The following is a 56,623-nucleotide window of genomic DNA, read 5'->3' on the forward strand; positions in this document are numbered from 1 at the left end:
TCAAGCGGGACGCCGAGGAGTGGATCGTGAATACTTCTTCGTGGTGCGAGGTTCCAAAGGGCACGCGCAGATCGTGGTGCGTGCCGAAAGGGATGAGCAGGGTCTCTACATCTATCAAGTACGGGAGTGAGGAAGCAGGCCAACACCGCAGAATCAGTCGAGCGTCCGGCAAGGACCTTCGGCGAGCGCACCGGCCAGCCGCTGGAAGCCCTCGATGAGGGCATCGTCTCCCGGACCGCTCACGCTCGCGCGTATGCACTGCGGGACACCGATGCGGCCCACCGCGAAGGATTCTGCGGCCTTGACGACGACACCGTGCGTCTCGAGCTCGGCCGCCAGTTCGCTGGCTCGCCACGGCTCGGGCAAGGTAATCCAGTAGTGGTAGCAGCCCTCGTCGGTGCGTGCCTCCAGCCCCGTGAGCGTCGGCTCGACCAGCGCCTTGCGGCGGCTGATTTCGGCACGTTGATGGGTGCAGAGCCTTGCCGCGGTGCCGTCGAGGATCCAGCCGGCGCCGATCTCCGCCGTCAGGGGCGTCGCCATCCAGCAGGTCGTGCGCACCGCACTGGCGATCCGGCCGACGAGATGATCCGGCGCTGCAATGAACCCGACGCGCAACCCCGCCGACACTGCCTTCGTCAGGCTGCCGATGGTCACCGTGCGGGAGGGCGCGAATTGCGCCAGGCTCGGCAGGTGTGGCGCTACCAGCACGCCGTGCGCATCGTCCTCGATGATCAGCACGTTGTGCCGCAGACAGATATCCGCGATCGCCTGCCGGCGCGCCAGGTCCATGGTTCCGGTGGTCGGATTGTGGAGGGTCGGCGTGCAGTAGAGCGCATGCACCCGCTGCCGCGAACACGCCTCTTCCAGCGCCTCGGGCAGCAAGCCCTGCGCGTCCATCGCCAGGCCGTCCAGGCGAACACCGAGCCCTCGCGCGGCGGCCACGAGCCCGGGGTAGGTCAGGTGCTCGGAGACGATCAGCTCGTCCTTGCGCAGCGTCGCCATCATCGTGCATAGCAACGCGTGCTGGGCGCCGTTGCTGACCACGATATGGTCCGCAACCGCGTCGCGCCCGCTGAGCCCTATCCATTGCGCCCCGGCCTCGCGATGCCGCCCCAGACCGGTGTCGGGGAGATAGCTGCCGAGCTGCGTCAGCACTCGCCGGTCGCCGCCAAGGCGCAGCAACGCCTCGCCCAGAAGCGCCGACTCTTCCCCCGGGATGTGCATGTTGCGTGACAGGTCGATGAGGCCGGGCTTGCCGTCCGGCGCATTGTCGAATTCGTTCTTGTGCGTCCGCTCGCCAGGGGGCAAGACGTAGGTGCCGTCCCCGACGCGGGAGGTCACAAGGCCCTGTCGTTCGATCTCGGCATAGGCGCGACCGACCGTCCCCACCGTGACCGACAGGGCATCCGCAAGCACGCGCAGCGGCGGCAGCTTGGCGTCTGCTCGAAGGCGGCCGTCAAGAACGGCCTGCGCAAGCGCTTCGCCGATCACGCGGTAGCGCGGTCGCCCGTCGGGGACCGCCGAGCGCGCAATTGTCACCGCGTCAATATACTTGTTGACCCTCATATGTAAGGAAAATACGCTTTCGATCATGAATTCATGGTCGATTGTACTCGTATTGTTGGGGTGCATTCGGCAGCGATCGAACGGAGACGGACACCTCATGCCATCGAGCACCCGAATACCTGCAGCCGAAACCGGCCAGACTGCGCGCTCATCCGCGGTCGTCGTGGCCATCCTCTTCGCCATCGTCTGCCTCACCTGGGGGACGACCTGGCTCGGGATCAAGCTGGCCGTGGACACCGTGCCGCCTCTGCTGGCTGCGGGCCTGCGCTTCGTCATCGCGTTTCCGCTCTTGTACTTGATCGCGCGTGCGCAGCGTGCGCCGTTGCTGTTTCCCGAAGGGCAAGGCGGACTTTTCGTGCTGATCGTGATCCTTTACTTCGCGCTGCCGTACCTGCTGATCAATGCCGGCGAGCAGTACGTGAGTTCCGGGCTCGCCGCGCTTTTGTTCAGCACGATGCCGGTCTTCACCGTGATCTTCTCCGTCTTGATCCTGCGCGAACCGATCTGGGCGACGCAACTCGTCGGAATCGTCGGGGGCTTCTTCTCACTGGGCATGATCCTGCACGAGCAGGGCGTCGGCTTCGCCTACCGCAGCCTGTTCGGGGCCGCTGCCATCCTGCTGGCGGCACTGCTGCATGCGTATTGCTACGTCACCACCAAGAAGCGGGGCGCAGCGATCGGAATCGTCACCTTCAACACGCTGCCGATCGGGATTGCCGGCATCGCGCTCACCCTCGTCGGCGTCATCGTGGAGCGGCCGGATGTGTCGCAGTTCTCCGCGACCTCGCTGGGCGCTCTCGTCTATCTCGGCACGGTCGCGTCGGTCGGCGGCTTCCTGGCCTATTTCCACCTGCTCAAGCAACTGAGCCCGGTGGTGCTGTCGTTCGTGTTCCTGATCTTCCCGGTGATCGCGGTGATCCTGTCCGGCTGGCTGGAGCACCGGGGCGTGTCGCCGGCGTTCGCCGGATACTGCGTCGTGCTGATCGCGGCGTTCGCGCTGACGAAGCTGCAGATCGGTCGGCTATCCAGAGCGCGCGTATGACCCGACTTCACGAGTAGTCCGGTGCCCCGGTGGGCAAAGTGTCTGGCCGGAAGTCGCCGTCTGAAGGGCGTGGAGCCTAGCCGTTCGATTTAGGCGACGTTTGGCGCGATACGGCAACCTTTGAGCAAGAGCGACCCCCAGTAGAGCCAACCCAGGAAGAACATGGGAAAGAAAACGAGACCCTCCCATGCACTGCGAGTCATATAGCCAGGTAACAGTGCCGCGTTTGGTGGAGACTGCGGGTCATAGTAGACGCGCACGGAACTGCCGGGCGGGTAGCTGTCTGCTACGCGGCTTGCAACCTCGGATCGAAAACACTGTTCGACATCTGGCACCCGTGCGCTCGACTCGAATGCCTTGTCGCGCACCACGTATGTGTAGTGTATGACGGGTACGGAACAATACGTCCTTCCGCGGGTTTCGTGCTTGACGATGGTGCCCGTGACGTGTGGCCAATGCCTTGAGTCCAGCGTATCTCGGGCGCCTTGGATCGACTCCGCACCGTAGTACAGGACTGGAGCGCCGAGCAGCAGCCACACGGCAAGCAGCAATGAACGGGGTGGCGTTCTCGGCAAACCGGCGGACATCACATGTGCGCCCGAGGCGTAGCTGAATCGACAGCCGCCAGCGCCAACTCTGCCGCGGCGGCGGCATGAATCGCCGTGGTGTCGAACAACGGAACGCTCGCGTCCTGCTCGCCCACCAGCATAGAAATCTCGGTGCAGCCCAGGATGATGCCCTGCGCGCCGCGCTCGACCAGGCGCTGCATCACGTCGCGATAGGCCTGGCGCGAACGCTCCTCGATGCGCCCCAGACAGAGCTCCTCGTAGATCACCCGGTGCACGAGTTCGCGGTCGTCGGCCTCGGGTGTCAGCACGTCGATGCCGTGCCGCTCGACCAGGCGGCCACGGTAGAAATCCTGCTCCATCGTGAAGCGTGTGCCGAGCAAACCGATGCGCGACAAGCCGGCCTTGCGTATGGCGGCCGCGGTCGGGTCGGCAATGTGCAGCAGCGGGATCTTCACGGCCGACTCGATGGCAGGCGCCACCTTATGCATGGTGTTGGTAGACAGCACGACGAAATCCGCGCCGGCACGCTCGAGCGCCCGTGCAGCGTCGGCGAGCACGGCGCCGGCCGACTCCCAATCGCCACAATGCTGCAGGCGCTCGATTTCGGCGAAATCGACGCTGTAGAGCACGACCTTCGCCGAATGCAGCCCGCCGAGTCGGGCCTTCACGGCTTCATTGAGCTGACGATAGTAGGGAACAGTGGATTCCCAGCTCATGCCGCCGAGGAGACCGATGGTTTTCATGAACGTCGCGCGATAAGAATGAGGTTAGACCATGCCACGGGAATTGCTGCGTTCCCAACACGGACGGCGTCCTGACTAACTGGCTGATCACAACTCTTCGGTCCGCCGGGCAAGCAGGTCGCGCAAGGCAAGTTCCGGCCGCTGCGAATGCTCGCCGAGGCTTAGCGTACGCTTTTCTCTGTTTCGTGAGCTGGCCCCTATGACGGCCCTGTCACAGGATACAACGGCCCGATGTGTCCTGTGTCTCGCGCGGCGCCCGAAATCTGGAACGGGGCGACCACTGGTGGACTTGGCCGGGCCCGTCTCATCCGAAACGAGAGTACGTGAGGCTGCCAGGCCCCTATCCTCTAGGGGCTCGGCAAGGCGGTGGCGCCCGGCAAGCCCGCGGCCACCGCCTGCGCTCGAATGTTGCTGGCCGTTTTCGGGTCCTTTGTACGCAGCCGAGCGAACGCCAATGCAGCTCGCTGTGAGTCACCCGTCATTAGATTGGCTAGGGTTGCAATGCCCAGCGCAACAGGCAGTTCAGGCTGCCGAGCAAGGATGGTCTCGGCATACGCGCGCGCCTTCGCCGCATCACGGATGCCAAGGTAGGCCTGGGCGAGATAAAGCTGGGCGTCGAGCGCCTGCGGCGCGAGCGCTAGTGCCTTTTCCAGCGCGGGAATGGCACGGCCAACATCGCGGTTGCGCAGATGAGCATGGCCGAGGTTGATCCAGGCATTGGCGAGCTTTGGATCGTACAGCACGGCCTGCTCGAGGATCGACACGGCGGCGGCCGGCTGGCCACGCAACAGAAGGATGTAGGCCTTACTGCTGAGCGCATTGGCGTTGCGCGGGTCGCTTGCAAGGGCCCGATCGAGGTAAGCCAGGGACTTGTCGAGGTCGCCGTTGCGGCCGTGGAAACCTGCTAGGTTAGCGAGCATGCGCGAGTGTCGGGGATCCATGCGTTCGGCACGTTCGAAGGCTTCCAGCGCCTCGCTGCGGTCGCCGAGTCTCCCGAGGAGATCGCCGAGGTCTGCCAGATCCTCGACTCCAGCTTTTCCCAGCGCATCGACGCGTCGATAGGCCGTAGCCGCAGCGCGCAGATCCTGTGCCGTGATGCTGTGGATCGCCAGCGTGCGCCAGGCGCGCGGCTCGTCCGGCGCAAGCTCGGTCAGATGGCGGGCATCAGCCACTGCGCCCGCTGCGTTGCCACGCCGGGCACGCAGCGCTGCGCGCTCGAGGCGCGCTTCGAAGAGTGTCGGATCAAGCTCGAGCGCACGCTCTAACACCGTCGCGAGCTCGTCGTCACGCAGTGTTCGCGCCAGGGTCATGCCAAGCTTTTCCCACCCTTCCGCAAAACCAGGGTCGGCGGCCACCGCCTTGCGGAAAGCGTCCTCGGCGGCGGCGTACCGCTGACGGTTGTAGTCGGTGATGCCGAGTGCGAGCCAAGTGGGCGCATCGGTCCTCGCGTCGCCACGTCCAGTGGCGAGTGCACGATGGGCCTCATCGGCGCGCCCCGCCTCGGCCAGGAGTCGGGCCAGTGCGTTGCGCGCCTCCTCGCTGTTCTGGTTAAGGTCGAGCGCGGTTTGGAAGGCGCGTTGCGCCGCGTCGGAGTCGCCGAGCGCACGGCGGATGCTGCCGAGCAGATTCCAATAGCCGTAAGAGAAAGGGTCGAAGGCGAGTGCGCGTTCGATGTTGGACAAAGCGGCTCGAGCATCGTCAGCCTTGAGCAGCCAGTGCGCACGCGCCGCGGCTACGCTCGCATCGCCGGGCTGGAGGGCCTCTGCGCGCGCCAGTGCCTGCTCGGCCTCGGCATGACGCCCGGTTTCATAAAGGGTAATGGCGAGGACGCGCCAGCTCTCCGCGGAGTGCTCATCGAGGCGGAGCGCCTCACGCAGTGCGGGCTCGGCGTCCTTCGGTCGTCCAAGACGGACTGTCGCGCGCGCGAGCTCCTGGTGTGCGCGTGCGGAGGTCGGCTGTGCAGAGATCCAACGGCGTGCATGGCTTTCGAGCTCCACCCACCGCGCCGCAGCGCCCAGGGCGACGGCATCGGCAATCCATTGCGGTTCCGCAGCGGGGACGTCGGACGGCGGCGGCGGAGCTACGCTGCGATCGGCGAGTTCGTTGATCCAGTCCGCCGGCAGCGCCAGGTTGAGGTTCTGGCCGGCACTGAACACACTGGTGGTCAAGCCCACCAGTCGGCCCTCGGCATCGAACAGCCCGCCGCCGCTGGAGCCCGGAGACTGTGCGGCGCTGCTGAGGATCAGCCGTTCGCCATCCACGGTCGGGAAGTGTGAGACCAGGCCGCTCGTCACCGCCAGGCCGAAGCCCAGGGGATTACCGACTGCATGCACGCGCTCACCCGGTAAGACGGTCGCCAGCGAGCGGATGCGCACCGACGGCGCCTGCAGTCCGTCGACCGCGAGCACGCACAGGTCACGGCTGCGATCGGCTTTGACCCAGCGTGCCGATAGCTCAGCGGCACCATGTTGTACCTTCAGCCGGTCCGCATCGCGGACGACATGGCAATTGGTCGCCACGTGCCCACGGCTGACCACCACGCCACTGCCTTGACCGCTAGCGGTCCCGCCATCGACTTCTGCGATGACCGTCACCACCGACGGTGCGACTCGGGTGAACACCGGCTGGGCGTCGTCGGCCGCAGCCGCCGGGGCAGCGGAACAGACCGCGAGGAGGAGCAACAGCGCTGGGGCCGGAACGTGACTCGGAATGCAGGCACAGCGTGTGGAAACGAGACGGAGTTTCATTGCGGGCGGGCCTCGTCGGGGTGGATGGTGGCGAGATAGGCGCGCTCGGCCATGGCGGCATCCAGGCTGCGTAGGTTGCCGTGTGCGCGGACGAGGTCGGCACGGCGGCCCGCTGCGCGGTACAGGATCATCAACGCATTCCACACCCGTGGCTGGCCTGGATCGAGTGCAAGCGAGCGCTCGAGCGCCTCAATTCCCTCGGGTGCCCTGGCTGCGAGCACTTGCGCATAGCCGAGCTGGCGCCAGATCCGCGGTTCGTTCGGATAAGCAACGGACAGATCGCGGTTAATCCGGATCGCTTCATCGAGATGGCCTCCATCCTTCAGTGCGACCGCCAGCCAGTAGCGATGGTCGGGATCGTCCGGAGCGATCCGTACCGCCTCGCGCATTGCAGCGATAGCCTCGGGGAAGCGTTCCAGCACGAAGAGCGCTTTGCCGAGCTCGGTCCACGCACGGGCCGGCTCGGACGGCCCCTTCGCCAGGCTGGCACGGAACAGCTCGCTCGCCGCCTGTGGCCGACCCAGCAGCGCAGCGGTTGCGCCGCGCCAGAACAAGCCGTCGGCGCTGTCGGCAAGCTCTGACGGGAAGCGGGCGAGCAGCTTGTGGGCACGCGTACCATCCTGCGCGAACAGGAGCGCTTCCACCAGGCGCCAGCGCAGTTCTGGCCGTGAGGGGTAGAGGCGAACCAACCTGCTCCATCCTTCCGCGGCTACTCGATGGTCGCCGCGCTGGCCGGCAAGCGAGATCAAACCCAGATGGGCGGACATTTCCCACGGATCGAGCGCAAGCGCCTTGCGGTAGGCCGTTTCTGCCTCGCTGACGCCACCACTACCATGGTGTGCCTGGCCGAGCAGCGACCACGCTGCGGCGCTTTCGGGACGGGTTCCGACGAGCGCGGCGGCTGCTTCCCGCGCCTCGGCGAAGCGCTGCTGACGAAGCAGGGCTCCGGCTACACCAAGCTCAGCCACCGTCATGCTACCCGCCCGAAGTACCGCATGGCGCCAAGCAGCCTCCTCGCCGACGAAGTCACCTTGCATGCTGGCTGCAACCGCTCGCCAAGTCCAGCCGTCAGCATCCTCCGGGTAAAGCCGCGTCCATTCCATAGCCAGGCGGACGAGCGCTTCGCCGTCCCCTACACGCGCCAGCCGCGGCGCACGGTCGCGCAACGACTGGAGCGCCGTATCAGTGTCGTGGCGCGCTTCAATCATGCTTGCCCAGGCCGCCGGCATAGCGAAATTCACGTTCTGGCCTTCGCGCTGGCGATAGTCGATGACGCCAATCAACCGGCCCTGTTCGTCGAGCAGCGCCCCACCTTCAGAACCAGGAGAGACCGGCGCGGAGAACTGCAGCAACTCGCCGCGCTCGCCGCCACCGAGTCCCGAGATCACGCCTTCAGTCAAACCAACGCCGAAGCCGAGCGCATCGGAGAGCGCGTAAATCCGTGATCCGACGCGGGGCTGTGCGCCCGCTGGCGCTACAGCCAAAGTCCGCGCATTCGCAGACGCGCTCAGCAGGCAAAGGTTACGCCCGCGATCCCGCGCAATCACGCGGGCGTCGACCGTCCGCCCACCTGCTTCGGCCAGGCGGATCGCATCGCTGCCGTCGAGCGGGCTACACAAGGTCACGAAGCGCTCCGTGGCGACCGCAATCGCGCTGACGGTGCCGATGGGCGCGCCTTCGGCATCGAACGTCCGTACCGTCAGCACGCCGTCGCGGACGGCCGTGAACAGCACGCTGGGAGCTAGAGAGCTCGCATGACTAGAGACAGCCACTCCGAGCGCCAGAGCAGCCAGCAAGACAATGCGCAACATATGGGAGCTCCTGAAATTGCGGCCCGGCTCTCGAACGCGATGTGACGAAAAAGCGTGGGCACCGATCCGTAGATAATGACAAGTGCAGGTGACGGAATATCGCACGATAATGAAGAAGACATGAAGCGGGACACGTCCCGGGAGATTGCCAGCTGCCGACCAGGATCGGACTGGTGAGCAGACCGTTTAGGGGATAGGTGCGTCGTGATCAGGCAAATTGAACCCTTTTGTCTAACGGCTGGATGCCACCCCCAGCAACGGCGCGGTTTCGAGCCCGTCCTTCTTGCCGTACTTTGGACAAAACGAACATGGGGGAGCTGACCGTCTGGCAGCAACCCAAGTGGAGCGGTCGTTCGAGCGGCAACTCTACCTGCGGACAGGACGGCAGGTCATGGCCGATAGTACGCTGTGGGCATCTTCCCCGATAGCCGCCGCACGCCACGGGCTCAAGAATCAGACTCCGATCAACAGCAAGGAGTTTGTCATGGAAACCCGAGAACATCCGCATCGGGAAGCCTGGAACAAGGGGAAGCTGGTGGGCCAGAAGGCACCGCTCAAACCCAAGGACATCTGGGCCATCCGTATTCATCTGCAGAACGCGCACGAAGTCCGTGACCTCGCCATGTTCAACCTCGCGATCGATAGCAAGCTCCGAGGGTGTGACCTCGTCAGCCTGCGGGTGCGCGACGTGACCCATGGAAACCAGGTGCTCTCACGCGCCATGGTCGTGCAACGGAAAACGCAGCGGCCTGTGCAGTTCGAACTGACCGAGCCCACGCGTACGGCTGTGGCTGCCTGGATCGCGAAGGCCGGCCTGAGGGCGGAGGACTTCCTCTTTCCGAGCCGCCTGCACGACTCACCGCATGTCTCTACCCGTCAGTACGCGAGGATCGTCGAGCACTGGGTGGTGGCCGCCGGCCTCGATCCGTCCGCCTACGGTACGCACTCGATGCGACGCACGAAGGCGACATTGATCTACAAGCGCACGAAGAACCTGCGGGCGGTGCAACTCCTGCTGGGTCACTCCAAGCTCGAGTCGACGGTGCGGTACTTGGGCATCGAGGTCGATGATGCCTTGGAGATCTCCGAGCAGATTGAGATCTGAGCCCGGCGCGGCTGCCCGCCAAGCGCCATTTGCCGGCGGGCGGCTGCTTACGGTGATGATGCTGAGGGGGTACTATCGGCCAACTGCTGTCGGTCGTGGTTACATTTCGATTTTAAGAGGCGGGGCCAGCCCCAATCCGCTTGAGTGGCCGGTTTAGGGCGGCGAACTTTGACCCCTGCACTGGCTCGACCTGTTCAGCTTTGTTCGACGCCTGCCCCTGCCTCGCGGCGATGAAGGTCCGACCCAGGTCGGTGGGCAGGCGTTGGACAAAGCCCGGGGGAGGAAACCGCGAAACGAGGCGAGGCCGTTCAGTCGGGGCGTGGCGCTATGGGCATTTGAGCGCCGCCCAATCGTGCAGGTACGCGATGTGCGTGGTGCTGCGCCAGGCGCCGCGTGTTGCGTGAAGGCGTTGCCCGCCCTCGGTTGCGCGGGCGAGGTCCGCGCGGCGCGGCTTGTGATGTGAATGCCAGTGGCGGGCGCAGCGGGTCTTGACCAGGCCCGTCCGAACGGGTGCTGGCGGAAGGCTGCGGGCGTGGAAGCGATGCCCGATCATGAGGTCACCCCACGGAGTGGTGGCGCGCGGATCGTCGCACCCCGAGCAAAGGTTTCGATCACGCGCATCACCGATCCACAGCAGCGACACACGAAGCCGGTGGTGGGCGTGGTCGACAGCGCGGTGGCTTCCGGCGCCGAGGCGATGGTGCATGGCTCGTCTGGAGGCGTTGCGCCAAGCAGTTCCCGCGCACGTGCCAGGTGCTGCCGCCGTCCCGCGTTGGCGAGCAGTCCGTAGTGCCGGATGCGGTGGAAGCCGCACGGCAGCACGTGCAGCAGGAAACGGCGCATGAACTCCCCGGCGGTGAGCGTCATCGTCTTGTGGCGGGTGCGCCCCTCGGCGCGATAGTCCTTCCAGCGGAAGGAGACGCTGCCGGCGTCGAGCGACACCAGGCGACGGTTCGAGATCGCCACCCGATGGGTGTAGCGCGACAGGTAGGCGAGCACCGCCTCGGGGCCGGCGAAGGGCCGCTTGGCATAGACGACCCATTCGCTCGTGCGCAGCGGCGCGAGCCAGCGCAGGAACGCGGCCAGTTGTGCCAGCGGGGCGAACTCGCCGAAGAAGCGCAGCACGCCGGCGTGATGCGCCTTCGCCAGCTCTTCCAGGAAACGCCGCCGGAACAGCCGTGAGAGCACGCGGACCGGCAGGAAGAAGCCACGCCGGCAGGCAATCCAGCGCTGCCCGTCGGCCGACAGGCCGCCCCCGGGGACGATGCCGTGCACGTGCGGGTGGTGCGTCATCGCCGAACCCCACGTGTGCAGCACGAGCGTGGCGCCGATCGTCGCGCCGAGGTGCTTCGGGTCGGCAGCGATGGTGAGCAGCGTCTCGGCGGCGACCTCGAACAGCAGCCGATAGACGAGCGCCTTGTTCGTGTAGGCGAACGCGCTGATCGGCGCCGGCAGCGTGAAGACCACGTGGTAATACTCGACCGGCAGCAGGTCCGCCTGCCGGGCCTCGAGCCAACGCTGGGCAGCCCGCGCCTGACACTTCGGGCAGTGCCGGTTGCGGCACGAGTTGTAGCTGATGTCGATCTGCTCGCAGGCCTCACAGCGCAGCACATGCCCACCCAGCGCCGCAGTGCGGCACTGTTCGATGGCCGACATGACCTTCAACTGCCCGAGGCTCAAGTGATCGTGCTGGGCGAGACGCCACGCCGGCCCGAAGGCGCGGAAGATGTCCGCGACCTCCAGTGCGGAGCGGACCACGATGCGCCTACGCCGACTGCAAGGTCTCCAGCGGACTGACGACTTCGCGCAGCAGGTCGGTGGCGACCTGGGTGTAGATCACCGTGGTGTCGAGTTTCTTGTGGCCGAGCAGCGCCTGGATGATGCGGATGTCGACCTTCTGCTCGAGCAGGTGGGTCGCGAAGCAGTGGCGAAGCGTGTGCATCGACACCCGCTTGTCGATGCCGGCCGCCAGGGCGGCGGCCTGAACAGCGCGATTGAGTTGGCGCGGGCTCAGTGACTCGATCGGGTTGAGGCCCGGGAACAACCAGCCGCCATCGAGCATTTTGCCCTGCGCCCGGGCGACCCGCCACCACACGCGCAACCGCTCCAGCAGCAGGGGCGAGAGCATCGCGTAGCGATCCTTGCGGCCTTTGCCTTGCTCGACCCGCAGGGTCATGCGCCCGCTGTCGACGTCGCTGACCTTGAGCGAGACCACTTCGCTCGCTCGCAGTCCGGTCGCGTAGGCGAGCGACAGCGCCGTCTGGTGCTTGAGATTGTTGCAGGCGGCGATCAGGCGCGCGACCTCCTCGCGGCTGAGCACCACCGGCAAGCGCTGCGGCAGCCGGACCGGCTGCATTCGTGCCATCAACTCGCCGCGTTGAAGCGTGATATCGAAGAAGAACTTCAGCCCGCTGATGGCGGCGTTGAGCGACATCGGCGAGGTGCCGGTATCGACCAGGTGCAACTGGTAGTTGCGCAGGTCCTCCACCGTGGCGCTATCGGGCGCGCGCCCCAGATAGCGCGTGAACCGGCACACCGCACGGATGTACGCACTCTGCGTCTTGGGGGTGAGCTTGCGCATCCGCATGTCGTCGAGCATGCGCTGGCGCAAGGGGCTGACGGGACGAGTCGGGGTGTCCATGGCTTGCTCCTGTCGAAAATGAGGCCGATTGCCTCATCTCCCACCATGGCAAGCCCGCTGCCGATGGAAACCACGAACTTCGATGCTCGTCACGAGCGGTCCAGCACACCCCTACCGCGCGAGCGGTTTAGTCCTCCGGCCATTTGCTGCCACACATGGTAGTAGCAGAGTCGTCATTCGAGCGACCGGTGAGATCCGAAACCAGCCCTAGAGCGAGCTGAGGCCAGCGTGGTTCGTAAGTCGGCCGGCACTGCGCTCATAAAGTCGATACTCACCAGCTCTGCCGTCAGTGTCGGGCAAAAACCCTCGCGCTTCCGTCAAGCCCGACCAGAAGCGTCTCATAGGGTTGCGGGGTCGAGGTCTCCATGCCGGGCGACCCCTGCGGCATGCCCGGCGTAGCCAGTCCGATGGCCTTTGGGGACTCGGAGAGAAGCCGTCGGATGTCGTCCGCAGGGACGTGCCCCTCGACGGAGTAGGAACCGACCTTGGCCGTGTGACACGAGCCGTATTGGTCCGGCATGCCCAGTGCCTCGCGGGCTGCGGGGACATTGTCGACGTCTTTCGTCACGACATCGAAGCCGTTCTTTCTCAGGTGCTCGACCCATTTCCCGCAGCACCCGCAGTAAGCGCTCTTGTAGACCTCTACACGTACGGGCCCCTGCGCAAACCCTGCGCCGCTCATGATCATCAGGCTTGCCACGAGCCCGCCGAGCAAAGTTTTCGTCTTCATGTTCGTCTTCCGGTTGATGGCGTCGAGGCATAGTTTGGCGTTTCGAGCCCAACGGGAAGCTGACCTCAAAATTACATTTCCGTCAGACAGCCGGGACTCCGGTCGACTTTGCAGCATCAGGAAGGCGATGAGGCTTCATTGCGAGGCAAGGTGATCGTGAAGCAGGTGACACCTTCAGCGGAGCGCGCAGTGATGTGACCCCCGTGGGCCTGCACGATGGAACGCGTGATCGCAAGTCCGAGCCCTGCGCCTTCACCGCGAGACTCGCGCTGGGCGCTACCGCGATGGAAGCGTTCGAAAATCCGTTCGATCTGATCGGCGGGTATCGGGTCGCCGACATTGCAAACGGCGAGACGGACGCCGGCTGCGTCCGCGTCGACCCTGATCGTGATCTGTCCATTTTTCGGTGTGTGACGAAGCGCATTCGAAATCAGGTTCGACAAGGCGCGCCGCAGCATCAGGCGATCACCCTGAACGCTCGCTTGGCCTTGGCGCACGATGCGGACTTGGCCCTCTTCGGCCAAGGCTTCGTAGAAATCGATCAGCGCATCCGCCTCGCGGGCCAGGTCGATCGCCTCGCCCGCGTGCGCGAGGGTGTTCTCCTCGGCCTTGGCGAGGAACAGCATGTCGCTGACCATGCGTGCGATGCGCTCGTATTCCTCGAGGTTCGACGCCAGAATGTCCTGATATTCGTCGAGCGTGCGTGGCCGCGACAGCGCGACCTGGGTCTGGGTCATCAGGTTCGAGATCGGCGTACGCAGTTCGTGGGCAATGTCCGCCGAATAGTCACCGAGGCGCTGGAAAGCGGCTTCGAGCCGAGCGAGCATGCCATTGAAGGCTTCGACGTGGTCGCGCACTTCCAGCGGCGCATCATCGATGGCGAGACGCTCGCCGAGTTGCCGTGCCGACAGCCTACGGGCGGTTTCGGTGACCCGGCGCAGAGGGGCGAGGCCCCGGTGCGCCGCAAACCAGCCCAATAGCGCCGCCGCCAATGCCGCCACGACGACGCCCGCCCAGGTGGCGTTGTGCACCGACGCGAGGAAATGGACGTGATGCGACAGATCGAGTGCGACCAGCGCCTCGATCGTTTGCTCCTTCGACCCAAGGCTCGGTAGCGTGATTCTGGCCTCAAGCCCTCGATGGGGGCGCTCGTCGACCGTCCAGTCAGCCAGCCCACCCGAAATGCGCTCGCCTGCCCGCTGAGCAGCGGTGAAATGCTCGGGATGGATGATGTACAGGACGCGCCCCTCGACGTCGCGTAGCAGGACACCCACGCTCTCGTGTCCAACGAAGGAACGTTCGAGCGCCTCAACGCGTTCCGGTCGGCCCCCAGTCGCAGCAACATCTTGCAGCGTGTTGCGGATGAGCGAGACCTTTCCCTGCAACTCGTGCATGTCCAGTTCCTGGAAATGCGCGTCCAACATGCGCCCAAAGAGTACCGCCACCAGCACGAGCAGGCCCGCAGCGAGGACGGCAAATAGTGTTGCCAGTCTCGCCGTCAGCGAGTGAATGCGGATCATCGTCAGATCGGCTCCATCGCCTCAAGCACGTAGCCCATACCCCGCACGGTGTGGATCAGCTTCGGCTCAAAGGGGTCGTCGACCTTTACGCGCAACCTGCGTACGGCAACTTCGATCACGTTCGTGTCGCTGTCGAAGTTCATGTCCCACACCTGCGAAGCGATGAGTGAGCGGGGCAATACTTCACCCTTGCGTCGCAGGAGCAGTTCAAGCAAGGCAAACTCCTTGGCGGTCAGATCGATGCGCTGCCCGCATCGGTTCACCCGGCGGCGAAGCAAATCGAGCTCCAGGTTCGCTGAGCGCAGGGTCTCCGGTTCGTGGTTTCTTCCCCTGCGCAGCAGCGTGCGAACGCGCGCGAGCAACTCGGAAAACGCGAAGGGCTTGACCAGGTAATCGTCGGCGCCGAGCTCAAGACCACGGACCCGATCCTCAACTTGGTCACGGGCAGTCAGGAACAACACGGGGGTCTCACGACTGCTGCGACGCAGTGTTTGCAGGATGCCCCAGCCGTCCAGCCTTGGCAGCATCACGTCGAGCACGACCAGGTCGTAGTCACCGTTAAGGGCGAGGTGGAGCCCATCGAGGCCATCTCTTGCAAGGTCGACGACGAACCCGGCTTCGGTGAGCCCCTGGCGGAGGTAGTCGCCGGTCTTCACTTCGTCTTCGACGATCAGAATTTTCATTGTTTTGCTCCTACGCGCTTCGTGCGGCCTGTGACCGATTTTGCTCCCGGGGTGCTGGATAACGCCCGGGCTTACAGAAATGTAATTTCCGGGTCAGGCCGACGACAGGCAAGCGGGCGCAAGATGCTCTGCGTGGCACAGCGTTCCGTACCGCGACGGAACCCCGCAAACAATGGGAGATCGATCATGAAACTGCGTTTGTACCGTCTCGCCGGGCTCATGCCCGTCGTCGCTCTGGCTGCAGCCCTGCATGGCAGCCCGGTCGTCGCTCAGACGACCGATCCGGCGCAGGCCTGGCCGCCCGCAGCGAGTGTCCCCGCGCTTCAGGAACGTATGAAGTCGATCCGTGCCGAGACCAACCCGGAACGTCGCATGGCCCTGATGGAAGAGCAGGTCAAGGCCCTGGAGGCTGCATCGCAGGGCACCCCCGCTGGTTGCCCGATGATGGGGGGGCAGATGGGGGCTGGTCCGATGATGAAGGGTAGTGGCCCTGGACCCGGGGCTGGACCCATGGGCGGCATGATGATGGATCCCAAGCTCATGCAGGAGCACATGAAGATGATGCAAGAGCACATGGGCATGATGCAGAACATGATGAAGATGCACCCGGCCGCCAAGCCGGCGATGCCCAACTGAGCATTGAGACGCGGAGCGGCGAGTTCGTCGGTCGCTCTGCGTCCGGTTCAACACAAGACCAACAAAGAGACATTCCCCATGCAGAGACGAATCATCCACCTCGGTGGAGGATTGGCCGTCGCCGTGGCGCTCGTGTCGGGCGCGCAGGCCGAGTCCTCCTCGCCATCAAGCCCCGCTGACCCCGCGCTCGGCGCGACCCAGACTGCCCCAGCGAGTGAGCAACCCAAGCCTCAGCCCCTTCCGGTCTATCGCTCGCCCCTGAACGAATATCGGCCCTACCGTGTCGATGAGCCCCTGCGGTCGTGGAAGGATGCCAACGACGAGGCCAGACGCCTGGGCGGGCACATGGGCCACCTCGCGCCGTCGTCGAAAGGGGGCGAGCGATGAGAGGCAGTCTCCCCATATCCTTGCTGGCTGCTACCGTGCTGACCGGGTGTGCCAGCGTTGCGATCGATGAGAACTTCGCCGAGGTTGAGCGCTTTGCGCGCGAGCAGACGGGCAGCGAGGTGCGCTGGCTGCGCTCGGACCCCGAGCGCGAGGCGATGCGCACCGAGGTCGATCGGCTGCTGGCCCAGCCGCTCGCAATTGACGACGCGGTGCGCATCGCGCTCGGCTACAGCCCGGCCTTCCAGTCCCTGCTGGCGGAAGCCGCCGTGGCCTCGGCGGATGCGACCGGTTCCGCTCGCATCGGCAATCCGGTGTTCACCTTCGAGCGGTTGTTTCGCTCGGGCGCCGAGGGGCGCGAACTCGACATCGGCCGTTCGCTCGGCATCTCGCTGTTCGACCTGCTGTTCCTGCCTGCACGGCTGGAGCAGGCCGAGTTCCGCCAGCAGCAGACCCGGCTGCAGTCTTCGATTGCGCTGTTGAGCACCGTCACGGAGGTGCGCCAGGCCTGGGTCGATGCGGTCGCGGCGCGACAGGTCGCGCACTACCGGGAGGAAGTGGCCACGGCCGCTGGTACCGCTGCCGAACTCGCGCGTCGGATGCAGGCCACGGGCAACTTCAGCCGCCTGCAGCGCGCCCGCGAGCAGGCGCTGGCCGCCGAGGAGACGGCCAACCTGATCCGCGCCCGTCAGAACGCCACCGCCGCGCGCGAGGCGCTGATCCAGCGCTTGGGGCTGACCCCGAGCCAGGCGCAGGCGCTACGCCTACCGGATCAGTTGCCGGCCTTGCCCGAGGCGCCGATCGATGAAGCGACCGCCGGCGCGGCGCTGCTCGACAACCGGCTCGATGTGCGCATCGCCCGCACCGACCTCGAGCGTACGGCGAAGAGCCTGGGCCTCACGCAGGTGACCAGCGTGGTCAACGGCCTGCATGTGGCCGGCGTGCGCAACAGCGAGACCGGCGAGTCGTCGCAGCGCGGCTTCGAAGTCGAACTGCCGCTGCCCCTGTTCGACTTCGGCGATGCGGCCCGCGCCGGCAGTGAGGCCCGCTATCTCTCAGCCTTCAACCGCACCCTCGAGGTTGCCAATAACGCCAGCTCCCAGGTCCGCGTGGCCTACGAGGGCTACCGCAGTGCATACGACCTCGCGCGCCACTACCGCAGCGAGGTGGTTCCACTGCGTCAGAACATTACCGAAGAGTCGGTGCTCCAGTACAACGGGATGCTGATCGGCGTGTTCGAGCTGCTTGCCGCTGCGCGGTCCCAATCGGCCAGCGCGGTGCAGGCGATCGAGGCCGAGCGCGACTTTTGGCGCGCCGAGGCGGCGCTCAAGGCCAGCCTGCTCGGCCAGCCGATCGCGCCGCTCAGCCTTCAATCGGGCGCATCGCCGGCAGAAGCCGGCGGTGGCCACTGACATCTCCGGAGACGTTCATGACCACCCGACGCAGCTTTCTCGCCGGGGCGGGCCTCTTGGCCGCCGCCGGAACCGTCAACCGCGCCGCGCTCGCCGCGCTGCCCGAACCCGTGATTCAGACCAGCGCCGCGACGGCCGCGCCGCTGACACCACCCAATGGCCGCCCCTATGATCCGGTCGTCACCTTGAACGGCTGGACCGCGCCCTGGCGCATGCGGAACGGAGTGAAGGAATTCCACCTCGTCGCCGAGCCGGTCGAGCGCGAGATCGCGCCCGGCATGGTGGCGCGGCTGTGGGGCTACAACGGCCAGTCGCCCGGGCCGACGATCGAGGTCGTCGAGGGCGACCGTGTGCGTATCTTCGTCACCAACCGCCTGCCCGAGCACACCACCATCCACTGGCACGGCCAGCGCCTGCCCAACGGCATGGACGGGGTCGGCGGCCTCAACCAGCCGCAGATCCCGCCCGGCAAGACTTTCGTCTATGAGTTCATCGCCCGTCGCCCTGGTACCTTCATGTACCACCCGCACGCCGACGAGATGGTGCAGATGGCGATGGGCATGATGGGTTTCTGGGTCACGCACCCGCGCGAGGCGCACCCGCACATCGCGCGCGTTGACCGCGACTTCTGCTTCCTGCTCAACGCCTACGACATCGAGCCGGGCAGCTACGTGCCCAAGATCAACACCATGCTCGACTTCAACCTGTGGACCTGGAACAGCCGCGCCTTTCCCGGTATCGACTCGCTCAACGTCAGGAAGGGCGACCGCGTGCGGGTGCGCATCGGCAACCTGACCATGACCAACCACCCCATCCACATCCACGGTCACGAGTTCGAGGTCACCGGCACCGACGGCGGGCCGACGCGCCCTGAGTCGCGCTGGCCCGAGGTCACCACCGACGTTGCGGTCGGCCAGATGCGCCAGATCGAGTTCATCGCCGACGAGGAGGGCGATTGGGCGATGCACTGCCACAAGTCGCACCACACCATGAACGCGATGGGGCACGACGTGCCGACCATGATCGGCGTCGACCATCGCGGCCTGGTCGAGGGCATCCAGAAGCTGGTGCCCGATTACATGCTGATGGGCGAGCGCGGCATGGCCGACATGGGCGAGATGGAGATGCCCCTGCCCGACAACACCCTGCCGATGATGACCGGGCAGGGGCCGTTCGGCGCCGTCGAGATGGGCGGCATGTTCACCGTGCTCAAGGTGCGCCGCGAGCAGAAGCGGGGGGACTACCGCGACCCGGGCTGGTTCAGGCATCCCAAGGGGACGGTGGCCTACGAGTGGACGGGCGCAGCGCTGCCTGAACCCGCTCGCGGCGACGCGGCGGGCGCCTCGAGCATGCCGCGTACAGCGGGCGGACCGCCTGTCGAGATGGCCGTACGCAAACCCACTGGCCATCAAGGTCATTGAGGTCGAACGCCGTGCAATCGGCGCAAACCCCGGCACAAATGAAGCCTCACCCAACAGAGAGATGGAGATCCCCATGAAAAGTCGTCGTCGATTTCTGGCCACCAGCCTTGCCGCCGGTGTGCTTGCCGTTCACCGCAGCACGTTCGCCCATGGCAATGCCGAACATGCCGACAAAGCAGCGTCCGATACCCCCAAGGAGCAGCAGCAATGGGGGATTGCGGGGGACGCGAAAGCCGTCTCGCGCGCGATCGCCATCGTGATGACCGATGAGATGCGCTTCGTTCCGGACCGCATCGAGGTGCGTCTGGGCGAGACGATCCGATTCACCCACGAAAATCGAGGCGCGGTGATGCACGAGATGGTGGTCGGTACGCCCAAGACGCTTGCCGAGCACGCGGAGATGATGCAGCGCTTCCCGGAGATGGAACATGACGAACCGTGGATGTCGCATGTCGCGCCAGGTGGGCGCGGAGAAATGATCTGGCACTTCAACCGTGCGGGGGACTTCCAGTTCGCCTGCCTGATTCCCGGCCACTTCCAGGCCGGCATGATCGGCACGATCAAGGTCGGCTGACAGAAATGTAATCCGTGCGTCAGCGTCCCGTTGGTGAGCGCTTCGCATAATCGTGCTCACTCTCGAACTCACACAGAATTTGAACCCTTGGAGAAGCCCATCATGAAAAAGACCCTCATCACCACTGCGCTCCTGGCCTTGCTCGGCGGCGGCGCCCCGCTTGCGTTCGCACAGGCCGATCACGATGCACATCACGGCGGGGCGAGTGCCCCGGCCGAAGCCAACGCCAAGCTGGCCGAGGGCACGGTCAAGAAGATCGACAAGTCGGCTGGCAAGCTGACCATTGCCCATGGCCCCCTGGAGTCGCTCGGCATGCCGGCGATGACCATGGTGTTCCGCGCGGCCGAGCCGGGCATGCTTGATCAGGTCAAGGCGGGCGACAAGATCCGGTTCGCGGTCGAGAAGGTCGGCGGTGCGCTGACCGTGACGTCTCTCGAGCCCGCCCAGTGACGCCTATCCCGCAGGTGCGTCGCGTTCCACTCTGACCGGCCAGCCGTGGGGATGCCCCACTGAGTGGCTGAACGACGAGGCGGGTGGCGAAGGGCCTGCGCATGCACTTCACCGCCTGCCGGAATCGTTTCTCGATGAAATCCCCGTTCGCAGTACCCTCATCTCACCTGCTACGTCCTGCAGCGCTTGCACTGGTGGTCGCGCTCACGCTGGGAAGTGGCAGTGCCTGGACACAGGGTTCGCCCGACACTCCAACGCTCGGCTCGAGCCCCCAGGCGCTGATTGAATATGCGCGCCACAGCAACCCCGGCTTTGCCGCTGCCCGCGCGGAAGCGTCCGCAGCGCAGGAGCGCGTGACGCCCGCCGGTGCGCTGCCCGACCCGACGTTCGAGGTCGAGCTGATGGACGCCACCAACACCATGAGCGGGCGCTCGGCGTCGTTGCTGCCCGGCCAGGTGGGCGAGACCCGCTACCGCATCACCCAGCCGCTACCCGGGTGGGGCAAGCGCGAGCTGGCGGTGAAGGCCGCCGAAGCCCAGGCGACCCAGGCTGATGCGATGCGCGATACCTCCTGGGCTGAGCTCGCGGCAAAGATCGAGACGCTGTGGTTGCGCTACTACGCCGCCGACCGCGAACTCGTCCTCAACCGCGAGGGCTTGACCTTGCTGAAAAGCCTGGAGGAACTCAGCCTGGCCCGATACGAGTTGGGTCTGCTGCCGCAGCAGGCGGTGCTGCGCATGCAGCGCGAAATCACTGCCCAGCGCCTCGCGCTCGTGGAGGTCGAACAGCGGCGCAAGGGGCTGGCAGCGGGGCTCAACGGCCTGCTCGGCCGGGCGCATGATGCGCCACTCGCCGCACCCGCAGATCCAGTCCCCTTGCCCGAGCAGCTGGAGGCTGGCGCCCTTTTTGAGGCGGCGGCCAGTGCCAACCCGGACGTGAATGCCGCCGCCTACGGCATCGACGTGGCACGTGCCGAGCGCGAACGAACGTATCAGGACCGCTTGCCGGACTTCGCCGTTGGCGTGCGCAACAACCGCCCGGATGAAGGCAAGGCGTCCTGGGACGTGATGTTCGAGGTGATGATCCCGCTGCAGCAGTCCAGCCGTCGCGCCAGGGAGCGCGAAGCCGAGTACATGCTGATGGCGGCCGAGGCGCGGCGGGAGGATGCCAAGGCACGCGCATCCGGCGAGCTGGGTATCGCCTGGTCGATGTACGCGCAGGGCCGCGAGACCTTGCGCCTGCTCGAACATACGCTGTTGCCGCAGGCCCAGGCCACCCGGGATGCAAGTCAGGCCGCGCTCAGCAGCGGCACGGTCGATTTCGACAGCGTGATCGAGGCCGAGCGCCAGCTCATCGACATCCGGACTCAACGCTTGAAGACCGAGCTCGACACGCGCCTGGCGCTGACAGAAATCAAGAAACTGACAGGGGATCTGAAGTGAGCTCAGCCGTTCGAATGACGGCGATCGCTGTGGGCGTGGCGATTGCCATAGGTGCGGGGTACTGGATTGCGCACCTGCAAAATGCTGGAAATCCAGTTCCGCTGATCACCGAAAGCCAGGCGCAAAGCGATAGCGCAGCCCCGGCCGACGGCGAACGCAAGATCCTCTACTACCGCAACCCGATGGGCCTGCCCGACACCTCGCCCGTGCCGAAGAAGGATTCGATGGGCATGGACTACATCCCCGTCTATGCCGACGACAAGCCGGACGACAGTGGCGCAGTGGTGGTCAGCCCCGCGCGCATCCAGACCCTGGGGGTGAAGACTGCCGAGGTTGAAGTGCGCGCCGTGGATTCGGCGGTGCGCGCGAGCGGCCGGATTGAGCTCGACGAGCGCAGGCAGGTGGTGGTGGCACCGCGCTTCGAGGGCTGGATCGAGCGCCTGCATGTGAATGCCGTGGGCGACGTGGTGAAGAAGGGCCAGCCGCTGTTCACCGCCTACAGCCCCGAGTTGCAATCGACCGGCGAGGAGCTGCGCATCGCCGAGCGCCTGGCCAGCCAGAGCGCGGCCCATGATGCGCTGGCGAGCGAATCCGCCCGCCGCCTGGCCGAGGCGACGCGCGCGCGCCTGCGCAACCTGCAGGTCGCCGGCCAGGCCGGTGCGCGCCAGGTCTTCCACGCCCCGGCGAGCGGCGTCGTGTTGGAGAAGATGGCGGTCGAAGGCGGGCGCTTCATGCCGGGCGAGGCGCTGTTCCGCATCGCGGACCTGTCCCGGGTGTGGATCATCGCCGACGTCTATGAGCAGGACCTCGCCCGCGTGCAGGTTGGCCAGGGTGCGCAGGTGGCGCTCGACGCCTGGCCCGGGCGCAGCTTCGCGGCGCGCGTCGACTACCTGTATCCCACGCTCGACCCGGCCACGCGCAGCACCCGGGTGCGCCTGGAACTGGACAACGCGCAAGGCCTGCTGCGCCCCGGGATGTTTGCTCAGGTCTCGCTCGCGGCGGGCGACGCCAGCCCGAGGACGGTGGTGCCGAGCTCGGCGATCATCGACGATGGCGAACGGCGGGTCGTGCTGATTGCGCTCGGCGAAGGGCGCTTCAAGCCGCAGCCGGTGAAGCTGGGCGAGCGCGGCCGCGAGGTGGTCGAGGTGCTCGAAGGCGTGGCGACGGGCGATCGCGTCGTGGTGTCAGCCAACTTCCTGATCGACTCGGAAAGCCAGCTCAAGGCGGCACTCTCCAACCTGGTCGAGCCCGATGCCGGCGATCAGTCCCAAGCGAGCCCGACCCGTTACGAAGCGCAAGGGACGTTCGATGCACTCGACGCCGAAGGCGGCAGCGTGACGATGACGCATGGCGAGATCCCGGCCCTCCAGTGGCCGGCGATGACCATGGACTTCATGATTGCCGATCCGGCGCTGGTGAAGAGCATCGCCCCAGGCTCGCCGGTGCGGTTCGTCTTCGAGGCGGGTGAGCCAGGCGAGTACATCATCACCGGGATCGAGCCGGTTGCAGGCACTGCGCCTGCACCGAGCGCCGGCGGTCACGGGGGGCACTGAGATGCATGCCCCTGTGACAGACTCTTCGAACGTCGTGCCAACCGACGCGGCAGCCAGACCGGCAGCACCCGGCCTGCTCGACCGCGTCATCGACTGGTCGGCGCGCAACGTCTTCCTGGTGCTGCTGGCCACGCTGTTCCTGATCGGTGGTGGCGTGTATGCGGTCAAGCACACGCCGCTCGACGCGCTGCCCGACCTGTCCGACGTGCAGGTGATCGTCTACACCGACTATCCCGGCCAGGCGCCGCAGGTGGTCGAGGACCAGGTCACCTATCCGCTCACCACCTCCATGCTGGCGGTGCCGCGCGCCAAGGTGGTGCGCGGCTTCTCGATGTTCGGCGCGTCCTACGTGTATGTGATCTTCGAGGACGGCACCGACATCTACTGGGCGCGCTCGCGCGTGCTCGAGTACCTGAGCACCGCTGCCGGCCGCCTGCCGCAGGGCGTGGCGCCGCAGATCGGCCCGGACGCGACCGGCGTGGGCTGGGTGTACCAGTACGCGGTGCTCGGCAAGGACATGAGCCTGGCCGACACGCGCAGCCTGCAGGACTGGTACGTGCGCTACCAGCTCACCAAGGCGCAGGGCGTGTCGGAGGTCGCCAGCATCGGCGGCTTCGTGCGCGAGTACCAGGTCACGGTCGATCCGCTGCGCCTGGCGGGCTACGGCATCACGCTCGATGCGGTCACGCAGGCGATCCGCGCCTCCAACCGCGACGTCGGCGGCCGCGTGGTGGAGCTCGCCGAGAAGGAATACATGGTGCGCGGGCGTGGTTACCTGCGCAGCGTGGACGACATCGCCGGCATCGTGCTCAAGGCCGAGCGCGGCACCCCGGTGCGGGTGGGCGACGTCGCCCGCGTCGAGCTGGTGCCGGCCGAGCGGCGCGGCATCGCCGAGCTCAACGGCGAGGGCGAGGTGGCCTCGGGCATCGTGATGGCGCGCTTCGGCCAGAACGCACTCGACGTGATCGCCAACGTCAAGGCCAAGATCGCCGAGATCACGCCCGGCCTGCCGGCAGGCGCCGAGATCGTGCCGGTGTACGACCGCTCCGAACTGATCGAGCGCGCGATCGGCAACCTGAAATGGACGCTGCTCGAGGAGAGCCTGATCGTCGCCGCGGTGTGCGTGATCTTCCTGCTCCATGTGAGGAGCGCGCTGGTGGCCATCATCACGCTGCCGCTCGGCATCCTGTTCGCCTTCATCGCCATGCGCTCGCTCGGCCTGGGCTCGAACATCATGAGCCTGGGCGGCATCGCGATCGCGATCGGGGCGATGGTCGATGCCGCGATCGTGATGATCGAGAACGCGCACAAGCACATCGAGCGGCTGCCCGCAGGGGCGGACCAGAAGGCGCGCGGCGCCGCGATCGTGCTCGCGTGCAAGGAGGTCGGGCCGGCGCTGTTCTTCTCGCTGCTGATCATCACCGTGTCCTTCCTGCCGGTGTTCGCACTCGAAGGCCAGGAGGGCCGGCTGTTCTCGCCGCTCGCCTTCACCAAGACCTTCGCCATGGCCGGCGCCGCGCTGCTGTCGGTGACCCTGGTGCCGGTGCTGATGCTGTTCTTCGTGCGCGGGCGCATCCTGCCCGAGGCGAAGAACCCGGTGAACCGGCTGCTGATCTGGCTCTACCGGCCGATCATCCAGGGCGTGCTGCGCTTCAAGCTGGTGACGCTGCTGCTCGCGGTGCTGGCGATGGCCGCCACCATCGTACCGGCGCGCCAGATCGGCTCGGAGTTCATGCCGACGCTCAACGAAGGCACGCTGTTCTACATGCCGGCGGCGCTGCCGGGCATGTCGGTGACCGAGGCCGGGCGCCTGCTCGCGACCACCAACCGCATCATCAAGACCTTCCCCGAGGTGGCGTCGGTCTATGGCAAGGCCGGCCGCGCCAACACCGCGACCGACCCGGCGCCGCTCGAGATGTTCGAGACCGTCATCAACCTCAAGCCCCAGGACCAGTGGCGCCCGGGCATGACCACCGACAAGCTCATTGCCGAGATGGACGCCGCGCTCAAGTTCCCCGGCCTCGCCAACTCGTGGACGATGCCGATCAAGGCGCGCATCGACATGCTCAGCACCGGCATTCGCACCCCGGTGGGGGTCAAGGTGTTCGGCAAGGACCTGGAGACGCTGGAGAAGGTGGCGCAGGCGGTGGAGGCCGCCGTGCGCAAGGTGCCGGGCGCGAGCAGCGCCTACGCCGAGCGGGTGGCGGGCGGCTACTACGTGGACATCGTGCCGCGCCGCGAACAGCTCGCGCGCTACGGGCTCACCATCGACATGGTGCAGGACGTAATCGCCACCGCGCTCGGCGGCGAGATGGTGACGACCACGGTCGAGGGCCTGGAGCGCTACGGCGTGTCGGTGCGCTACGCGCGCGGCCTGCGCGACGACCCGGTGCGGCTCGCCTCCGACGTCTTCGTGCCGACCATGAACGGCCCGATCCCGCTCGGCCAGGTGGCCGAGGTGAAGCTGACGCGCGGCGCGCCCGCCATCCGCACCGAGAACGCGCTGCTGGCGGCCTATGTGTATGTCGACACGCGCGAAGCCGACCTCGGCGCCTTCGTCAAACGCGCGCAGCAGGCGGTGGCCGAGGAAGTCGAGTTCCCGCAGGGCTACTACGCCACTTGGAGCGGCCAGTTCGAGAACATGGAGCGCGCCAAGGAGAAGATGAAGATCGTGGTGCCGGTGACGCTGGCGCTCATCTTCGTGCTGCTCTACCTGAACTTCCGGCGCCTGACCGAGACCCTGATCGTGATGCTGTCGGTGCCCTTCGCGCTGGTCGGCGGGGTGTGGCTGATGTGGTGGCTGGGCTACCAGATGAGCGTGGCGGTGGCGGTGGGCTTCATCGCGTTGGCAGGGGTGGCGGCGGAGACCGGCGTGATCATGCTGATCTACCTGGACCACGCTTGGCGCGAGGTGCAGACGCGCTGCCAGGCCGAGGGCCGCGAGGCCGGCATCGCCGAACTGTACGAGGCAATCATGGAAGGCGCGGTCGAGCGTGTGCGCCCGAAGATGATGACCGTGGTCGCGATCATGGCGGGCCTGCTGCCGATCATGTGGAGCACCGGCACGGGCAGCGAGGTGATGAGCCGCATCGCCGCGCCGATGGTCGGCGGCATGGTGTCCTCGACGGTGCTGACGTTGGCGGTGATTCCAGCGCTGTATGCGCTGGTCAAGCAGTGGGAGTTGCGCCGCAGCGCCAAGACAGCACCCGCGCAGGCGCTGGTCACGGTGTCGAATTTGTAATGCACCGGTCAGCGGCGCGACAGCATCGGGGGCGTAGCCTGTTTCCAAGGCCCCGTTCCCGAGGCTGCCGCTGAACGTGACGAGGAGCAGTGCGATGCTTGCGTGGCTGAAATCCCTCTGGCAATCCTTCAGGAATTGGTGTCGCGAGAACGAGCGAGCCCACCGGGATGCCCCGCTCTCGCCGTGCTGCTCGAAGCCGCCCGCAGCCGTTCGCCATTCGCCGACCCGCAAGGTATGAAGCCATGAACACAAAGCCTGCTCATGATCCTGGACTCCCTCGATCTGTCGCTTGGTATCGCTCCCCCGGCGTCATCGCCGGCCTGATGCTGGCGGCGATCGCACTGTTCTTCCTGTTGCGCGAACACTGGGCGCATGTGTCGGGCAACTGGGTGTATCTGATCCTGTTGCTGTGTCCCCTGATGCACCTGTTTGGCCATGGAGGACATCACGGCGGGCACCGCAGCAACGACACCGATTCGGAGAAGCGCTGAGATGTCGATGACAGGGGCGTGCCTTGGCCGTGGCGTCGTCATCGCGGCGCTTTCGGGCGTCTTGATTTCGAGCGCAGCGGCGCAAGGCTGGAAGATCCCGCAGCCCTCTCCGGGGCTGATGCCCAATCCGGCGCAAGGAAAGGGACTCTACGCACAGCACTGTGCCGCTTGCCATGGGACCGACCTCAAGGGCTCGGACAAGGGGCCGCCCATGCTCCATAAGGTCTACGAACCCAGTCATCACGCCGATATCGCCTTTCAGTTGGCGGTAGCGAACGGTGTGCGCGCCCACCACTGGCAGTTCGGCGACATGGCACCTGTTCCCGGCCTGACGTCGGACGAGGTCGCTCATGTCACGGCATTCATCCGTGGTGAACAGCGCAAGGTCGGCATTCGATAACAACAAGCGCAGGGGAGAAGCATCATGACTCACGAACATTCGCAGGGTGGCCATTCCGGCCACACTCATCGCCACGATCATGCATCGACAGGCAATGACACCGATCCGGTCTGCGGCATGACGGTAAAGCCCGACTCTCCGTATCGGGTCATTCACGCCGGACACGAATACCGGTTCTGCAGTGCGAAGTGCCAAGGCAAGTTCGAGACTGATCCGGCGCGGTATCTGGCACCGGAGACAAGTCAGCCTTCAACGGAACCCGCACCGGTGCCCGGCACGGAGTACACCTGCCCGATGCATCCGGAGATCCGCCAGATTGGACCGGGCACCTGCCCGAAATGCGGTATGACACTCGAGCCGGTGATGCCGGGTCTTGAGGATGAGGACAATCCCGAGCTCGTCGATTTCCGCCGCCGCTTCTGGTGGACGCTGCCGCTGACGGTGATCGTCACCGCGATCGCCATGTCCGGTGGCGTCTTCGATCCGATGCTGGGTGCGGCGCGCCCCTGGGTCGAGCTGGCCCTGGCGACACCGGTCGTGCTCTGGTCCGGTTGGCCGTTCTTCGTGCGCTGCGCGCAGTCGATCGGCAACCGCAGCCCGAACATGTGGACGCTGATTGGACTGGGAGTTGGGGCGGCCTATCTATATAGCGTCGTCGCTACGGTTGCGCCCGAAGTGTTTCCGGCCTCTTTCCGCATGGGCGAACACGTGGCGGTGTATTTCGAGGCAGCAGCGGTGATCATCTCGCTGACGCTGCTCGGCCAGGTGCTGGAGCTGAAGGCGCGCTCGGAGACCGGCGCCGCGATCAAGGCGCTGCTCGGCCTCGCGCCCAAGACCGCGCGGCGCATTCGCGCGGATGGCACCGAAGAGGATATCCCGCTGACCCACGTCCATCCTGGCGACCGGTTGCGCATTCGTCCGGGCGAAAAGGTGCCCGTCGATGGTTCCGTTGACGAAGGCGAAAGCGCGGTCGATGAATCGATGCTGACCGGCGAGCCGATCCCGGTGACCAAGCGCCCCGGGGACAAGGTGATCGGCGCCACGCTCAACACCAGTGGAGCGCTGGTCATGGTCGCCGAGAAGATCGGCGCACAGACCATGCTGTCGCAGATCGTGCAGATGGTCGCGCAGGCTCAGCGTTCGCGCGCGCCGATGCAACGCCTGGCGGATGTCGTCGCGGGCTGGTTCGTCATCGTCGTCGTGCTCATCGCCCTCACCACGTTCGTGGTGTGGGGACTCTTCGGACCCCAGCCGAGCTGGGCCTACGGCCTCATCAACGCGGTGGCGGTGCTGATCATCGCCTGCCCCTGCGCATTGGGCCTGGCCACGCCGATGTCGGTGATGGTCGCGACCGGCAAGGCAGCCACCCAGGGCGTGCTGTTTCGCGATGCGGCGGCGATCGAGTCGCTGCGCAAGGTCGACACCCTGATCGTGGACAAGACCGGCACCCTGACCGAAGGGCGCCCCGCCTTCCATAGTGTGGTGGCGGCGCCGGGCGGGACGGAGGCCGACGTGCTTCGCATCGCAGCCAGCCTCGATCAGGGCAGCGAGCACCCACTCGCCCAGGCCATCGTGACCGAGGCCCGCGCGCGCGGTCTGGCGCTCAGCACACCGGACACCTTCGAATCCTCTTCCGGCATCGGCGTGCGCGGTACAGTCGATGGCCAACGTGTGGTTCTGGGGAACACCGCCCTGATGGACGATGAGCGCATCGATTGGCGCGGGCTCGCGGAACGCGCCGAGGCTCTGCGCCTTGAGGGCGCAAGCGTGATGTACCTCGCCGCAGAGGGCGTGCTCGTCGGCCTCATCGCCGTTGCCGACCCGATCAAGGCTTCGACCCCGGAAGCGCTCGATGCGCTGCGGGCGAGCGGGCTCAGGATCATCATGGCCACGGGCGACGGTCTCACCACGGCGCGCGCGGTCGGTGCACGCCTGGGCATCGACGAGGTCTATGGCGAAGTGAAGCCCGCCGACAAGAATGAGCTCGTCGGCAAACTGCAGGCCGAGGGGCACATCGTCGCCATGGCCGGCGACGGCATCAATGACGCGCCGGCGCTCGCGCGCGCGAATGTGGGTATCGCGATGGGCACGGGGACCGATGTCGCGATGAACAGTGCCCATCTGACCCTTGTCAAGGGTGATCTCCGGGGCATCGCCACCGCACGCAGCATCTCCGTCGCCACCGTGCGCAACATGCACCAGAACCTCGTGTTCGCCTTCCTGTACAACGCAGCGGGTGTGCCGATCGCGGCTGGGGTGCTCTATCCAGCGTTCGGACTGCTTCTTTCACCCCTGATTGCCGCCCTGGCGATGAGCTTCAGTTCGGCGTCCGTGGTCGGCAACGCGTTGCGCCTCGGACGGAAAAGGATCTGATCGACCTCAATCCGCCCGCACGGAAAGCTGGGCAGACGAACTGCGTGACGGGTACTTCGTTCGTTGGGAGGCATGCCGGCGTCAGCGTGTCGATGTTTGCGCACAAGGAGCTGTCTCATGAAAGCCGAGACGGAAGCCGAGCCCCGTCCATCCGGTCGGGCTGAATCGAACTTAAGGGTTCGCCGCGTATTTCCGGTCTTCGTCGTACTGGCGGCCGTTCTCCTTATCGCCGAGCACCGGCTCCATGTGCTCGGCTACCTACCGTGGCTCATCTTGCTTGCGTGCCCCCTGATGCACGTCTTCATGCATCGCGGTCACGGCCACAAGAGAAAACGAACGCCGGCTGAAGACCAAGGTAACCATGATGCGTGATGCCACGGGAGATCGAGATGAGTGAGACGTCGAGTTACGGCTTGTGGTCACTGGTTATCATCAACTCGCTGTTCTTCATCGCCTTCGCATTCAGCTTCACGCGTCCCCGCACAAGCCAGGACTGGCGATCCTTGGGCGCTTACTCGGCCTTCATCCTCGCGCTCTTCACCGAGATGTACGGCTTTCCGTTGACGATCTACCTGCTCTCGGGGTGGCTGTCTTCGAAATTTCCGGGAATCGATTTTTTTGCCCACGACTCGGGGCACCTCTTGGAGGTGATGTTCGGATGGAGCAGTAACCCGCACTTCGCCCGTTTCACCTCTTGAGCACGGTGTTCATCGTCGGTGGCTTCTGGCTCCTGGCAAAGGCCTGGCCCGTACTCCTCGAGGCTCAGCGCACCCGCCGCGTCGCCGACAGTGGCCCGTACGCACGCATTCGACACCCGCAATACGTCGCTTTCGTTCTGGTCATGTTCGGCTTTTTGCTGCAATGGCCGACCTTGATCACGCTGATCATGTTCCCGGTTCTGTTGATCGTGTACGCCAGGCTCGCCCGCCGGGAAGAACTCGATGCGATCGAGGCATTCGGTGATGCCTATCGCTCATACCGCGACCGCACGCCGGCGTTCATTCCTCGCCTGCGGTAGTTCGACGGATCGTTTGGTCCAGAGCGCCGCTTGCGAAGTAGAGGGAGATGCCGACGCGCAGATTCCTCATTGCCTGCAAGCAAGGCGCCTTTGAGTTTGGGGCACCATGCATGCGCGCGGGGCAGAGTGAGTTTGATCAATCAAACCCGCCGATCCTGAAAAAGGTCGACAGAAAAGCCCCCGGGATCGACACCGGGGGCAAGTTCATCCTGAAACGTGCGAATCAGTTACGGGTGTCGTGGCGAAGGATGCTGTCGAGACGCATGACCTCGTCGCCGTGCATCATGATCTTCTGTCCATCCTTGGTCTCCATCACTTCGCCGTGTTTCATCCTCACCGCACGGCCCATCTTGTCCTCCATGCCCATTTTCCCATCCTTGAAGATGTAGACCGTCGAGCCATCCTTCATGGGGATGGACTTTTCGACCCGCTCGACATCGACCGCGAAGGCCGATGTGGTGGCAATCCCAAGTGCCGCGACCATCAGTGCTTTCTTCAACATGCTCGTCTCCTTGAATCAACTACAAATAATTGCTGAACATTGCATCAGGCCTCTTCCATAGAAGATTGCCCGATGCCTTACCCGCCTTGGTTCCTGGGGAAGCTTGGTGCTATCAGGAGCCGCTGCGGTAAAGGGGGCTTTCTTCGAGATAGACAGTCACCTTGTCGCCCCCTTGGACCACCTTCGAAAGCGGAAAGCTGTTTGTGCCGAGGGTGTCGAAGGTCCAGTTGACCGTCTTGTCACCGACCTTCAGGGCAACCGTCTCGAGCCGCGTGACGTTGATGTAGCGCGTGTCCGCATTGACGATCACGGTGCGGGAGGGCGTGGCGTTGCTCGCGTAGCCATATGTGGCCAGCTCTCGCTCAGTCGGGCTCGAAGCGCGTGCCTGGACATGCTCGAGCCAGTGCAACGTACCGCGTTTGGAATAGTCTTCGTGTGCGAACGCAGCGGAAGATCCAAGGGTGCTGATGGCCGAGACGGCGAGAACGGCGATGATCGACTTTTTCATGATGGCTCCTTGTCCAGTTGTCCAGATTGGCTGCTCGTGCTTGAGTAACCATGGACTCGATCATAGGAGCCGACCACTGACAGGGCAGTGACCCGGCAATTACGTTTAAGTCATGAGAATGAAAGGATACGGTCAGGGTTGGCGAGCCGGGTTTCGTCAGCCCAAGGCCTTGACCGAACGGCAGACGCGCATGCAGCCGGTTGATGACTTGGGCAGGCTCACGAAACGTGCGAGATAGCTCAAAACCGAACTTCCCAAGCTGATGAGTGTTGTCTGATGTTTGAACGACAACGTTCCGTTCTCGCTATTAGAAAGCTCTGCGGCGACCTCGCAAACCGCATCAGCATCGGGATGACGGCCATCCGAGCCACACTCCCGCCTGCTGCTCTCCTTGCCTCGCCCCCAAACCTTGGTGCCGCCAACGGAGTTGCGCCCACGCGTGGGAGGGGCAATTTTCGCCACGGCCCTGACGTTTCCAATCGTTGCGAATTTCCCGCAACAAGCCGGACTCCTGTATAAAACGGCGCACCGATCGCCGAAGGCGCCCAGCCCTCTCGAAACTGCCCCTCCATGACCGTGTTTGCCGCCCACCCCATCTTCTCGCAAAAGATCGCCCGCGTGCTGGCGAGGGGGGTGATCGGGCTGCTGATGCTGTCGCATGCGCTGTTCGCGTTCTCGAGTGCGATCTCCCTGTCTCACGACCCCTTGCGTGCAACCACCCACGCGCATGCGTTTGCCGATGCGGACACGGGGCAGGACGATCATGGCCATCGCCATGATGACGTCGAGGACGAGGGCGGCCCCCACCAACACGGTCACAACCCGGCTGATCACAGCCATGACAAGCCGAACGTGCCACCCACGCACGCTGTAGATGTTCCGCCGCTGTCGAATCAGTGGATCGCCGACGAGCGTCGACCCGACTATCCCGCGCCCTGCGCCACGCTTGAGCGCCCGCCAAAACGTCTCCTGATCGTTTGACCTGTCGAGTTCCGCGCGTGAAGCGCCGGACTCCCCCAGCAAACTTCATCGGAAGACTCTCATGACGCACTCCTTCCCCAGCCGGGGGCGGGCAGCCGTGCTGCCACGCTCCGGGCCGCTGCTGCACGCTTTCACAGGCGTACTGCTCTACCTGCTCCTGACCGCTTTCGCGCACGCCCATGGCGTGGCCGAGGGCGACAAGGGCTACATCCAGGAGATCTCGGGTACGCACCTGCTGCCCTTCACCTACCTTGGCGCCAAGCACATGGTCACCGGTTACGACCATCTGCTGTTCCTCGCCGGGGTGATCTTCTTCCTCTACAAGCTCAAGGACATCGCTCTCTACGTCAGCCTGTTCGCGATCGGGCATTCGGTCACCATGCTGTACGGCGTCTATGCCGGGGTGAACGTCAATGCCTACCTGATCGACGCGATCATCGGCCTGTCGGTCGTCTACAAGGCGCTCGACAACCTCGGCGCCTTCCAGCGCTGGTTCGGTGTACAGCCGAACACCAAGGCGGCGACCCTGGTCTTCGGTCTGTTCCACGGCTTCGGCCTCGCGGCCAAGATCCAGGAGTTCGAGATCGCCCGCGATGGCTTGCTGCCCAACCTGCTGGCGTTCAACGTCGGCGTGGAGATCGGCCAGTTGCTCGCGCTGGGCGCGATCCTGATCGCGATGGGCTTCTGGCGCCGCAGCGCCGGCTTCTTCCAGCACGCCTATACCGCCAACGTCGCCATGATGTGCGCCGGGTTCATGCTAATCGGCTATCAGCTCACCGGCCTGTTCGTATCCTGAGATTCAAGGAGTCATCCTCCATGTACAACACCGATCTTCCCCGCCGCGCCGAACTGCCAAGCACCGGCAAGCTGCTGCGCTCGACCGCCCTGGCTGCCCTGATCGCCGGCGGACTGCTCGTCACCACCGTGCTGCCCGCCGAGTACGGCATCGACCCCACGGGCATCGGCCGCGCACTCGGTCTGACGCCGATGGGCGAAATCAAGATGTCGCTGGCGGCCGAGGCCCGCGCAGAAGAGCGCGTTGCTACGGAAACGGCGCCCGCACAGCCCGTAGCCGTCGCCCCTACGGTTCGTGCCGAAGCGGCGCCTGTCCCGGCACCGGCGCCTGCGCCAGTCGCGGTCGCCGCACTGCCGCCCGCAGCGGTCGCACCCGAGCCTGTCGCCGGACGACAAGACACGGTGACCGTGACGCTCAAACCCGGTCAGGGCGCCGAAGTCAAACTGACGATGAACAAGGACAGCCGTGTCCGCTATGAGTGGGCGAGCGCCGGTGGCCCGGTGAACTTCGACACCCATGGCGACCCCTACGACGCGCCGAAAAACTTCTATCACGGCTACGGCAAGGGGCGTAACGAGCTCGGCAACCAGGGCGACCTGGTTGCCGCGTTCGATGGCAAGCACGGCTGGTTCTGGCGGAACCGCTCCGGCTCCGACGTCACGGTCACGCTCAAGACCCAAGGCGATTACACCAAGATCGAGCGAGTGTTGTAAGCGCAGCGCCCCCATCCCGCCGGGGTGGGGGCGTTTCCGATCATTCTGGCCACACCGGTCTGGCAAGGGCAATGAACAACATCTACGTGATCCATGCGTTGCTCGCGGCGGCCTTGTTCGGCGCGAGCACCCCGTTCGCCAAGCTGCTGGTCGGCGAGATGTCGCCGTGGTTGCTGGCCGGCTTGCTCTACCTTGGCAGCGGGCTCGGGCTCGCTGCGGCGCGCCTGATCCGCGATCGCGGCTGGACGCCCTCCGGCTTGGCCGAGGGTGAATGGCGGTGGCTGCTGGGGGCGATCTTCTTCGGCGGCGTGCTCGGCCCGCTCGCGCTCATGTTCGGCCTCACACGCACCAGCGGCTCGACCGCGTCGCTGCTGCTCAACCTCGAAGCGGTGTTGACCGCCGTGATCGCGTGGGTCGTATTCAGGGAGAACGCCGACCGCCGCATCGTGCTCGGCATGCTCGCGATCGTCGCCGGCGGGGTCGTGCTGTCCTGGTCGGGTGGTGGAGGGAGCGCGAACGATTGGATCGGCCCGCTCGCCATCGCTGCCGGCTGTCTGTGCTGGGCAATCGACAACAACCTGACGCGGCGCGTGTCGGCCTCCGATGCACTCTTCATCGCGGCCACGAAAGGTGCAGTGGCGGGCACGGTCAACGTCGGGCTGGCGTTTGCACTCGGCGCGAGCCTGCCGGACGGCACGGTCCTGCTCGGCACCATGGTCGTCGGGTTGTTCGGCTATGGCATCAGCCTGGTGCTCTTCGTGCTTGCGCTACGCGGACTGGGGACGGCGCGAACCGGCGCCTACTTCTCGACCGCGCCCTTCATCGGCGCTGCGGTGTCGCTGGTCCTGCTGGGGGAGTCGACCTCGATCTCATTCTGGATTGCGGCAGCCCTTATGAGCTGGGGGGTGTGGCTACACCTCACCGAGCACCACGAGCACGAGCACGTGCATGAGCCGACAGAGCATGGCCATCGGCACACCCATGACGAACACCACCAGCACGAGCACGACTTCGCCTGGAACAGTGACGAGCCACATGAACATCGGCACCGCCACGAGGCGCTGGTCCACAAGCACCCGCACTTTCCGGACATCCACCACCGGCATTCACATTGATTGACCAGAACACCAATTTGGCGTCTCCAATATGTCATGCGAGGTGGCGGCTTCGCTCGGTTACTTGCCGTTCGGACCACGAAGTACCCGATGGCTGGATTGGGTCGATACTTCCAGTTCGCCGGACGGAGAAGTCGCCGTTCGCCCTTGCCTGACGCTCGAACGGCAGGTGACCAACACATTGCTGCCTGACTGTGCCATCAAGCCACCGGCAGCTGAGGCCGAGCTGCTGCCACACGTTTGACTTGACGTAAACGTCCTCGAAGTCGATCAGGACGTGCTTGGTGTGCAAGGCTGGCCTCCGGAGTGGCGGTCAGACGGCTGATCCGCGCATCTGCAGCGTCGCGCGGCATTTCGGGAAACGGACACAGCCCCAGAATCGCCCGTGCGTGCCGTCGCGCGCAGCCATCTTCACCCCGCAGGACGGGCAGGTGGGCGTCGTCCAGTCGCCTTCCGTCGCGAAGTCGAGCAGTTGTCGACGCAGGGCTGCGGGCAAGCGCTCGAGCATGGCGAGGAACAGTTTGCCGTCGAGCAGGGTGATGCGGTTCTCCGCGGCGAAGCTGCGGGCCTCGTCGGTGAAGCCGTTCGGGGCCATGAAGAAGGCCTTGTCGACGCGCTCGTGCGCCATCACACCCCGCAGTTCCCGCACCGGCTTTACGCCGACGGCCTGGTTCCAGGCCTTGCACTGGACGACGGCCGTGCAACGCTGGGGATCGGCGGCGTCCTGGAACAGGCGGATGTCGACGCCGCCGTCGGCGCCGAGCCGGGTGGTTTCGGCGCGGATGCCTTTCACCCGATAGAACTCGCAGCACAGGTCTTCGAAGCGCTTCCACTCGATGCGGTCGATGAGCTCGCGCGACCACGCGGTGGGCCGGGCCTCGGGCGCTGCGGCGCTGGTCGGGGGGGCGAATGATTCCGCAAGCGGGGCCTTGTCGACTTCCGGCAACGAGGCTTCGGTCGCGCGCGCTGCCGCTTGTGCCGGGCGGTTCGTGGGCGAGCGCGGCGGCACTGGCGAGTCCTGCGGGCGCTGCCGCAGCAAGCGGATCAGCGAGATGCCGCCGAAGACGACGGCCATCAGCCAGGCCAGCGGTACGAAGATCAGCACCAGACTGTCGAGCACGCGGCTGCTGCCGAGCAGGGCGGGGATGATGACGGTGGCGGCAAGGACGCACACGGCCGCCATGGCGGCAGAGACCTTCCAGTCGGACGTGGCGGCGATCTCGATCAGGCCCGGATCGCGGCGGGACTTGCGGTAAGGGCGGGGCATGTTGCAATTATGGTTTGCGCGAATGCATTCGGCATGTACCAGGCAATGACACCCGCGAACTACTTCTCGGATCTGGGCCGATTTGATGAGTGTGGTGCGAGGCGCGACGACCGCAGCCGCCGCGCCACTCGCCTCAGCGCATCTCGAACGCCTCGCGCCGGAAGCTCAGCCGACGTCCCCACAGCCGCGCGAGCCCGGCCTTGAGCTGGTCGCCGAAGCCGCGCGGGCCGCAGAACCAGACTTCCGCGCGCTGGCCGTCGGTGGCCGTGGCGGCGAGGCGCTCGGGTGTGAGGTCGTCGCCGGCGGCGCGGTCGTGGATGTGCAGCGTCACACTCGGCAGCCCGGCGCACAGGCTGCGCAGGCGCTCGACGAAGGGATCCTGCGCCGCACCGCGGGTGCTGTAGTGCAACTCGACTGCCGGGGCCGCGGCGGGGTCGGCGCGCAGGGCGTCGAGCCAGGCCAGGAAGGGGGTGACGCCGATGCCGCCGGCGACCCAGATCTGGCGCGCCTTGTGGTCCTGGCGGCCGAGCACGAAGCGGCCGTAAGGGCCTTCGACGGTGACCGCCTGGCCGACTGCGACGCGGCTGGCGAGCTGGCGGGTGTAGTCGCCCAGGGCCTTGATCTGGAAGCTGAGGCTGCGGTCGCCGTGGTCGGCGCTGGCGATGGTGAAGGGGTGCGAGCCCTCGAAGCGCTCGAGGCCGACGAAGGCGAACTGCCCGGCCTGGTGGCCGCGCCAGGCGCCGTCGAGCCTGCACACGATCTCGGTGACGTCGGGGGCAGGCGAGGACACGGCGGTGACCACGCCCTGCACCTTGCGATCGTGGCCGATGCGGCCCGTCAGCGCGATGACCGAGGCGACCGTGCCCGCAGCGAGCAGCAGCGCGAGCAGCACGCCGACCGGCTGCGTCCAGTAGTCGGGCGGCGCCAGCACGGCGGCGTGGAAGGCGAGCAGCAGGTAGAACACCGGCATCGCGCGGTGGAGGTGGCGCCAGAACTTGTAGGGGAAGCGCTTCCACAGGCTGAGCACGACCATCGCCAGCACGAGGTAGATGGCGAACTCGCCGAGCTCCTCGCCGGCGTCGCGCAGCATCTCGTAGAGGCCGCCGAACTCGTTGTGCGCTGGCTTCCCGGCCTTGCCGTGAAGCGACTTGATGACGTCGTCGGACATCTCGATCAGCCAGTGCAGCGCGGCGAACACCGCGGCCAGGATGCCGGCCCACTTGTGCAGACGGAAGATGCGATCCATGCCGCCGAGCGGGTGCTCGAGCACGGTGGGGCGGGTGGCGAGCACCATCGCCAGCGACATCAGGCCGATGGCGAGCAGGCCGCTGATGTACAGCCCTTGCTCGCGGATCAGCCAGGGCAGGGAGGCGGTGCCGCCGTCGAGGGCGGCGACGTTGAGGCCCCAGGCCGCGGCGACAAGGGCGACGAAGGCGGCGAGGGCGGGGAGGGTTGAAAGCGTGGGGATCATGGCGCGAGCTCCCGGCGGTAGGTCGGACAGCGTGGGGTCGGACAGCGTGGGGTTGGGCGCGGCGTGCGCGAGTGGCGGGCGCGCGGTGCACGCGCGTGGCTGCGACGCGGCGATCGCGCACCGAAAGGGGGCGCCGGTCGAGCCGGCCCCCCCTGGGGTGGCGCTTACTTGCTGCGCTTGACCTCGGTCTTGAGGACGTCGCCGGTGACCGGATCGACGTCCAGCTCCACGCGCTGGCCCTGCGGGTCGGTGGCCTTGACCTCGTACTTGTTCTTGTCGCGCTCGATCTCGCGGAAATCGGTGTAGCCGGCGGCTTCGAGCTTGGTCTGCACGTCCTTCAGGCTCATCCAGCTGGACTGGGCGGCGGGCGTCGTAGCCGCGGCCGGGCTGGCAGCCGGGGTAACGCTTTGGGCGAACGCGGGGGCGATGGCGGCGCCGGCGCCGATGAGTCCGCCGGTGAGGGCCAGGGTGGCGATGAGAGTGGTGGCACGCATGATGGCATCTCCTGTGTCGGTTGGGCGGTCCTGTTGCGACCGTGATGCCATGCTGCGCCGCGCTGGCTGAATCGATGCTGAAGATGCCGTTCATCCGCCGTTCATGTCGAGCGGGCGCTGCAGGTGCGGATTGCCTTGCGCGGTTCGGCTTCAGCCGGGCTGGCGGCGGTAGCGCGCCAGGCGCACGTCCACCGTCATCGTCAGCGCGACGAGCGCCGCCGCGCGGGCGCGGCCTTCGGCGCTGGCGCGGTAGAGGTGGGGCGTCATCGCCAGCAGGTCGGCGATCTGGGCTGCGCCGTCGACGTGGATCTGGAAGCGCAGGGTGTCGCTGGCGAGGTGCGCGAAGCCCGGGGGCTCCGCGCGGCTGGCCGGGCGCTCGGGCTTGAGTGCGGGGTAGATGACTTCGCGCAGCTCGCGCAGGTGGTCCGGGCCGGCGTCGACCTGCAGCAGTTCGCCGCCGCGGCGCAGCACGCGCGCGAACTCGGGGTAGACCGGGAAGCCGAACATGCACAGCACGCGGTCGAGCGTGGCCGGCAGCACCGGCAGGCCGGCGTTGCTGCCGACGATCCAGGCGGTGGACGGATCGGCGCCGGCCCGGCTGCGGGCGTCCTGCAGATCGCGCTTAGCCGCCGCCTGCACCGCCCACTTCGAGATGTCGAGGCCGGCGAGCGCGAGCGTGCGCGCTTCCACCGCCGCCGCGGAGAGCTGGCGCAGGTAGTAGCCCTCGCCGCAGCCGGCGTCGAGGCAGGCGAGCGTCTGGCCGGGGGCCGCGCCCTCGAACACGGTGCGCGCTACCGCAGCGGCGATCGGCGCGTAATGCCCGGCCTCGAGGAAGCGCCGGCGCGCGGCGACCATCTCCTTGCTGTCGCCGGGGTCGCGCGAACGCTTGTTCTGCACCGGCAGCAGGTTCACATAGCCCTGGGCGGCGAGGTCGAAACAGTGCCCGTCCGCGCAGCGCAGGCTGCCGCCCTGGCGTTGCAGCGGCGCGCCGTCGAGCGGGCAGGCGAGGGCGGTGAAGGGAGTGGCGGGCATGGTCGGCGGTCGTCGATGGAGGCGGACGGGATGATAGGGGAGCCGACGTCGCGGCGGCGAGCGCTCCGGCTGCGCGCGTCCCGGGCTACCATCGGGCGGATGACCGAGGAGAGCTGCCGATGCATGCATCCGAAACCCTGCTGAACACGCTGCGCCGGCCCGGCGTGCTGCCCGGCTCGGAGGGCGGCGTCGAGCTGATCGAGACCCACATCTCCTGGGTGCTGCTCGCCGGCGAGCACGCCTGGAAGCTGAAGAAGCCGCTCGACCTCGGCTTCCTGGACTTTTCCACGCCGGCGCGCCGGCGCGAGGCCTGCGAGGCGGAGCTGCGGCTCAACCGCCGCACGGTGCCGGAGATCTACGAGGCGGTGGTGGCGGTGCGCGGCAGCCCCGAGGCGCCCCGCTTCGACGGTGGCGGCGAGCCCTTCGACTGGCTGCTGCGCATGCGCCGCTTCGACCAGTCCGGGCTGTTCTCGCGCCTGCTCGACGAGGGCAGGCTGGCGCCCGCGCTCTTCGATCGCCTCGCCCGCCATGTCGCCGCGTTCCACGCCGCCGCCGCGGTGGCGTTGCCGGGCGGGGCGTTCGGCGATGCGGCCGCGGTGCATGCGCCGGTGCGGCAGAACTTCGCGCAGATGCGCGAGCGCCTCGATCCCGCTGTCCATGCCGACCTGCTCGCGACGCTGGCCCGGGTGGAGGCCTGGGCCGAGGGGCAATACGCCGCGCTCGCGCCGGTGTTCGCGGCGCGCCTCGCCGAGGGGCGGGTGCGCGAATGCCATGGCGACCTGCACCTGGGCAACCTGGTCGCGCTCGACGGCGAGCCGCGCCTCTTCGACGCCATCGAGTTCAGCGCCGAGCTGCGCTGGACCGATGTCGTCGCCGACGTCGCCTTCCTGGTCATGGACCTGCAGGCGCGCGGGCGGGCCGAGCTGGGCTGGCGCTTCCTCAATGCCTGGCTGGAGCGCTGCGGCGACTACGCCGGCCTGCGCGTGCTGCCCTACTACCTCAGCTATCGCGCGATGGTGCGCGCCAAGATCGCCGCGATCCGCGCCAGCCAGCTCGACGGCGCCGCACGCAGCGAGAGCGTGGACGAATGCCGCCGCTACCTCGCGCTCGCCGAGGCGCAGAGGGCGCTGGGCGCGCCGGCCTTGCTGGTGGCCTGCGGCGTCGCGGGCGCGGGCAAGACCAGCCAGTCGCAGGCCCTGGTGGAGGCGGGCGGGGTGATCCGCGTGCGCGCCGACGTCGAGCGCAAGCGCCTCGCCGGCCTGGCGGCGGAGGCGACGAGCGGCTCCGGCCTCGGCGGCGGGCTATATACCCCGGAGGCCACCGCGCGCACCTATGCGCGCCTGGCCGAGCTGGCGCGCGTGGTGCTCGAGGCCGGGCGCCCGGTGCTGGTCGACGCCACCTTCCTGAAACGCGCCCAGCGCACGGCCTTCGCCGGGCTCGCGCAGGAGCTCGGCGTACCCTTCGCCATCCTCGCCTTCGATGCGCCGGAGGACGTCCTGCGCGCGCGCGTGCGCGCCCGCCTGGCCGCCGGCGGCGACGCCTCGGAGGCCGACGAGGCGGTGCTCGAGGCGCAACTGCGCAGCCGCGAGGGCTTCGCTGCCGAGGAACTCGCGCGCGTCCTGCCGATCGATACCCGGTCAGTGCCGGATTGGCGCAGCCTGCTGCCGGCGCTGTCGCGGCTGTGGCCGGGCGCGCCCCGGATGGACAGCCGGCCCTCCACCCACTGAACGCGCCCCAGCCGCGCGACCGGCCCGCCTTTGCACGGCAGCCGGACAAGGCAACCCAGAGAACCCCTGTACCCGATGGATACCCTCACCCACGCCCTCTCCGGCGCCCTCGTCGGCCGCATGCTGGCCTCGCGTCGGCCTGCTGCCGGCACCCGGGCGGCGAACGCAGCGCCGGTGCCGGTCTGGCAGATGGTGGTCGCCGGCACCGCGGCGGCGATCTTCCCCGACCTCGACTTCGTGCTCGGCTGGATCTCCGAGCTCACCTACCTGCGCGGCCACCGCGGCGTCACCCACTCGCTCATCCTGCTGCCGCTGTGGGGCGTGCTGATCGCCTGGCTGCTGGCGCGCTTCTGGCGGCGCGGCGGACGGGTGGCGGCGGGCTGGCGCAGCTTCTATCCGGTGGTGTGCGCGGCGATCTTCGTGCACATCCTCGGCGACCTCATCACCCAGTTCGGCACCATGATCCTGGCGCCCTTCTCCGACCACCGCTTCGGCTGGGGTACGAGCTTCATCATCGACCTGCCCTTCACCGGCATCCTCCTCGCCGGCCTGCTCGCGAGCGCGCTATGGCGCAGCAGCCGCGTGCCGGCGACGGCGGCGCTGGTCCTGCTCGCCGGCTGGGTGGGCGTGCAGGCGATGGGGCGCGCCGAGGCGATCGACGCCGCGCGCGCCTACGCCGCGGCCAAGGGCATCGCCGCGGTCGAGGTGGACGCCGCGCCGCGCCCGGCCTCGCCCTTCAACTGGACCGCGATCGTGTTCGACGGCGAGCGCTACCACTACGCCCACCTCAACACCCGGCGCAGCGAACCGCTCCTCGCCACCGCGGAAGACAACTTCATCCGCCGCTTCTCCGCGCCCTACCTGCCGGTGGCGATGGCGCAGTGGGAGGTGCGCGAGCGCTTCGGCACCGGCAGCACGCGCGCGCTCGCCGAGCAGGTATGGAACGCGGAGGACTTCGCCTTCTACCGCTGGTTTGCGATGTTCCCGGTGCTCGACCACGCCGGCGAGGCGGGCGACGGCCAGGCATGCGCCAGCTTCAAGGACCTGCGCTTCCTCACCCCCGGGCGCGATGCGCAGCCCTTCATCTACGGCCTGTGCAACGCCGCTGGCGGCTGGCGCCTGTTCGAGCGCGAGGCGGGCGGGCTGCGCTGGATCGATCCGCGATGACGAAGCCGACCGACGACATGGGAGATTCACGACCTGCGCCGGCGCCGCATGCGGAAGCGGAGGGCGCCGGCGCACGCTCGCCCGCGAACGCCGAGTGCGAAACGGCCGAGCCCGTCCGCAAGCCACCGCGCTGGCGGCGTTGGGGCGTGGAGATCGGCATCTTCGTCGTCATCTTTTTCGCGGTGCAGGCCTGGATGGCGCGCGACGTCCCGGCCGGCCTCGCGCCGGATTTCGCCACCGTCGCCGCCGACGGCCGCGGGCTCAGCCTCGCCGAATGGCGCGCCGCGCATCCGGGCAAGGCGGTCGGGGTGTATTTCTGGGCCGACTGGTGCCCGATCTGCACTGCACAGCAGGGCACGATCGATGGCGTGCAGGCGGACCACCCGGTGCTCACCGTCGCCATGCAGTCGGGCGGCGCGGCGGAGGTGACAGGCGTGCTCGCCGAGCGCGGCCTGGCCTGGACCACCGCCATCGACGCCGACGGCCGCATTGCCGAGGCCTACGGCCTGCGCGGCGTGCCGGCCTTCGTCATCGTCGACCCGGCCGGCAAGATCCGCTCGGTGTCGCTCGGCTACGCCACCGGCTGGGGCTTGCGCGCACGGCTGTGGTGGGCGGGTCTCCAGAGCTGAATGTTGTTGTCTTTGACAACATCCTTTGATGTTGTCAATATGTCCAACATGAAAGCGACTCCCTTGATCCGCCGTCGGGTCGTGCTCGCGCCGGATGCTTTTGCAGAGATCGCCGTGTGGCGGGTTCCGGAGCCGGTGCCGCCTTCCGGGCATCCGTTCAAGTACCGCCTGGCCTACGTGGTCGGTGGCGAGTGTGGTCTGCGCTACGACAACGAGCGTGGCAAGGGCGATTACCGACATTACGGCGACACGGAAGCGGAATACGTCTTTTCCGATCCGGATCAACTCACCCGTGACTTCGGAGCGGACATTGCGAGGTGGAACCATGAACACGGTCGTTCTTGAAGTGCGCAGCCTGACGGACACGCTGGCGGACGCCGCGCGGGCAATGAAAACCGGGCGGGGTGACGCTCAGGTGCGGATCGCCTTCGCGACACCCGAACTGCTCTGGAAAGTCTTGAGCGCCAAGCGCTGGGAGTTGCTGAAGGCCTTGTGTGCGGCGGGTCCGGTGTCGATCCGCGAGGCCGCGCGCCGGGTCGGGCGCGACGTCAAGGCGGTGCATGGTGACGTCACCGCCCTGCTCGATGCCGGCGTGCTGTTGCGCACTGAAGATGGGCGGATCGAGTTTCCGTTCGATGCCGTGAAGGTCGAGTTTCTGCTGCAGGCGGCCTGAGGAGCAAACGGCATGGGCGCACCCGGACTGATCGCAGCCTTCACCGCCGGCGCCGCCACGCTCGCCGGCGGGCGGGCGCTGGTGCATTGGGGGATCCGCAAGGGCCTGGCGGCGCCGCGGGTGCCGCATCACACCGATCCGGGCGCGCTCGGGCTGGCGTTCGAGACGCTGCGCATCGGCACCGAGCATGGGAAGTCGCTGCATGCGTGGTTCATTCCGGCGCCGGGGAGCGCCTGTGATGGATCGGACCACGCTGCAAGCCCGGGCGCGGACCTTGCGGACGGCGAGCGCGATGACGCTCGTGCCGAGTTCGAATCCGCACCGGCCGTGGTGGTGATGCACGGCTGGGGCGGCAATGCGGCGCTGATGCTGCCGCTCGCCCGCCCGCTGCACGAGGCCGGCTACGCGATGCTGTTCGTCGACGCGCGCTGCCACGGCGCAAGCGACGACGACAGCTTCGCCTCGCTGCCGCGCTTTGCCGAGGACGCCGAGCACGCCTTCGCGTGGCTGGCGGCGCAGCCCGGGGTGGATCCGGCGCGCATCGCGCTGCTCGGCCATTCGGTCGGGGCGGGCGCGGTGCTGTTCGCGGCCTCGCGCAGGCCGCAGGTGGCGGCGGTGGTGAGCGTGGCGGCGTTCTCGCATCCGGCGGCGATGATGCGGCGCTGGCTGGCGGGCAAGCGCATCCCCGAGAAGCCGTTGGGGCGCTACATCCTCGACTACGTGCAGAAGACGATCGGCCACCGCTTCGACGACATCGCGCCGGTGAACACCATCGCCCGCATTCGCCGCCCGGTGCTGCTGGTGCATGGCGCGGACGACGAGGTGGTGCCGATCGACGAGGCCATGCAGATCTACGCGATGCGTGGCGATACGCCGGTCGAGCTGATGACGTTGTCGGGCGACCACGAATCCTTCGTCGACCTCGAGCACCACGTCGGGCGGCTGGTGGAGTTCCTCGGGCGGGTGCTCGCGCAGGGCGGTGCGCGGGAATAGCGGCACGCGCGGGTTTCGAGCGCTGCGATCGCGACTTGCGTCGCTCCTACAGGGGAGCCCTGGGCGTGGCGGTTTTTGTAGGAGCGACGCAAGTCGCGATCGCGGCGGTCAATGAACCGCCGCGCGCATGGCGAGTGCCCGACGCCCCCTCCCGACGCCCATCCGACGCCGCTCCCCCGACGCCCCTGGCTGCGCCACGCAAGTCGCAATTGTGGCCTTGAAACGAAGCGCCGCCCCCGGCCGCGTCCCGCGCCCGAAGCCCACGCTCGATCGGCCCGCCGTCTCCGCGCTGGCCGTGGGGGCCTCCGGTTTGTAGAATCGACCCTCCTTCCCATCCTCCGGAGGCCCGCACCGTGTGCCGCGCAGCCGGAAAAACAAGCACAATACGGAGACGCCTCATGCAGAAACGCCGCTTCACCGCCCTCATCGCCGGCCTGTTCGCCTCGACCGCGCTCGGTTTCTCGATGCCGGCCACGGCCCAGCAGTACAAGGACGAGTACAAGCTCTCCACGGTGCTCGGCGAGGCCTTCCCGTGGGGCTGGGGCGCCAAGCGCTGGGCCGACCTGGTCGCAGAGAAGACCGAAGGCCGCATCAAGATCAAGGTGTATCCGGGCACTTCGCTGGTGTCGGGCGACCAGACCAAGGAATTCACCGCGCTGCGCCAGGGCATCATCGACATGGCGGTCGGCTCCACGATCAACTGGTCGCCGCAGGTCAAGGAGCTCAACCTGTTCGCGCTGCCCTTCCTGATGCCCGACCACAAGGCGATCGACGCGCTCACCCAGGGCCGCGTCGGCAAGAAGATGTTCGACATCCTCGCCGAGCGCGACGTGGTGCCGCTGGCCTGGGGCGAGAACGGTTTCCGCGAGGTCTCCAACTCGAAGAAGCCGATCCGCACGCCCGAGGACGTCAAGGGCATGAAGATGCGCGTGGTCGGTTCCCCGCTCTTCCTCGCCACCTTCAACGCGCTCGGCGCCAACCCGACGCAGATGAGCTGGGCCGACGCCCAGCCGGCGATGGCGACCGGCGCGGTCGACGGCCAGGAGAACCCGCTCGCGGTGTTCAACGCCGCCAAGCTGCACACCGTGGGGCAGAAGAACCTGACCCTGTGGGGCTACGTCGCCGACCCGCTGATCTTCGTGGTGAACAAGTCCGTGTGGAACTCGTGGTCCGAGGCCGACCGCAAGGCCGTGTCCGAGGCCGCGCAGCAGGCTGCGAAGGAAGAGATCGCGCGCGCGCGCGCCGGCATCTCGGCGGCCGACGACGCGCTGCTGAAGGAGATCGAGGCCAACGGCGTGGCCGTGGTGCGCCTGACCGATGCCGAGCGCGACGCCTTCCGCCAGGCCACCGCGGGCGTGTACAAGGAGTGGGCCGAGAAGATCGGCGCCGACCTCGTCAAGCAGGCCGAGGAAGACATCGCCAAGCGCTGATCCGCACCCGCAGTGCGCGGGCCGGACAGTACCGAAGTCGGGCTGTCCGGCCTTTTTCCATTGAAGGCACCCTGAACCCATGAATATCGAATCACCCCCGCACGACGCCGAATCCCCCGCCTCCTACACGATCGAGCAGATCCTCTCCGGCACCGTCATGGGGCTGATCGTGCTGATCACCTTCGGCAACGTGCTGGCGCGCTACTTCACCTCGCAGTCCTTCGCTGCGACCGAGGAGTTCTCGATCGCGCTGCTGATCGTGCTGTCCTTCCTGGGTTCCTCGGCCGCCTTCGCCTTCGATCGCCACATCCGCGTCGATTTCTTCGTCCGCAAGCTGCCACCGGGCTTGCGCGCGTTCGCCGACTGGCTGTCGTTCGCGGTCACCGCCAGCCTGTTCGCCTTCATCGCCTTCTACGCCGGCAAGCTCACCTGGGACCAGTACCGGTTTGAAGAAACCTCGCCCGCGCTGGGCGTGCCGCAGTGGTGGTACACGGTGTGGATGCCGGTGCTGGCGGCGGCGCTGGTGCTGCGCCTGGTGCTGACCCGGGTGCGGGGGCGGGCATGATCGGCAGCGTGCTCATCGGCCTTTTCCTGCTCGCACTGCTCGCGGGCATGCCGCTTGCCACCGGCCTGGGCGTGGCCAGCATCGCCGTGCTCGCGATGGCCGGCTTCGACCAGCTCGCGGTGCCGACCAACATCTACGCCGGCATCGCCAAGTACCCGCTGCTGGCGATCCCGATGTTCATCCTCGCCGGCATGATCTTCGAGCGCTCCGGCGTGGCCATCCGCCTGGTGCGCTTCGTCACCGCGATCGTGGGCGAATGGACCGGCTCGCTGGCGGTGGTGGCGGTGCTGGTGTCGATGCTGCTCGGTGGCATCTCCGGTTCGGGCCCGGCGGATGCCGCAGCGGTGGCGGCGGTGATGCTGCCGTCGATGATCGCGCGCGGCTACCCGAAGGGCTTCTCGGCGGGCCTGATCGCCGCCTCGGGTTCGACCGCGATCGTGATCCCGCCCTCGGTGGCCTTCATCGTCTACAGCGTGATGGTGCCGGCGGCGACCGTGCCGGCGCTGTTCGCCGCGGGCCTGTTCCCCGGCATCGTCGCCGCACTGTGCCTGCTCGTGCCGGCGATCGTGATCAGCCGCAAGTACGGCTTCGGCCGCGACTACAAGGCCGCGCGCCCGCCGCTCGGCAAGAGCTTCATCGAGGCGATCTGGGGCCTGCTGGCGCCGGTGATCATCCTCGGCGGCCTGCGCACCGGCATCTTCACGCCCACCGAGGCGGCGGTGGTGGCGGTGGCCTACGGCATCTTCGTCGGCATGGTGGTGTATCGCAGCATCAGCTTCAGGGGCCTGTTCCGCGTGCTGGTCGAGGCCGGCGAGCTGTCGGCGGTGGTGCTGATGATCATCGGCATCGCCTCGGTATTCGCCTGGGCGGGCAACACGCTGGGCATCTTCGACGCCGCGGCGAAGGCGCTGGTCGGCCTGCACTCCAGTGAATGGCTGATGCTGCTGTCGATCAACCTGCTGCTGCTCGCGGCGGGGATGTTCCTCGACGCGATCTCGATCTTCCTGATCCTGCTGCCGCTGCTGGTGCCGATCGCGGTGGCGATGGGCTGGGACCTGGTGTGGTTCGGGGTGATGATGACGATCAACCTCGCCATCGGCCAGTTCACCCCGCCGATGGCGATCTCCCTGATGATCACCTCGCGCATCGCCGGGATCGGCATGGAGGAGACCTTCAAGTGGGTGATCTGGCTGGTGCTGGCGATGGGTGCCGGGCTGACGCTGATGATCGTGTTCCCGCAGCTCGCGCTGTGGCTGCCGGGGAAGCTCGGCTACCTGTAAGGCCCGGATTCAGTGGGGTTGGACTCGATCGGTCGCCGACCGGGACGATCATCGAGTCCGACCCCATTGATTCTCAGAGCTTGTAGGGATTGCCCTGCTCGATCTTGAAGCGGCCAGCGTAGTTGCCGCCGTCGAAATAGCGGATTTCGCCGTCCGCCTCGTACAGCCGCGCGCAGCGCCGCTCGCCGCCGCGCCAGGAGGTCCAATGGTTGCAGTGCTGGCCGTCGGCGGTGACGTCCCACTTGCCGGTGTCGCTGCTGTTGCCGCTCTTGCCGCGCGTGGTGCCGTCGGGGGCGTTGTAGATCATGAAGCCGCTGCCGGACGCGGTGGTGCCGGTTGCAGTGTTGCCGGACAGCAGGGTGCGGACCTTCGCCGCGTCGAGCGGCTTCATGCCCTTGTCGGCAAGTTCTTTCTCGGTGGATGCGCAGGCACTCAGCAGCAGTGCCGCCGCCGCGCAGGCGAGCAGTCTGTTCATTTGGGTCTCCGTCGGGACGTTGTTGTGGTCCTTTGCCGTTGCGCGGCGCGAGAGCAGTGCGCCGCTATGACTGGTCTAGGACTTGGTCATGCGTTCGTCAAGCCGAGGGGATGCCTGGTGCCGGAAGCTCAGCCCGGCTGGTCGAGCAGATCGTTGATGGCGAGCTGGATGCGCTGCGCCACGTGCTTGCGGTCGAGCTCGGGGTTGCGGATCGTGCGCAGCAGCAGGCCTTCGAACAGGGCTGCGAGCACTTCGACCATGTCGGCAGTTGCTTCCGGCGTGTCGTCGTGGCCGGCGGCGCTGCGGATGGCGCGGATGGTGACCATCAGTTCGCGCCGACAGGTGGCGTCGGCCTCGCGGACGATCTGCGCCACGTGTGAGTTGCGCGCGGCCTCGGCGACGATCTCCACCTTCAGCGCTGCGCTGTCGGGGTCGAGCTGATCCAGCACGCCTTCGGCGGCGCGTTCGATCAAGGCATGGCGTACGTTGCAGGCGGCGCGCAGCTCGGCGGTCAGGGTCAGCAGGGTTTCAAGATCCTGCGCCACGATCGCGGCGATGATCGCCTCCTTGTTCTCGAAGTAGTGGTAGATATGGCCGGCGCTCATGCCCGCGATCTTCGAGATCCGTGCGATGCTGGCGCCATGAAAGCCGTGCTCGCGGAAGCACTGCGCGGCGGCGGCGAGGATCTGCTGGCGACGGGCGGTGGCGCGCGAGGCTTCGGTAGTGTGGGGCGTGGGGTCCGTGATCTGCATGCTGCTCCGGTCAGGCCTTCACTCCCGCCGGCGATGAACCACCGGGGCGGGACGATGTCCTTAAAAATCTTGCGATGCAGCAAACCATAACATAGAATGAGCGTTCGATCTAGAATAACCATTCTAATGAGCGGGATGTCGGCCAGCGATCAACAGTCGCACGCCGGTGTCGTCGTTTCTCGCGTTCACGAGGCTCCAATGAAGACAAGCTCCCAACCCCTTTTCAGGTCCGCGGCTGCGGTGGCGCTGAGCGCCCTGGTCCTGGCCGCCTGCAGCGGAGGCAAGGAACAACAGGGCGGCGCGCCGGGCGCCGGGGCGCCGCCGCAGGCGCCGGCGGTGACCGTGATGACGGTCGCCAGCGGCAGCGTGCCGATGGTGACCGAGCTGCCCGGCCGCACCACGCCCTATCTGATCGCCGAGCTGCGCCCGCAAGTCACCGGCATCCTCACCCAGCGCGCCTTCGACGAGGGCAGCGAGGTCAAGGCCGGGCAGGTGCTCTACCGCATCGACGACGCCCCCTACCAGGCTGCCCACGACAGCGCCAAGGCGGCGCTCGCCCGTGCCGAGGCCAATGCCCAGGTCGCGCGCATCAAGGCCGAACGCCACGCCGGGCTGGTCAAGATCGACGCTGTCAGCAAGCAGGCCAACGACGACACCCAGGCCGCGCTGAAGCAGGCCCAGGCCGAGGTCGCCGCGGCGAAGGCGGCGCTCGACAAGGCGCGCATCGACCTCGACTACACCCGCCTCAAGTCGCCGATCTCCGGGCGCATCGGACGCTCGGCGGTGACGCCGGGCGCGCTGGTCACCGCCAACCAGACGCAGGCGCTCGCCACCGTGCAGCAGCTCGACCCGATCTACGTCGACCTCACCCAGTCCAGCGCAGACATGCTGCGCCTGCGCGGCGAGATCGCCGCCGGCCGCCTGCAGGCGGGCGCCAAGGGCGAGGTGCCGGTTAAGCTGATCCTCGAGGACGGCAGCGAGTACGCCGCCGAAGGCCGCCTGGCGCTGTCCGAAGTGACGGTGGATGAAGGCACCGGCAGCGTGACCCTGCGCGCGCAGTTCTCCAACGCCGACGGCATGCTGCTGCCGGGCATGTACGTGCGCGCTCGTTTGCCGCAGGGCACGCGCAGCGACGCGATCCTGGTGCCGCACAAGGCGCTCAGCCGCGACCCGCTCGGCAACGCGCTGGTGATGGCGGTCGATGCCGAGAGCAAGGTGGTTGCGCGTCCGGTGCAGGTCGCGCAGTCGCTGGGCGAGAACTGGGTGGTGACCAGCGGCGTGAAGGCCGGCGAGCGCATCATCATCGAGGGCCTGCAGAAGGTCCGCCCCGGCGTTGCCGTGCAGGCCGAGGAGGCGGGTGCAGCCCCGGCCGCTCCGGCCGCCGCGGCGCAGTGAGGTAGCCGACCATGGCCCGTTTCTTCATCGACCGACCCATCTTCGCGTGGGTCATCGCCATCGTCATCATGCTGGCGGGCGCCCTGTCCATCCAGCAGCTGCCGGTGTCCCAGTACCCGTCGATCGCGCCGCCGGCGATCGTCATCAACGCCAAGTACCCCGGCGCCTCCGCCAAGGCGGTGGAAGACTCGGTGACGCAGATCATCGAGCAGAAGCTCACCGGCCTCGACGGCCTGCTGTACATGCAGTCGACCAGCGACGCCTACGGCAACGCCTCGACCACGCTCACCTTCTCCGCCGACACCGACCCGGACATCGCCCAGGTGCAGGTGCAGAACAAGATGCAGACCTCGCTGCCGCTGCTGCCGCAGGCCGTGCAGCAGCAGGGGGTGACGGTCGCCAAGTCGGCGATGAACTTCCTGATGGTGGTCGGCTTCGTGTCGGCGGACAACTCGATGACCGGCACCGACCTGTCCGACTTCCTGGTGTCCTCGGTGCAGGACCCGCTGTCGCGCGTGGATGGCGTGGGCGAGGTGCAGGTCTTCGGCGCGCAGTACGCGATGCGCGTGTGGATCGACCCCGCCAGGCTCACCAACTACCGCCTCACCCCGGGTGACGTGCGCGCCGCGCTGATGGCGCAGAACACCCAGGTCTCGGCCGGCCAGCTCGGCGGCACGCCGGCGCTGCCAGGCCAGGGCTTCACTGCCACCATCACCGCGCAGAGCCGCCTGCAGACCGTGCAGGAGTTCGAGGACATCCTGCTGCGCAGCAGCACCCAGGGCGGCGAGGTGCGCCTGAAGGACGTCGCCCGCGTCGAGATCGGCGCCGAGAACTACGGCACCGTCGCGCGCTTCAACGGCCAGCCCGCAGCCGGCGTAGGCATCCGCCTCGCCTCGGGCGCGAATGCGCTCGACACGGCGACCGCGGTGCGCACCCGGCTCGACGAGATGAAGCGCTACTTCCCCGAAGGCGTCGAGTACGTCGTGCCGTACGACACCACGCCCTTCGTCAAGATCTCGATCGAGTCGGTGGTGATGACGCTGATCGAGGCGGTGGTGCTGGTCTTCCTGGTGATGTACCTGTTCCTGCAGAACTTCCGCGCCACGCTGATCCCCACCATGGCGATCCCGGTGGTGCTGCTCGGCACCTTCGGCCTGATGGCGGCCTTCGGCTTCTCGATCAACACGCTCACCATGTTCGGCATGGTGCTGGCGATCGGCCTGCTGGTGGACGACGCCATCGTGGTGGTCGAGAACGTCGAGCGCGTGATGAGCGAGGAGGGCCTGCCGCCCAAGGAGGCCACCAAGCGCTCGATGGACCAGATCACCAGCGCGCTGGTCGGCATCGGCCTGGTGCTGTCGGCGGTGTTCGTGCCGATGGCCTTCTTCGGCGGCTCGACCGGCGTGATCTACCGCCAGTTCTCGATCACCATCGTGTCGGCGATGGGCCTGTCGGTGCTGGTGGCCATCGTGTTCACCCCGGCGCTGTGCGCCACCATGCTCAAGCCGGTGCAAAAGGGCCACGAGCATGGCGAAGGTGGCCTGTTCGGCCGGTTCTTCCACTGGTTCAACCTCAAGTTCCACAACGGCACCCAGCGCTACGAGCGCAGCGTGGGCGGCATCCTCAAGCGCAGCGTGCGCTTCCTCGCCATCTACCTCGCCATCGTCGCGGTGCTCGGCCTGCTCTTCGTGCGCATGCCGACCTCCTTCCTGCCCGAGGAAGACCAGGGCGTGATGTTCAACCAGGTCATGCTGCCCGCCGGCGCCACCCAGGAGCGCACGCTCGAGGTGCTGAAGAAGGTCGAGGACCACTTCCTCGAGAACGAGAAGGACACCGTGCGCGCCATCTTCACCGTCGCCGGCTTCTCCTTCGGCGGCAGCGGCCAGCACATGGGCATCGGCTTCGTGAACCTGAAGCACTGGGACGAGCGCAGCGCGCCCGGCCAGGACGTCAAGTCGATCGCCGGGCGCGCGATGGGCGCGTTCGCGCAGATCCGCGAGGCCATGGTGTTCGCCTTCGTGCCGCCGGCGGTGATCGAACTCGGCACCTCGGGTGGCTTCACCGTGCAGATGCAGGACCGCTCCGGCCTCGGCCACGAGGCCCTGCTGGCCGCGCGCAACCAGTTCCTCGGCATGGCGGCGCAGGACAAGCGCCTGGTCGGCGTGCGTCCGAACGGCCAGGAAGACATGCCCGAGCTGCAGCTCGACATCGACCACGCCAAGGCCGGCGCGCTCGGGCTGTCGGTCGCCGACATCAACGACACCTTGTCGACCGCCTGGGGTGGCAGCTACATCAACGACTTCCTCGATCGCGGCCGCATCAAGAAGGTCTACCTGCAGGGCGACGATCACGCGCGCATGACGCCCGAGGACCTCGACAAGTGGTACGTGCGCAACAGGACGGGCGACATGGTGCCGTTCTCGGCCTTCGCCACCGCACGGTGGACCTACGGCTCGCCGCGCCTGGAGCGCTTCAACGGCCAGCCGTCGATGGAGTTGCTCGGCCAGGCCGCGCCCGGGCTGTCGTCCGGCGAGGCGATGCAGGCGGTCGAGGACATCATGGCGAAGATGCCGCCGGGCATCGGCTACGACTGGTCGGGCACCTCGTATGAGGAGCGCCGCAGCGGCTCGCAGGCGCCGGCGCTGTACGCGCTGTCGCTGCTGGTGGTGTTCCTGTGCCTGGCGGCGCTGTACGAGAGCTGGTCGGTGCCGTTCGCGGTGATGCTGGTGGTGCCGCTCGGCGTGCTCGGCGCGCTGCTCGCCGCCACCGGGCGCGGGCTGTCGAACGACGTGTATTTCCAGGTCGGCCTGCTCGCCACCATCGGCCTGTCGTCGAAGAACGCGATCCTGATCGTGGAGTTCGCCAAGGCGCAGATGGAGGAGGGCAAGGACCTGATCTCCGCCACGCTGACCGCGGTCCGCATGCGTCTGCGCCCGATCATCATGACCTCGCTCGCCTTTGGCTTCGGCGTGCTGCCGCTGGCGATCGCCACCGGCGCCGGCGCCGGCAGCCAGAACGCGATCGGCACCGGCGTGCTCGGCGGCACCATCGCCGCGACGCTGCTCGGCCTGTTCTTCGTGCCGCTGTTTTATGTCGCGATCAAGCGCGTTTTCCCGGACAAGCCCAAGGGTGAGGCCGTGGCGCCGATCGCCCAGGAGGGACGTTGAGATGAAGACCCACGCAAAAGCCCTGCTCGTGCCGGATTCGGTGCCGGTGTCGAGCGTCCGTCGCGGGCGTGCAGCCACGCCGCTGCGCAGCCTGGTGGTGGCGCTCGCCGCCGCCACGCTAGGCGCCTGCTCGATGATCCCGGTGTTCGAGCGCCCCGCGGCGCCGGTGCCGGCGACCTTCCCGCAGGCGACGCCGACCGCGGCCCCGGTGGTGGCGCCCCTGGCCGACACCATCGCCTGGCGCGACTACTTCGCCGATCAGCGCCTGCGCGAGGTGATCGCGCTCGCACTCGAGAACAACCGCGACCTGCGCGTCGCCGCGCTCAACATCGAGCGCGCGCGCGCGCAGTACGGCATCCAGCAGGCGGACCTGTTCCCGTCGATCGCGGTCAGCGGCGGGCAGAGTGCGCAGCGCGTGCCGGGCGACCTGAGCATGACGGGTGACTCCAACGTCAGCCGCCAGTACTCGGCCAACCTCGGCTTCGCCAGCTACGAGCTCGATTTCTTCGGCCGCGTCCGCAGCCTCGAGGAGCAGGCGCTGCAGAACTACCTCGCGACCGAGGAGGCTCGCCGCAGCGCGCAGATCAGCCTGGTGGCCGAAGTCGCCAATGCCTGGCTTCGCCTGGCTGCAGACCGCGAACGCCTGGCGCTGGCGCACAACACCCGGCAGACCCGCCAGGCGTCGTTCGATCTCGTGCGGCGCAGCTTGGAGCTGGGGGCAGTGTCGGCGCTCGACGTGCATCAGGCCGAGACCCTGCTGCAGAGCGCGCGTGCCGATGCGGCACGTTTCGAGACCGTGGTTGCGCAGGACCGCAACGTGCTCGCGCAACTGGTCGGCGGCGGTGTCCCGGACACGCTGTTGCCGGACGGGCTCGAGCAGGCGGTTGCGACGGTGGCGGAGCTCCCCGCCGGGGTGCCCTCCGAGGTGCTCACGCGCCGTCCCGACATCGTGCAGGCCGAACGTGCCCTGCTCGCGGCCAATGCCAGCATCGGCGCTGCGCGTGCAGCCTTCTTCCCGCGCATCACGCTCACCGCCAGCGCCGGCACCGCGAGCAGCACGCTCGATGGCCTGTTCGACGGCGGCTCGGGGGCGTGGAGTTTCGTGCCGCAGTTGCGCCTGCCGATCTTCGAGGCCGGCCGCCTCCAGGCCAGCCTGGATCTCGCCGAGATCCAGCGCGACATCAACGTCGCCCAGTACGAGAAGGCGATCCAGTCGGCGTTCAGGGAAGTGGCCGACGCCCTCGCCGAGCGCGCGACCGTCGCCGAGCGCATCGACGCCCGGCGCAAGCAGGTGGCGGCGACGCAGAACAGCTTCAAGCTGTCCGACGCCCGCTACCGCGGTGGCGTCGACAGCTACCTGAGCCTGCTCGACGCCCAGCGCAGCCTCTACGCAGCCGAACTGGAGCTGATCGGCGTGCGCCTCATCGAGGCGACCAACCGCGTCGAACTCTACAAGGCGCTCGGCGGCGGCTGGCAGTGACCGCCCCTTCCCACCCACCGCGATCCGGCCGCCCGTAGGCGCGACGAGAGTCTCGACGCAGCGCCCATGTACTCGGCGGCGTCGGTTGCCATCTGCAGCGCCGTATCGCGACTCGCGTCGCTCCTACAAGAAACACCGCGCTTGCAGTGGCGCCTGTAGGAGCGACGCAAGTCGCGATCGGCGCTCGGGTTCGCGGCAGGCTTCTGATCGTCGGGTGCGCCGGCTACACTGCGGCGCCATGAACATTCCCGCGCAATCCGCCGACGTCGACCGCCGCATTCCGGTGACCCTCCTCACCGGCTTCCTCGGTGCCGGCAAGACCACCCTGCTCAACCACCTGCTGCGCCAGCCGCAGATGGAGGGCAGCGCGGTGCTGATCAACGAGTTCGGCGCCGTCGGGGTCGACCACCATCTGGTGGAGAAGGTGGACGAGAGCCTGGTCGTGCTCGACTCGGGCTGCATCTGCTGCAGCGTGCAGGGCGACCTGGTGCGCGCGCTCAAGAGCCTCTTCATGCGTGCGCTGCGGCGCGAGCTGAAGGGCTTGCGCCGGGTGCTGATCGAGACCACCGGGCTCGCCGACCCCGCGCCGGTGATCCACACCCTGATGGCCGAGCCCTTCCTGTCCGAGCGCTACCGGCTCGACGGCGTGGTGACCGCGGTCGACCTCACCCATGCGCGCGAACAGCTCGCCCACCACAACGAGGCGGTGCGCCAGGTCGCGATGGCCGACCGCGTGCTGCTGACCAAGGGCGATCTGGCCGCCGACGCGATGCGCGCCGAGGTGGGTGCGCTGGTGGCCGCGCTCAACCCCGGCGCGCGCCAGATCGAGGTGGCGGGCGGGGAGGTGGGGCCGGAGGCGGTGTTCGGCTGCGGTCTGTACGACCCCGCTGGCAAGACCCCCGACGTGGCCGCCTGGCTGGGCGAGGAGGCGGTGCGCGCCGCGCGTCGTGCGCCCGTTGCGCCGCTTTGGCGCAGGCCGGGCCGGAGCGGGGCCGGCGTTCACTCTCTCACGGCCGCGGAGCAGGAGAACTCGCGCCACACCCCCGGCGTGAGCGCCTTCGTGCTCGTCTTCGACGAGCCGCTCGACTGGTTCGGCTTCTCCGACGGGCTCGCCTTGCTGCTGCAGGTCTACGGCGGACGCATCCTGCGCATCAAGGGCCTGCTCAACGTCGCCGGCGACCCGCTGCCGCGGGTACTGCAGTGCGTGCAGCACAGCGTCTATCCGGCGAGCAGCCTGCCGGCCTGGCCGGATTCTGCGCCCTACGACGACCGCCGCAGCCGGCTGGTGTTCATCGTGCGCGAGCTCGCCGAGGACGAGGTGATCTCCATCCTGGGCAGCTTCACCGGGCAGCTGCCGCGCCGCGCGGACTGAAGGGACGAATCCGCCGCCGCCCGCGTCCGAGCTCCGGTCCCGCCGCCTGCGTCGCGGTCCCGCGGCCGGCTCGGCTTACTCAGTCGC

52 protein-coding genes and 1 pseudogene (2 of these 53 only partly in view) are annotated in these 56,623 nt (G+C 67.2%); 33 read left to right on the forward strand and 20 right to left on the reverse strand.

Annotated elements, in window-relative coordinates; all coding sequences use genetic code 11:
- On the forward strand, positions 1-130 hold the end of the coding sequence (locus tag C665_RS00575) for a hypothetical protein (protein ID WP_157276995.1). Its footprint begins 302 nt before the window's first position; 130 of the gene's 432 nt are visible here — the last part of the coding sequence; its start codon lies off the left edge, out of view; it ends in the stop codon at positions 128-130.
- A gap of 23 nt (positions 131-153) precedes the next feature.
- Here the strand turns inward: C665_RS00575 and C665_RS00580 are convergent, their stop codons facing one another.
- On the reverse strand, positions 154-1,632 hold the full coding sequence (locus tag C665_RS00580) for an aminotransferase-like domain-containing protein (protein ID WP_211207570.1): 1,479 nt from the start codon (positions 1,630-1,632) through the stop codon (positions 154-156).
- Positions 1,633-1,729: 97 nt separating this feature from the next.
- Here C665_RS00580 and C665_RS00585 point away from each other — a divergent pair, with 97 nt between their 5' ends.
- Positions 1,730-2,608, forward strand: coding sequence for a DMT family transporter (locus C665_RS00585; protein ID WP_004265648.1), 879 nt, complete (start codon positions 1,730-1,732; stop codon positions 2,606-2,608).
- A gap of 89 nt (positions 2,609-2,697) precedes the next feature.
- Here C665_RS00585 and C665_RS21355 read toward each other — a convergent pair whose 3' ends face one another.
- The 4 genes from C665_RS21355 to C665_RS00600 all read right to left on the reverse strand — a co-directional run bounded on the left by C665_RS21355 (position 2,698) and on the right by C665_RS00600 (position 8,478).
- Positions 2,698-3,195 carry a DUF3592 domain-containing protein gene (locus C665_RS21355; protein WP_083854660.1) on the reverse strand — a complete coding sequence of 166 codons (498 nt, stop codon included), beginning with the start codon at positions 3,193-3,195 and terminating at the stop codon, positions 2,698-2,700.
- Positions 3,195-3,920, reverse strand: a complete 726-nt coding sequence (locus tag C665_RS00590) for an aspartate/glutamate racemase family protein (protein ID WP_004265650.1) — start codon at positions 3,918-3,920, stop codon at positions 3,195-3,197. The genes C665_RS21355 and C665_RS00590 overlap by 1 nt, the downstream gene beginning before the upstream one ends.
- Positions 3,921-4,267: 347 nt before the next feature.
- Positions 4,268-6,667, reverse strand: a complete 2,400-nt coding sequence (locus C665_RS00595; RefSeq protein WP_083854661.1) for a serine protease — start codon at positions 6,665-6,667, stop codon at positions 4,268-4,270.
- Positions 6,664-8,478, reverse strand: a complete 1,815-nt coding sequence (locus C665_RS00600; protein ID WP_004265655.1) for a serine protease — start codon at positions 8,476-8,478, stop codon at positions 6,664-6,666. The genes C665_RS00595 and C665_RS00600 overlap by 4 nt, the downstream gene beginning before the upstream one ends.
- 484 nt (positions 8,479-8,962) lie before the next feature.
- On the opposite strand from C665_RS00600, the gene C665_RS00605 reads away from it, so the two are divergent.
- A complete protein-coding gene (locus tag C665_RS00605) occupies positions 8,963-9,583 on the forward strand; it encodes a tyrosine-type recombinase/integrase (RefSeq protein ID WP_004265658.1) in 621 nt (206 codons plus the stop codon).
- Positions 9,584-10,132: 549 nt separating this feature from the next.
- Here C665_RS00605 and C665_RS00610 read toward each other — a convergent pair.
- From C665_RS00610 to C665_RS00630, 5 genes are all read right to left on the reverse strand, one after another.
- Entirely contained in the window at positions 10,133-11,341 is a 1,209-nt protein-coding gene (locus tag C665_RS00610) for an IS91 family transposase (RefSeq protein ID WP_004265661.1), read from the reverse strand.
- Between the two features lie 7 nt (positions 11,342-11,348).
- Positions 11,349-12,224 (reverse strand): tyrosine-type recombinase/integrase, encoded by an 876-nt coding sequence (locus tag C665_RS00615; RefSeq protein ID WP_004265662.1) that lies wholly within the window; start codon positions 12,222-12,224, stop codon positions 11,349-11,351.
- A 286-nt stretch (positions 12,225-12,510) separates the two neighbouring features.
- Entirely contained in the window at positions 12,511-12,954 is a 444-nt protein-coding gene (locus tag C665_RS00620) for a DUF411 domain-containing protein (RefSeq protein ID WP_004265663.1), read from the reverse strand.
- A gap of 116 nt (positions 12,955-13,070) precedes the next feature.
- Complete coding sequence (locus tag C665_RS00625; RefSeq protein WP_004265664.1) at positions 13,071-14,474, reverse strand: heavy metal sensor histidine kinase; 1,404 nt, start codon at positions 14,472-14,474, stop codon at positions 13,071-13,073.
- Positions 14,475-14,476: 2 nt separating this feature from the next.
- Positions 14,477-15,157, reverse strand: coding sequence for a heavy metal response regulator transcription factor (locus C665_RS00630; RefSeq protein WP_004265665.1), 681 nt, complete (start codon positions 15,155-15,157; stop codon positions 14,477-14,479).
- 186 nt (positions 15,158-15,343) lie between these two features.
- On the opposite strand from C665_RS00630, the gene C665_RS00635 reads away from it, so the two are divergent.
- From C665_RS00635 to C665_RS00685, 13 genes and pseudogenes are all read left to right on the forward strand, one after another.
- Positions 15,344-15,793 (forward strand): hypothetical protein, encoded by a 450-nt coding sequence (locus C665_RS00635; RefSeq protein WP_002943433.1) that lies wholly within the window; start codon positions 15,344-15,346, stop codon positions 15,791-15,793.
- Positions 15,794-16,176: 383 nt separating this feature from the next.
- A complete protein-coding gene (locus tag C665_RS00640; protein ID WP_037983064.1) occupies positions 16,177-17,589 on the forward strand; it encodes a TolC family protein in 1,413 nt (470 codons plus the stop codon).
- A 17-nt stretch (positions 17,590-17,606) separates the two neighbouring features.
- Complete coding sequence (locus C665_RS00645; protein ID WP_004265677.1) at positions 17,607-19,010, forward strand: multicopper oxidase family protein; 1,404 nt, start codon at positions 17,607-17,609, stop codon at positions 19,008-19,010.
- Positions 19,011-19,083: 73 nt separating this feature from the next.
- Entirely contained in the window at positions 19,084-19,584 is a 501-nt protein-coding gene (locus C665_RS00650) for a cupredoxin domain-containing protein (protein WP_002943419.1), read from the forward strand.
- A 102-nt stretch (positions 19,585-19,686) separates the two neighbouring features.
- Positions 19,687-20,034, forward strand: coding sequence for a copper-binding protein (locus C665_RS00655; RefSeq protein ID WP_004357704.1), 348 nt, complete (start codon positions 19,687-19,689; stop codon positions 20,032-20,034).
- A gap of 194 nt (positions 20,035-20,228) precedes the next feature.
- Positions 20,229-21,476 (forward strand): TolC family protein, encoded by a 1,248-nt coding sequence (locus tag C665_RS00660; RefSeq protein WP_083854662.1) that lies wholly within the window; start codon positions 20,229-20,231, stop codon positions 21,474-21,476.
- A 14-nt stretch (positions 21,477-21,490) separates the two neighbouring features.
- Positions 21,491-23,029 (forward strand): efflux RND transporter periplasmic adaptor subunit, encoded by a 1,539-nt coding sequence (locus C665_RS00665; RefSeq protein WP_004265686.1) that lies wholly within the window; start codon positions 21,491-21,493, stop codon positions 23,027-23,029.
- 1 nt (position 23,030) lies between these two features.
- Positions 23,031-26,270, forward strand: a complete 3,240-nt coding sequence (locus tag C665_RS00670; RefSeq protein ID WP_281054719.1) for an efflux RND transporter permease subunit — start codon at positions 23,031-23,033, stop codon at positions 26,268-26,270.
- A gap of 242 nt (positions 26,271-26,512) precedes the next feature.
- Entirely contained in the window at positions 26,513-26,761 is a 249-nt protein-coding gene (locus tag C665_RS19940) for a DUF2933 domain-containing protein (RefSeq protein WP_012586265.1), read from the forward strand.
- A 1-nt stretch (position 26,762) separates the two neighbouring features.
- Positions 26,763-27,161 (forward strand): c-type cytochrome, encoded by a 399-nt coding sequence (locus C665_RS00675; RefSeq protein ID WP_004265696.1) that lies wholly within the window; start codon positions 26,763-26,765, stop codon positions 27,159-27,161.
- 24 nt (positions 27,162-27,185) lie between these two features.
- Positions 27,186-29,534, forward strand: coding sequence for a heavy metal translocating P-type ATPase (locus C665_RS00680; RefSeq protein ID WP_040828166.1), 2,349 nt, complete (start codon positions 27,186-27,188; stop codon positions 29,532-29,534).
- A 117-nt stretch (positions 29,535-29,651) separates the two neighbouring features.
- Positions 29,652-29,906, forward strand: a complete 255-nt coding sequence (locus C665_RS19945; RefSeq protein ID WP_004265702.1) for a DUF2933 domain-containing protein — start codon at positions 29,652-29,654, stop codon at positions 29,904-29,906.
- Positions 29,907-29,923: 17 nt separating this feature from the next.
- Positions 29,924-30,552, forward strand: a pseudogene (locus C665_RS00685) (methyltransferase family protein).
- 223 nt (positions 30,553-30,775) lie between these two features.
- Here C665_RS00685 and copK read toward each other — a convergent pair.
- From copK to C665_RS20540, 3 genes are all read right to left on the reverse strand, one after another.
- Positions 30,776-31,054 (reverse strand): periplasmic Cu(I)/Cu(II)-binding protein CopK, encoded by a 279-nt coding sequence (gene copK, locus C665_RS00690; RefSeq protein WP_004265708.1) that lies wholly within the window; start codon positions 31,052-31,054, stop codon positions 30,776-30,778.
- Between the two features lie 112 nt (positions 31,055-31,166).
- Positions 31,167-31,562: a CzcE family metal-binding protein gene (locus C665_RS00695; protein WP_004265710.1), complete on the reverse strand. Its 396-nt coding sequence runs from the start codon at positions 31,560-31,562 to the stop codon at positions 31,167-31,169.
- 156 nt (positions 31,563-31,718) lie between these two features.
- Positions 31,719-32,024: a hypothetical protein gene (locus tag C665_RS20540; RefSeq protein WP_157276996.1), complete on the reverse strand. Its 306-nt coding sequence runs from the start codon at positions 32,022-32,024 to the stop codon at positions 31,719-31,721.
- A gap of 108 nt (positions 32,025-32,132) precedes the next feature.
- Between C665_RS20540 and C665_RS00700 the strand changes: the two genes are divergently transcribed.
- The 4 genes from C665_RS00700 (at position 32,133) to C665_RS00715 (ending at position 35,167) form a co-directional block, all read left to right on the forward strand.
- A complete protein-coding gene (locus C665_RS00700) occupies positions 32,133-32,543 on the forward strand; it encodes a hypothetical protein (RefSeq protein ID WP_004265712.1) in 411 nt (136 codons plus the stop codon).
- A 61-nt stretch (positions 32,544-32,604) separates the two neighbouring features.
- On the forward strand, positions 32,605-33,339 hold the full coding sequence (locus tag C665_RS00705) for a HupE/UreJ family protein (RefSeq protein ID WP_040828169.1): 735 nt from the start codon (positions 32,605-32,607) through the stop codon (positions 33,337-33,339).
- Positions 33,340-33,359: 20 nt separating this feature from the next.
- On the forward strand, positions 33,360-34,052 hold the full coding sequence (locus tag C665_RS00710) for a hypothetical protein (RefSeq protein WP_004265716.1): 693 nt from the start codon (positions 33,360-33,362) through the stop codon (positions 34,050-34,052).
- Between the two features lie 71 nt (positions 34,053-34,123).
- Entirely contained in the window at positions 34,124-35,167 is a 1,044-nt protein-coding gene (locus C665_RS00715; RefSeq protein WP_004265718.1) for a DMT family transporter, read from the forward strand.
- A 313-nt stretch (positions 35,168-35,480) separates the two neighbouring features.
- Here C665_RS00715 and C665_RS00720 read toward each other — a convergent pair whose 3' ends face one another.
- From C665_RS00720 to C665_RS00735, 4 genes are all read right to left on the reverse strand, one after another.
- The gene (locus C665_RS00720) at positions 35,481-36,434 is read right to left on the reverse strand and encodes a restriction endonuclease (protein ID WP_004265719.1); all 954 of its coding nucleotides are present in this window, start codon (positions 36,432-36,434) and stop codon (positions 35,481-35,483) included.
- A 133-nt stretch (positions 36,435-36,567) separates the two neighbouring features.
- Positions 36,568-37,905, reverse strand: coding sequence for a ferredoxin reductase family protein (locus C665_RS00725; protein WP_004265720.1), 1,338 nt, complete (start codon positions 37,903-37,905; stop codon positions 36,568-36,570).
- 164 nt (positions 37,906-38,069) lie between these two features.
- Positions 38,070-38,399: a PepSY domain-containing protein gene (locus C665_RS00730; RefSeq protein WP_004265721.1), complete on the reverse strand. Its 330-nt coding sequence runs from the start codon at positions 38,397-38,399 to the stop codon at positions 38,070-38,072.
- A gap of 150 nt (positions 38,400-38,549) precedes the next feature.
- Positions 38,550-39,431: a putative RNA methyltransferase gene (locus C665_RS00735; RefSeq protein ID WP_004265722.1), complete on the reverse strand. Its 882-nt coding sequence runs from the start codon at positions 39,429-39,431 to the stop codon at positions 38,550-38,552.
- A 119-nt stretch (positions 39,432-39,550) separates the two neighbouring features.
- Between C665_RS00735 and C665_RS00740 the strand changes: the two genes are divergently transcribed.
- From C665_RS00740 to C665_RS00780, 9 genes are all read left to right on the forward strand, one after another.
- The gene (locus tag C665_RS00740; RefSeq protein WP_004265723.1) at positions 39,551-41,158 is read left to right on the forward strand and encodes a bifunctional aminoglycoside phosphotransferase/ATP-binding protein; all 1,608 of its coding nucleotides are present in this window, start codon (positions 39,551-39,553) and stop codon (positions 41,156-41,158) included.
- Between the two features lie 75 nt (positions 41,159-41,233).
- Positions 41,234-42,325, forward strand: a complete 1,092-nt coding sequence (locus C665_RS00745) for a metal-dependent hydrolase (RefSeq protein WP_004265724.1) — start codon at positions 41,234-41,236, stop codon at positions 42,323-42,325.
- Positions 42,322-42,954, forward strand: a complete 633-nt coding sequence (locus C665_RS00750) for a redoxin family protein (RefSeq protein ID WP_004265725.1) — start codon at positions 42,322-42,324, stop codon at positions 42,952-42,954. The genes C665_RS00745 and C665_RS00750 overlap by 4 nt, the downstream gene beginning before the upstream one ends.
- A 39-nt stretch (positions 42,955-42,993) precedes the next feature.
- Complete coding sequence (locus C665_RS00755; protein ID WP_086010179.1) at positions 42,994-43,299, forward strand: toxin-antitoxin system TumE family protein; 306 nt, start codon at positions 42,994-42,996, stop codon at positions 43,297-43,299.
- The gene (locus tag C665_RS00760; RefSeq protein WP_004265728.1) at positions 43,280-43,627 is read left to right on the forward strand and encodes an HVO_A0114 family putative DNA-binding protein; all 348 of its coding nucleotides are present in this window, start codon (positions 43,280-43,282) and stop codon (positions 43,625-43,627) included. Before C665_RS00755 ends, C665_RS00760 begins: the two co-directional genes overlap by 20 nt.
- 12 nt (positions 43,628-43,639) lie before the next feature.
- A complete protein-coding gene (locus C665_RS00765) occupies positions 43,640-44,620 on the forward strand; it encodes an alpha/beta hydrolase (RefSeq protein WP_004265730.1) in 981 nt (326 codons plus the stop codon).
- A 398-nt stretch (positions 44,621-45,018) separates the two neighbouring features.
- On the forward strand, positions 45,019-46,050 hold the full coding sequence (locus tag C665_RS00770; RefSeq protein WP_004265731.1) for a DctP family TRAP transporter solute-binding subunit: 1,032 nt from the start codon (positions 45,019-45,021) through the stop codon (positions 46,048-46,050).
- A 79-nt stretch (positions 46,051-46,129) separates the two neighbouring features.
- On the forward strand, positions 46,130-46,615 hold the full coding sequence (locus tag C665_RS00775; protein WP_004265732.1) for a TRAP transporter small permease: 486 nt from the start codon (positions 46,130-46,132) through the stop codon (positions 46,613-46,615).
- A complete protein-coding gene (locus tag C665_RS00780; RefSeq protein WP_004265733.1) occupies positions 46,612-47,895 on the forward strand; it encodes a TRAP transporter large permease in 1,284 nt (427 codons plus the stop codon). The genes C665_RS00775 and C665_RS00780 overlap by 4 nt, the downstream gene beginning before the upstream one ends.
- Before the next feature lie 73 nt (positions 47,896-47,968).
- On the opposite strand, the gene C665_RS00785 is transcribed toward C665_RS00780, so the two are convergent.
- Both C665_RS00785 and C665_RS00790 read right to left on the reverse strand, forming a co-directional pair.
- Positions 47,969-48,370 (reverse strand): DUF995 domain-containing protein, encoded by a 402-nt coding sequence (locus C665_RS00785; RefSeq protein ID WP_004265734.1) that lies wholly within the window; start codon positions 48,368-48,370, stop codon positions 47,969-47,971.
- 128 nt (positions 48,371-48,498) lie between these two features.
- Complete coding sequence (locus tag C665_RS00790; RefSeq protein ID WP_004265737.1) at positions 48,499-49,122, reverse strand: TetR/AcrR family transcriptional regulator; 624 nt, start codon at positions 49,120-49,122, stop codon at positions 48,499-48,501.
- Positions 49,123-49,320: 198 nt separating this feature from the next.
- Here C665_RS00790 and C665_RS00795 point away from each other — a divergent pair, with 198 nt between their 5' ends.
- The 4 genes from C665_RS00795 to C665_RS00810 all read left to right on the forward strand — a co-directional run bounded on the left by C665_RS00795 (position 49,321) and on the right by C665_RS00810 (position 56,536).
- Positions 49,321-50,517: an efflux RND transporter periplasmic adaptor subunit gene (locus C665_RS00795; RefSeq protein WP_040828173.1), complete on the forward strand. Its 1,197-nt coding sequence runs from the start codon at positions 49,321-49,323 to the stop codon at positions 50,515-50,517.
- An 11-nt stretch (positions 50,518-50,528) separates the two neighbouring features.
- Entirely contained in the window at positions 50,529-53,684 is a 3,156-nt protein-coding gene (locus tag C665_RS00800; protein ID WP_004265742.1) for an efflux RND transporter permease subunit, read from the forward strand.
- A gap of 1 nt (position 53,685) precedes the next feature.
- Complete coding sequence (adeC, locus tag C665_RS00805; protein ID WP_004265744.1) at positions 53,686-55,164, forward strand: AdeC/AdeK/OprM family multidrug efflux complex outer membrane factor; 1,479 nt, start codon at positions 53,686-53,688, stop codon at positions 55,162-55,164.
- Positions 55,165-55,402: 238 nt separating this feature from the next.
- On the forward strand, positions 55,403-56,536 hold the full coding sequence (locus C665_RS00810; RefSeq protein ID WP_004265747.1) for a CobW family GTP-binding protein: 1,134 nt from the start codon (positions 55,403-55,405) through the stop codon (positions 56,534-56,536).
- Between the two features lie 79 nt (positions 56,537-56,615).
- On the opposite strand, the gene C665_RS00815 is transcribed toward C665_RS00810, so the two are convergent.
- Positions 56,616-56,623, reverse strand: the 3' end of a protein-coding gene (locus C665_RS00815; RefSeq protein WP_004265751.1) for a hypothetical protein. The gene runs 478 nt beyond the window's last position; only the last 8 of its 486 coding nucleotides appear in the window; its start codon lies off the right edge, out of view; the stop codon is at positions 56,616-56,618.

The organism is Thauera aminoaromatica S2 (assembly GCF_000310185.1).
Classification (GTDB): Bacteria; Pseudomonadota; Gammaproteobacteria; order Burkholderiales; family Rhodocyclaceae; genus Thauera; species Thauera aminoaromatica.

Excerpts from the sequence above, each read along its gene's own strand:
- C665_RS00580 (WP_211207570.1), bottom strand. The coding sequence starts at position 1,632 with ATGCACCCCAACAATACGAGTACAATCGACCATGAATTCATGATCGAA.
- C665_RS21355 (WP_083854660.1), bottom strand. The coding sequence starts at position 3,195 with ATGTCCGCCGGTTTGCCGAGAACGCCACCCCGTTCATTGCTGCTTGCC.
- C665_RS00590 (WP_004265650.1), bottom strand. The coding sequence starts at position 3,920 with ATGAAAACCATCGGTCTCCTCGGCGGCATGAGCTGGGAATCCACTGTT.
- C665_RS00595 (WP_083854661.1), bottom strand. The coding sequence starts at position 6,667 with ATGAAACTCCGTCTCGTTTCCACACGCTGTGCCTGCATTCCGAGTCAC.
- C665_RS00600 (WP_004265655.1), bottom strand. The coding sequence starts at position 8,478 with ATGTTGCGCATTGTCTTGCTGGCTGCTCTGGCGCTCGGAGTGGCTGTC.
- C665_RS00605 (WP_004265658.1), top strand. The coding sequence starts at position 8,963 with ATGGAAACCCGAGAACATCCGCATCGGGAAGCCTGGAACAAGGGGAAG.
- C665_RS00615 (WP_004265662.1), bottom strand. The coding sequence starts at position 12,224 with ATGGACACCCCGACTCGTCCCGTCAGCCCCTTGCGCCAGCGCATGCTC.
- C665_RS00620 (WP_004265663.1), bottom strand. The coding sequence starts at position 12,954 with ATGAAGACGAAAACTTTGCTCGGCGGGCTCGTGGCAAGCCTGATGATC.
- C665_RS00625 (WP_004265664.1), bottom strand. The coding sequence starts at position 14,474 with ATGATCCGCATTCACTCGCTGACGGCGAGACTGGCAACACTATTTGCC.
- C665_RS00630 (WP_004265665.1), bottom strand. The coding sequence starts at position 15,157 with ATGAAAATTCTGATCGTCGAAGACGAAGTGAAGACCGGCGACTACCTC.
- C665_RS00635 (WP_002943433.1), top strand. The coding sequence starts at position 15,344 with ATGAAACTGCGTTTGTACCGTCTCGCCGGGCTCATGCCCGTCGTCGCT.
- C665_RS00640 (WP_037983064.1), top strand. The coding sequence starts at position 16,177 with ATGAGAGGCAGTCTCCCCATATCCTTGCTGGCTGCTACCGTGCTGACC.
- C665_RS00645 (WP_004265677.1), top strand. The coding sequence starts at position 17,607 with ATGACCACCCGACGCAGCTTTCTCGCCGGGGCGGGCCTCTTGGCCGCC.
- C665_RS00650 (WP_002943419.1), top strand. The coding sequence starts at position 19,084 with ATGAAAAGTCGTCGTCGATTTCTGGCCACCAGCCTTGCCGCCGGTGTG.
- C665_RS00655 (WP_004357704.1), top strand. The coding sequence starts at position 19,687 with ATGAAAAAGACCCTCATCACCACTGCGCTCCTGGCCTTGCTCGGCGGC.
- C665_RS00665 (WP_004265686.1), top strand. The coding sequence starts at position 21,491 with ATGACGGCGATCGCTGTGGGCGTGGCGATTGCCATAGGTGCGGGGTAC.
- C665_RS00670 (WP_281054719.1), top strand. The coding sequence starts at position 23,031 with ATGCATGCCCCTGTGACAGACTCTTCGAACGTCGTGCCAACCGACGCG.
- C665_RS19940 (WP_012586265.1), top strand. The coding sequence starts at position 26,513 with ATGAACACAAAGCCTGCTCATGATCCTGGACTCCCTCGATCTGTCGCT.
- C665_RS00675 (WP_004265696.1), top strand. The coding sequence starts at position 26,763 with ATGTCGATGACAGGGGCGTGCCTTGGCCGTGGCGTCGTCATCGCGGCG.
- C665_RS00680 (WP_040828166.1), top strand. The coding sequence starts at position 27,186 with ATGACTCACGAACATTCGCAGGGTGGCCATTCCGGCCACACTCATCGC.
- C665_RS19945 (WP_004265702.1), top strand. The coding sequence starts at position 29,652 with ATGAAAGCCGAGACGGAAGCCGAGCCCCGTCCATCCGGTCGGGCTGAA.
- copK (WP_004265708.1), bottom strand. The coding sequence starts at position 31,054 with ATGTTGAAGAAAGCACTGATGGTCGCGGCACTTGGGATTGCCACCACA.
- C665_RS00695 (WP_004265710.1), bottom strand. The coding sequence starts at position 31,562 with ATGAAAAAGTCGATCATCGCCGTTCTCGCCGTCTCGGCCATCAGCACC.
- C665_RS00700 (WP_004265712.1), top strand. The coding sequence starts at position 32,133 with ATGACCGTGTTTGCCGCCCACCCCATCTTCTCGCAAAAGATCGCCCGC.
- C665_RS00705 (WP_040828169.1), top strand. The coding sequence starts at position 32,605 with ATGACGCACTCCTTCCCCAGCCGGGGGCGGGCAGCCGTGCTGCCACGC.
- C665_RS00710 (WP_004265716.1), top strand. The coding sequence starts at position 33,360 with ATGTACAACACCGATCTTCCCCGCCGCGCCGAACTGCCAAGCACCGGC.
- C665_RS00715 (WP_004265718.1), top strand. The coding sequence starts at position 34,124 with ATGAACAACATCTACGTGATCCATGCGTTGCTCGCGGCGGCCTTGTTC.
- C665_RS00720 (WP_004265719.1), bottom strand. The coding sequence starts at position 36,434 with ATGCCCCGCCCTTACCGCAAGTCCCGCCGCGATCCGGGCCTGATCGAG.
- C665_RS00725 (WP_004265720.1), bottom strand. The coding sequence starts at position 37,905 with ATGATCCCCACGCTTTCAACCCTCCCCGCCCTCGCCGCCTTCGTCGCC.
- C665_RS00730 (WP_004265721.1), bottom strand. The coding sequence starts at position 38,399 with ATGCGTGCCACCACTCTCATCGCCACCCTGGCCCTCACCGGCGGACTC.
- C665_RS00735 (WP_004265722.1), bottom strand. The coding sequence starts at position 39,431 with ATGCCCGCCACTCCCTTCACCGCCCTCGCCTGCCCGCTCGACGGCGCG.
- C665_RS00740 (WP_004265723.1), top strand. The coding sequence starts at position 39,551 with ATGCATGCATCCGAAACCCTGCTGAACACGCTGCGCCGGCCCGGCGTG.
- C665_RS00745 (WP_004265724.1), top strand. The coding sequence starts at position 41,234 with ATGGATACCCTCACCCACGCCCTCTCCGGCGCCCTCGTCGGCCGCATG.
- C665_RS00750 (WP_004265725.1), top strand. The coding sequence starts at position 42,322 with ATGACGAAGCCGACCGACGACATGGGAGATTCACGACCTGCGCCGGCG.
- C665_RS00755 (WP_086010179.1), top strand. The coding sequence starts at position 42,994 with ATGTCCAACATGAAAGCGACTCCCTTGATCCGCCGTCGGGTCGTGCTC.
- C665_RS00760 (WP_004265728.1), top strand. The coding sequence starts at position 43,280 with ATGAACACGGTCGTTCTTGAAGTGCGCAGCCTGACGGACACGCTGGCG.
- C665_RS00765 (WP_004265730.1), top strand. The coding sequence starts at position 43,640 with ATGGGCGCACCCGGACTGATCGCAGCCTTCACCGCCGGCGCCGCCACG.
- C665_RS00770 (WP_004265731.1), top strand. The coding sequence starts at position 45,019 with ATGCAGAAACGCCGCTTCACCGCCCTCATCGCCGGCCTGTTCGCCTCG.
- C665_RS00775 (WP_004265732.1), top strand. The coding sequence starts at position 46,130 with ATGAATATCGAATCACCCCCGCACGACGCCGAATCCCCCGCCTCCTAC.
- C665_RS00780 (WP_004265733.1), top strand. The coding sequence starts at position 46,612 with ATGATCGGCAGCGTGCTCATCGGCCTTTTCCTGCTCGCACTGCTCGCG.
- C665_RS00785 (WP_004265734.1), bottom strand. The coding sequence starts at position 48,370 with ATGAACAGACTGCTCGCCTGCGCGGCGGCGGCACTGCTGCTGAGTGCC.
- C665_RS00790 (WP_004265737.1), bottom strand. The coding sequence starts at position 49,122 with ATGCAGATCACGGACCCCACGCCCCACACTACCGAAGCCTCGCGCGCC.
- C665_RS00795 (WP_040828173.1), top strand. The coding sequence starts at position 49,321 with ATGAAGACAAGCTCCCAACCCCTTTTCAGGTCCGCGGCTGCGGTGGCG.
- C665_RS00800 (WP_004265742.1), top strand. The coding sequence starts at position 50,529 with ATGGCCCGTTTCTTCATCGACCGACCCATCTTCGCGTGGGTCATCGCC.
- adeC (WP_004265744.1), top strand. The coding sequence starts at position 53,686 with ATGAAGACCCACGCAAAAGCCCTGCTCGTGCCGGATTCGGTGCCGGTG.
- C665_RS00810 (WP_004265747.1), top strand. The coding sequence starts at position 55,403 with ATGAACATTCCCGCGCAATCCGCCGACGTCGACCGCCGCATTCCGGTG.